53 protein-coding genes and 1 pseudogene (1 of these 54 running past the window's edge) are annotated in these 56,975 nt (G+C 58.5%); 25 read left to right on the top strand and 29 right to left on the bottom strand.

The features are described 5' to 3' along the window. Together AC1DHT_RS16155 and algW are read right to left on the bottom strand one after the other, a co-directional pair. Positions 1–1,041, bottom strand: the start of a protein-coding gene (locus AC1DHT_RS16155) for a TonB-dependent siderophore receptor (RefSeq protein ID WP_427546715.1). It extends 1,065 nt beyond the left edge of the window; 1,041 of the gene's 2,106 nt are visible here — the first part of the coding sequence; the start codon lies at positions 1,039–1,041; its stop codon lies beyond the left edge, outside the window. A gap of 144 nt (positions 1,042–1,185) precedes the next feature. Continuing rightward, positions 1,186–2,340, bottom strand: coding sequence for a Do family serine endopeptidase AlgW (gene algW / locus AC1DHT_RS16150; protein WP_427546712.1), 1,155 nt, complete (start codon positions 2,338–2,340; stop codon positions 1,186–1,188). Between the two features lie 102 nt (positions 2,341–2,442). Between algW and AC1DHT_RS16145 the strand changes: the two genes are divergently transcribed. The 3 genes from AC1DHT_RS16145 (at position 2,443) to cysN (ending at position 6,289) form a co-directional block, all read left to right on the top strand. Beyond that, the gene (locus tag AC1DHT_RS16145) at positions 2,443–3,201 is read left to right on the top strand and encodes a Nif3-like dinuclear metal center hexameric protein (protein WP_427546709.1); all 759 of its coding nucleotides are present in this window, start codon (positions 2,443–2,445) and stop codon (positions 3,199–3,201) included. A 262-nt stretch (positions 3,202–3,463) separates the two neighbouring features. Beyond that, positions 3,464–4,381 carry a sulfate adenylyltransferase subunit CysD gene (gene cysD / locus AC1DHT_RS16140; RefSeq protein WP_019691910.1) on the top strand — a complete coding sequence of 306 codons (918 nt, stop codon included), beginning with the start codon at positions 3,464–3,466 and terminating at the stop codon, positions 4,379–4,381. A gap of 9 nt (positions 4,382–4,390) precedes the next feature. Next, the gene (gene cysN, locus AC1DHT_RS16135) at positions 4,391–6,289 is read left to right on the top strand and encodes a sulfate adenylyltransferase subunit CysN (RefSeq protein ID WP_427530139.1); all 1,899 of its coding nucleotides are present in this window, start codon (positions 4,391–4,393) and stop codon (positions 6,287–6,289) included. 185 nt (positions 6,290–6,474) lie between these two features. Here cysN and AC1DHT_RS16130 read toward each other — a convergent pair whose 3' ends face one another. From AC1DHT_RS16130 to AC1DHT_RS16120, 3 genes are all read right to left on the bottom strand, one after another. Next, positions 6,475–7,380: an acyltransferase gene (locus tag AC1DHT_RS16130; RefSeq protein ID WP_427544343.1), complete on the bottom strand. Its 906-nt coding sequence runs from the start codon at positions 7,378–7,380 to the stop codon at positions 6,475–6,477. Beyond that, the gene (pta, locus tag AC1DHT_RS16125; RefSeq protein ID WP_216742425.1) at positions 7,381–9,480 is read right to left on the bottom strand and encodes a phosphate acetyltransferase; all 2,100 of its coding nucleotides are present in this window, start codon (positions 9,478–9,480) and stop codon (positions 7,381–7,383) included. A gap of 61 nt (positions 9,481–9,541) precedes the next feature. Then, the gene (locus AC1DHT_RS16120) at positions 9,542–9,880 is read right to left on the bottom strand and encodes a DUF3565 domain-containing protein (protein ID WP_427544340.1); all 339 of its coding nucleotides are present in this window, start codon (positions 9,878–9,880) and stop codon (positions 9,542–9,544) included. Here AC1DHT_RS16120 and AC1DHT_RS16115 point away from each other — a divergent pair. The 3 genes from AC1DHT_RS16115 (at position 9,849) to AC1DHT_RS16105 (ending at position 12,233) form a co-directional block, all read left to right on the top strand. Continuing rightward, positions 9,849–10,334, top strand: coding sequence for an FKBP-type peptidyl-prolyl cis-trans isomerase (locus AC1DHT_RS16115; RefSeq protein WP_427530146.1), 486 nt, complete (start codon positions 9,849–9,851; stop codon positions 10,332–10,334). The two genes, AC1DHT_RS16120 and AC1DHT_RS16115, sit on opposite strands and share 32 nt — an antisense overlap. Before the next feature lie 124 nt (positions 10,335–10,458). Then, positions 10,459–10,941, top strand: coding sequence for a glutathione peroxidase (locus AC1DHT_RS16110; protein WP_427544337.1), 483 nt, complete (start codon positions 10,459–10,461; stop codon positions 10,939–10,941). Positions 10,942–11,129: 188 nt separating this feature from the next. Next, positions 11,130–12,233, top strand: a complete 1,104-nt coding sequence (locus tag AC1DHT_RS16105; protein ID WP_427544334.1) for an NADH:flavin oxidoreductase — start codon at positions 11,130–11,132, stop codon at positions 12,231–12,233. Positions 12,234–12,341: 108 nt separating this feature from the next. Here the strand turns inward: AC1DHT_RS16105 and AC1DHT_RS16100 are convergent, their stop codons facing one another. Together AC1DHT_RS16100 and AC1DHT_RS16095 are read right to left on the bottom strand one after the other, a co-directional pair. Beyond that, positions 12,342–13,541, bottom strand: coding sequence for a glycosyltransferase family 4 protein (locus tag AC1DHT_RS16100; RefSeq protein ID WP_427544331.1), 1,200 nt, complete (start codon positions 13,539–13,541; stop codon positions 12,342–12,344). Positions 13,542–13,760: 219 nt separating this feature from the next. Further along, complete coding sequence (locus tag AC1DHT_RS16095) at positions 13,761–15,212, bottom strand: family 20 glycosylhydrolase (protein ID WP_427544328.1); 1,452 nt, start codon at positions 15,210–15,212, stop codon at positions 13,761–13,763. A gap of 286 nt (positions 15,213–15,498) precedes the next feature. Here AC1DHT_RS16095 and AC1DHT_RS16090 point away from each other — a divergent pair, with 286 nt between their 5' ends. Both AC1DHT_RS16090 and AC1DHT_RS16085 read left to right on the top strand, forming a co-directional pair. Further along, on the top strand, positions 15,499–16,149 hold the full coding sequence (locus tag AC1DHT_RS16090; RefSeq protein ID WP_427544325.1) for a hypothetical protein: 651 nt from the start codon (positions 15,499–15,501) through the stop codon (positions 16,147–16,149). A gap of 312 nt (positions 16,150–16,461) precedes the next feature. Further along, the gene (locus AC1DHT_RS16085) at positions 16,462–19,221 is read left to right on the top strand and encodes a hypothetical protein (RefSeq protein WP_477749835.1); all 2,760 of its coding nucleotides are present in this window, start codon (positions 16,462–16,464) and stop codon (positions 19,219–19,221) included. 113 nt (positions 19,222–19,334) lie between these two features. On the opposite strand, the gene cysZ is transcribed toward AC1DHT_RS16085, so the two are convergent. Continuing rightward, entirely contained in the window at positions 19,335–20,090 is a 756-nt protein-coding gene (gene cysZ / locus AC1DHT_RS16080) for a sulfate transporter CysZ (RefSeq protein WP_427544319.1), read from the bottom strand. Between the two features lie 315 nt (positions 20,091–20,405). Here cysZ and trxB point away from each other — a divergent pair, with 315 nt between their 5' ends. Continuing rightward, complete coding sequence (trxB, locus tag AC1DHT_RS16075; protein WP_427533738.1) at positions 20,406–21,368, top strand: thioredoxin-disulfide reductase; 963 nt, start codon at positions 20,406–20,408, stop codon at positions 21,366–21,368. Positions 21,369–21,552: 184 nt separating this feature from the next. Here the strand turns inward: trxB and AC1DHT_RS16070 are convergent, their stop codons facing one another. The 6 genes from AC1DHT_RS16070 to AC1DHT_RS16045 form a co-directional block, all read right to left on the bottom strand. Then, positions 21,553–21,891, bottom strand: a complete 339-nt coding sequence (locus AC1DHT_RS16070; RefSeq protein WP_145022187.1) for a HopJ type III effector protein — start codon at positions 21,889–21,891, stop codon at positions 21,553–21,555. Then, a complete protein-coding gene (locus tag AC1DHT_RS16065; RefSeq protein ID WP_145022190.1) occupies positions 21,884–22,180 on the bottom strand; it encodes a DUF1244 domain-containing protein in 297 nt (98 codons plus the stop codon). Before AC1DHT_RS16065 ends, AC1DHT_RS16070 begins: the two co-directional genes overlap by 8 nt. Before the next feature lie 94 nt (positions 22,181–22,274). Beyond that, the gene (folX, locus tag AC1DHT_RS16060; RefSeq protein ID WP_427533735.1) at positions 22,275–22,646 is read right to left on the bottom strand and encodes a dihydroneopterin triphosphate 2'-epimerase; all 372 of its coding nucleotides are present in this window, start codon (positions 22,644–22,646) and stop codon (positions 22,275–22,277) included. A gap of 2 nt (positions 22,647–22,648) precedes the next feature. Then, on the bottom strand, positions 22,649–23,209 hold the full coding sequence (gene folE, locus AC1DHT_RS16055) for a GTP cyclohydrolase I FolE (protein ID WP_427544316.1): 561 nt from the start codon (positions 23,207–23,209) through the stop codon (positions 22,649–22,651). A 22-nt stretch (positions 23,210–23,231) separates the two neighbouring features. Further along, positions 23,232–23,942 (bottom strand): dihydromonapterin reductase, encoded by a 711-nt coding sequence (gene folM / locus AC1DHT_RS16050; protein WP_427544313.1) that lies wholly within the window; start codon positions 23,940–23,942, stop codon positions 23,232–23,234. A gap of 127 nt (positions 23,943–24,069) precedes the next feature. Further along, positions 24,070–24,639, bottom strand: coding sequence for a putative antibiotic biosynthesis monooxygenase (locus tag AC1DHT_RS16045; RefSeq protein ID WP_427544310.1), 570 nt, complete (start codon positions 24,637–24,639; stop codon positions 24,070–24,072). Positions 24,640–24,847: 208 nt separating this feature from the next. On the opposite strand from AC1DHT_RS16045, the gene AC1DHT_RS16040 reads away from it, so the two are divergent. Next, entirely contained in the window at positions 24,848–25,807 is a 960-nt protein-coding gene (locus AC1DHT_RS16040; RefSeq protein WP_427544307.1) for a MerR family transcriptional regulator, read from the top strand. A gap of 3 nt (positions 25,808–25,810) precedes the next feature. Here the strand turns inward: AC1DHT_RS16040 and AC1DHT_RS16035 are convergent, their stop codons facing one another. After that, entirely contained in the window at positions 25,811–26,416 is a 606-nt protein-coding gene (locus tag AC1DHT_RS16035) for a hypothetical protein (RefSeq protein WP_427533728.1), read from the bottom strand. 72 nt (positions 26,417–26,488) lie between these two features. Then, entirely contained in the window at positions 26,489–26,944 is a 456-nt protein-coding gene (locus AC1DHT_RS16030; RefSeq protein ID WP_427544304.1) for a PAS domain-containing protein, read from the bottom strand. A 154-nt stretch (positions 26,945–27,098) separates the two neighbouring features. On the opposite strand from AC1DHT_RS16030, the gene AC1DHT_RS16025 reads away from it, so the two are divergent. After that, the gene (locus AC1DHT_RS16025) at positions 27,099–27,554 is read left to right on the top strand and encodes a flavodoxin (protein WP_427544302.1); all 456 of its coding nucleotides are present in this window, start codon (positions 27,099–27,101) and stop codon (positions 27,552–27,554) included. Here AC1DHT_RS16025 and AC1DHT_RS16020 read toward each other — a convergent pair. Continuing rightward, entirely contained in the window at positions 27,535–28,431 is an 897-nt protein-coding gene (locus tag AC1DHT_RS16020) for a LysR family transcriptional regulator (RefSeq protein WP_427544300.1), read from the bottom strand. The genes AC1DHT_RS16025 and AC1DHT_RS16020 overlap by 20 nt on opposite strands. A 96-nt stretch (positions 28,432–28,527) precedes the next feature. On the opposite strand from AC1DHT_RS16020, the gene AC1DHT_RS16015 reads away from it, so the two are divergent. The 8 genes from AC1DHT_RS16015 (at position 28,528) to AC1DHT_RS15980 (ending at position 37,622) form a co-directional block, all read left to right on the top strand. Beyond that, the gene (locus AC1DHT_RS16015) at positions 28,528–28,914 is read left to right on the top strand and encodes a CidA/LrgA family protein (RefSeq protein ID WP_427544297.1); all 387 of its coding nucleotides are present in this window, start codon (positions 28,528–28,530) and stop codon (positions 28,912–28,914) included. Further along, positions 28,904–29,590, top strand: a complete 687-nt coding sequence (locus AC1DHT_RS16010; RefSeq protein ID WP_427544294.1) for an LrgB family protein — start codon at positions 28,904–28,906, stop codon at positions 29,588–29,590. The genes AC1DHT_RS16015 and AC1DHT_RS16010 overlap by 11 nt, the downstream gene beginning before the upstream one ends. A 145-nt stretch (positions 29,591–29,735) precedes the next feature. Further along, the gene (locus AC1DHT_RS16005; RefSeq protein ID WP_477761398.1) at positions 29,736–30,518 is read left to right on the top strand and encodes a class II aldolase/adducin family protein; all 783 of its coding nucleotides are present in this window, start codon (positions 29,736–29,738) and stop codon (positions 30,516–30,518) included. Beyond that, positions 30,518–31,420, top strand: a complete 903-nt coding sequence (locus AC1DHT_RS16000; protein WP_427544288.1) for an alpha/beta fold hydrolase — start codon at positions 30,518–30,520, stop codon at positions 31,418–31,420. The genes AC1DHT_RS16005 and AC1DHT_RS16000 overlap by 1 nt, the downstream gene beginning before the upstream one ends. 199 nt (positions 31,421–31,619) lie before the next feature. Next, on the top strand, positions 31,620–32,195 hold the full coding sequence (locus tag AC1DHT_RS15995) for an RNA polymerase sigma factor (protein WP_427544285.1): 576 nt from the start codon (positions 31,620–31,622) through the stop codon (positions 32,193–32,195). Continuing rightward, on the top strand, positions 32,192–33,181 hold the full coding sequence (locus AC1DHT_RS15990) for a FecR family protein (RefSeq protein WP_427544282.1): 990 nt from the start codon (positions 32,192–32,194) through the stop codon (positions 33,179–33,181). Before AC1DHT_RS15995 ends, AC1DHT_RS15990 begins: the two co-directional genes overlap by 4 nt. A gap of 161 nt (positions 33,182–33,342) precedes the next feature. Next, positions 33,343–35,043: a bifunctional metallophosphatase/5'-nucleotidase gene (locus AC1DHT_RS15985; protein ID WP_427544279.1), complete on the top strand. Its 1,701-nt coding sequence runs from the start codon at positions 33,343–33,345 to the stop codon at positions 35,041–35,043. A 137-nt stretch (positions 35,044–35,180) separates the two neighbouring features. Next, complete coding sequence (locus AC1DHT_RS15980; protein WP_427544276.1) at positions 35,181–37,622, top strand: TonB-dependent siderophore receptor; 2,442 nt, start codon at positions 35,181–35,183, stop codon at positions 37,620–37,622. A gap of 74 nt (positions 37,623–37,696) precedes the next feature. Here AC1DHT_RS15980 and AC1DHT_RS15975 read toward each other — a convergent pair whose 3' ends face one another. Both AC1DHT_RS15975 and AC1DHT_RS15970 read right to left on the bottom strand, forming a co-directional pair. Further along, positions 37,697–38,191: a hypothetical protein gene (locus tag AC1DHT_RS15975; RefSeq protein WP_427544273.1), complete on the bottom strand. Its 495-nt coding sequence runs from the start codon at positions 38,189–38,191 to the stop codon at positions 37,697–37,699. A 132-nt stretch (positions 38,192–38,323) separates the two neighbouring features. Then, on the bottom strand, positions 38,324–39,199 hold the full coding sequence (locus tag AC1DHT_RS15970) for a helix-turn-helix domain-containing protein (RefSeq protein WP_427544270.1): 876 nt from the start codon (positions 39,197–39,199) through the stop codon (positions 38,324–38,326). A 139-nt stretch (positions 39,200–39,338) separates the two neighbouring features. On the opposite strand from AC1DHT_RS15970, the gene AC1DHT_RS15965 reads away from it, so the two are divergent. Next, complete coding sequence (locus AC1DHT_RS15965) at positions 39,339–40,241, top strand: DMT family transporter (RefSeq protein WP_123582662.1); 903 nt, start codon at positions 39,339–39,341, stop codon at positions 40,239–40,241. A 48-nt stretch (positions 40,242–40,289) separates the two neighbouring features. On the opposite strand, the gene AC1DHT_RS15960 is transcribed toward AC1DHT_RS15965, so the two are convergent. The 3 genes from AC1DHT_RS15960 to AC1DHT_RS15950 form a co-directional block, all read right to left on the bottom strand. After that, a complete protein-coding gene (locus AC1DHT_RS15960; RefSeq protein WP_427544267.1) occupies positions 40,290–40,799 on the bottom strand; it encodes a DUF2165 family protein in 510 nt (169 codons plus the stop codon). A gap of 234 nt (positions 40,800–41,033) precedes the next feature. Next, complete coding sequence (locus AC1DHT_RS15955; RefSeq protein ID WP_427533709.1) at positions 41,034–42,008, bottom strand: 2-hydroxyacid dehydrogenase; 975 nt, start codon at positions 42,006–42,008, stop codon at positions 41,034–41,036. Positions 42,009–42,259: 251 nt separating this feature from the next. Next, positions 42,260–43,228 carry a LysR family transcriptional regulator gene (locus tag AC1DHT_RS15950; protein ID WP_427544264.1) on the bottom strand — a complete coding sequence of 323 codons (969 nt, stop codon included), beginning with the start codon at positions 43,226–43,228 and terminating at the stop codon, positions 42,260–42,262. Between the two features lie 299 nt (positions 43,229–43,527). On the opposite strand from AC1DHT_RS15950, the gene AC1DHT_RS15945 reads away from it, so the two are divergent. The 4 genes from AC1DHT_RS15945 to AC1DHT_RS15930 all read left to right on the top strand — a co-directional run bounded on the left by AC1DHT_RS15945 (position 43,528) and on the right by AC1DHT_RS15930 (position 48,420). Next, positions 43,528–45,039 carry an efflux transporter outer membrane subunit gene (locus AC1DHT_RS15945; protein ID WP_427544261.1) on the top strand — a complete coding sequence of 504 codons (1,512 nt, stop codon included), beginning with the start codon at positions 43,528–43,530 and terminating at the stop codon, positions 45,037–45,039. Positions 45,040–45,169: 130 nt separating this feature from the next. Continuing rightward, on the top strand, positions 45,170–47,356 hold the full coding sequence (locus AC1DHT_RS15940) for an FUSC family protein (protein WP_427544258.1): 2,187 nt from the start codon (positions 45,170–45,172) through the stop codon (positions 47,354–47,356). Next, positions 47,346–47,546 (top strand): DUF1656 domain-containing protein, encoded by a 201-nt coding sequence (locus tag AC1DHT_RS15935; RefSeq protein ID WP_019691945.1) that lies wholly within the window; start codon positions 47,346–47,348, stop codon positions 47,544–47,546. Before AC1DHT_RS15940 ends, AC1DHT_RS15935 begins: the two co-directional genes overlap by 11 nt. A gap of 10 nt (positions 47,547–47,556) precedes the next feature. Continuing rightward, positions 47,557–48,420: an efflux RND transporter periplasmic adaptor subunit gene (locus tag AC1DHT_RS15930; protein ID WP_427544256.1), complete on the top strand. Its 864-nt coding sequence runs from the start codon at positions 47,557–47,559 to the stop codon at positions 48,418–48,420. Between the two features lie 281 nt (positions 48,421–48,701). Here AC1DHT_RS15930 and AC1DHT_RS15925 read toward each other — a convergent pair whose 3' ends face one another. The 5 genes from AC1DHT_RS15925 to AC1DHT_RS15905 form a co-directional block, all read right to left on the bottom strand. Beyond that, positions 48,702–49,067, bottom strand: a complete 366-nt coding sequence (locus AC1DHT_RS15925) for a DUF6124 family protein (protein WP_427544253.1) — start codon at positions 49,065–49,067, stop codon at positions 48,702–48,704. A 225-nt stretch (positions 49,068–49,292) separates the two neighbouring features. Next, positions 49,293–49,691, bottom strand: coding sequence for a DUF4440 domain-containing protein (locus AC1DHT_RS15920; protein WP_427544250.1), 399 nt, complete (start codon positions 49,689–49,691; stop codon positions 49,293–49,295). 196 nt (positions 49,692–49,887) lie between these two features. Continuing rightward, positions 49,888–51,159, bottom strand: coding sequence for a hypothetical protein (locus tag AC1DHT_RS15915; RefSeq protein ID WP_427544247.1), 1,272 nt, complete (start codon positions 51,157–51,159; stop codon positions 49,888–49,890). 250 nt (positions 51,160–51,409) lie between these two features. After that, positions 51,410–52,234 (bottom strand): SDR family oxidoreductase, encoded by an 825-nt coding sequence (locus tag AC1DHT_RS15910; protein ID WP_427544244.1) that lies wholly within the window; start codon positions 52,232–52,234, stop codon positions 51,410–51,412. Positions 52,235–52,273: 39 nt separating this feature from the next. After that, on the bottom strand, positions 52,274–52,738 hold the full coding sequence (locus tag AC1DHT_RS15905) for a multidrug transporter (RefSeq protein WP_427532065.1): 465 nt from the start codon (positions 52,736–52,738) through the stop codon (positions 52,274–52,276). 356 nt (positions 52,739–53,094) lie between these two features. Between AC1DHT_RS15905 and AC1DHT_RS15900 the strand changes: the two genes are divergently transcribed. After that, a complete protein-coding gene (locus tag AC1DHT_RS15900) occupies positions 53,095–53,835 on the top strand; it encodes a hypothetical protein (RefSeq protein WP_427544241.1) in 741 nt (246 codons plus the stop codon). A gap of 30 nt (positions 53,836–53,865) precedes the next feature. Here the strand turns inward: AC1DHT_RS15900 and AC1DHT_RS15895 are convergent. Both AC1DHT_RS15895 and AC1DHT_RS15890 read right to left on the bottom strand, forming a co-directional pair. Beyond that, positions 53,866–54,006, bottom strand: a pseudogene (locus AC1DHT_RS15895) (multidrug transporter); the annotation flags it as partial. Positions 54,007–54,172: 166 nt separating this feature from the next. After that, positions 54,173–56,791: an Ig-like domain-containing protein gene (locus AC1DHT_RS15890; RefSeq protein ID WP_442114828.1), complete on the bottom strand. Its 2,619-nt coding sequence runs from the start codon at positions 56,789–56,791 to the stop codon at positions 54,173–54,175. Positions 56,792–56,975 lie beyond the last annotated feature (184 nt).

The following is a 56,975-nucleotide window of genomic DNA, read 5'->3' as shown; positions in this document are numbered from 1 at the left end:
GTGCCAACGGTTGTCGCGCTCTCGGTAACGGCGGTTGACCGTGTGTTGATCGGCGTTCAACGGGCGGGCTTCCGAGGCAAAGCCCCAGAGTTTGCCTTCCTTGTAATGGCTGGCCAGGCGCAGTTTCCAGGCGTCGTTGAGGTGGTGTTCGAGGGTCGCCTGCAACAGATTGTTGTGGTTGTCGATGTTGCCGTCGTCAGGTTCACCGAGGAAGGTCGAGCGCGAGACACCGCTCCAGCTGTTGTTCGGCGCGACGATGCCACGGTCGAAGGTCGAACTGTGACGGACAATCTCGCTTTCCAGCAGCAGGCTGGTGTCCGGGTTGAGTTGCCAACTGAGCGACGGCGCAACGAACACCCGCTGGCTGTCGACGTGATCACGAAAGCTGTGGTTGTCTTCGACCGCCAGATTGACCCTCGACAACACATCTCCTTGCGGATCGAGCGGGGTGTTGACGTCCAGCGCGGTGCGGTAACGATCCCAACTGCCGGCGCTGGTCTGCAAGGTGCTGAAGGCTTCGGGCTGCGGTTTTTTGGTGACGATGTTCACCGTACCGCCAGGGTCGCCGCGCCCGTAAAGACTGGCGGCGGGGCCCTTGAGCACTTCGATGCGCTCGACGTTTGCGGCGTCCGGGGTGCTCGGGTAACCGCGGTTCGCGCTGAAGCCGTCCTTGTAGAACTCCGAGGTGGTGAAGCCACGCACGCTGTACTCATACAGTGTCAGGCCGCCGAAGTTGTTCTGTTTCGATACGCCACCGGCAAACTCCAGCGCGCGCTCGACATTGTGGCTGCCCAGGTCCTTGAGCACGCTGGCAGGAATCACGCTGATGGATTGCGGGATATCGCGGATTGCGCTGTCGGTTTTGGTCGCGCTGGACGATCGCGTGGCGCGATAGCCGTTCACCGGGCCGGTGGCGGACTCGTAATCGGAGGTGACGCTGATGGTGTCCAGTTCAAGCGGTTGTGGGTCTTCGGCGAACACCGGATCCCCCAGCAGACCCAGGGCCAGGCCTGCCAGAGGAGCAAATTTACGAGACGGCATGAGATCGTTCCAATAGCGATATTGAAACAATATAACATGCCTAATGAGAATGTATGCTTTTAGAGGCTTCGAGACGATTGGCGCTGTCGAAGGCCTCGAAAAGATCGTCCGAACGCGGCCCGAACCTTCGGCAGTTCCTACGAATTACTCTTCTTCTTTGACCGGGGCCGGTGGCGGACGCAGGCCGATTTCTGCGGTCAGCTTGAGTTCCTTGCCATTGCGTATGACCTGAACAGTCACTTTGTCGGTCGGTTTGATCCGCGCCACCTGGTTCATCGAACGGCGGCCATCGCCGGCCGGTTCGCCGTCAATGCTGAGGATCACATCGCCCAGTTGCAGGCCGGCTTTTTGTGCCGGGCCGTCGCGGAAAATCCCCGCAACCACAATCCCCGGACGCCCGGACAGACCGTACGATTCCGCCAGTTCCTGACTCAACGGCTGCACTTCAATCCCCAGCCAGCCGCGAATCACCTGGCCGTGTTCGATGATCGACTTCATCACTTCCATCGCCAGCTTGATCGGGATCGCGAAACCAATGCCTTGTGAGCCGCCGGACTTGGAGAAAATCGCGGTGTTGATCCCGGTAAGGTTGCCGTTGGCGTCTACCAGCGCACCGCCGGAGTTGCCCGGGTTGATCGCGGCGTCGGTCTGGATGAAGTCTTCGTAGTTGTTCAGGCCCAACTGATTGCGCCCAGTGGCGCTGATGATGCCCATGGTCACGGTCTGGCCGACACCAAACGGGTTGCCGATGGCCAGCGCGACATCGCCGACGCGGATGTTTTCCGAGCGGCCGACGGTGATCGACGGCAGGTTTTTCAAATCGATTTTCAGCACCGCGAGGTCGGTTTCCGGGTCGCTGCCGATCACGCGAGCCAGGGTTTCACGACCATCCTTGAGCGCGACAACGATCTGGTCGGCGCCGGTGGTCACGTGGTTGTTGGTCAGCAAATAACCTTCAGGGCTCATGATCACGCCGGAACCGAGGCTCGACTCCATGCGCTTCTGCTTGGGCGCGTTGTCGCCGAAGAAACGCCGGAATTGCGGGTCTTCAAACAACGGATGGCTGGTTTTGTTGACCACTTTGGTGGTGTAGAGGTTGACCACTGCCGGTGCGGCAATGACCACGGCATCGGCGTAAGACACCGGTCCCTGTTGGGTCTGAGTGGTTTGTGGGGCTTGTTGCAGGTTCACATCCAGGGTTGGCAGGCCGACCCATTGCGGGTAACGCTGGATGATCAACAACGCGATAAGCACGCCGGCCAGCAGCGGCCAGCCAAAAAAACGCAGACCCTTGAGCATTGAACAAATCCTGGGAGGTTACGAAGGACCATGGACGGCCCATAATGTCGCGCATTATACGAGGCCGCGCGCGCCTCTGAACGGGATATTTAGGAGTCTTTTATGGCCGTCGCCCTGAGCACCCTGGTAGAAGAAGCGGATCGTTACCTTGCCAGTTCGCGGATTGCCGATTATTGCCCCAATGGCCTGCAAGTCGAAGGTCGGCCGCAGGTCATGCGCATCGTCAGCGGCGTCACGGCCAGCCAGGCGTTGCTCGATGCCGCGGTCGACGCCAAGGCCGATCTGGTGCTGGTTCACCACGGCTACTTCTGGAAAGGTGAAAACCCCTGCATCACCGGTATGAAGCAGCGTAGGCTCAAAACCCTGCTCAAGCACGACATCAGCCTCCTGGCCTATCACTTGCCGCTGGATTTGCACCCGGAAGTGGGCAACAACGTGCAACTGGCTCGCCAACTGGACATCACCGTCGAAGGCCCGCTGGACCCGGAAAACCTCAAAGTGGTCGGGCTGGTCGGTTCGCTCGCCGAGCCGATGACCGCGCGCGACTTTGCCCGTCATGTGCAAGAGGTCATGGGGCGTGAGCCATTGTTGATCGAGGGCAGCAAAATGGTCCGGCGCGTCGGCTGGTGCACGGGCGGTGGCCAGGGCTATATCGATCAGGCGGTGCTGGCCGGTGTCGATCTGTACCTGAGTGGTGAAGCATCCGAACAAACCTTCCACAGCGCCCGGGAAAACGACATCAGCTTCATCGCCGCCGGCCATCACGCCACCGAACGCTTTGGCGTGCAGGCGCTGGGGGATTATCTGGCGCGACGGTTTGCCCTTGAACACATCTTCATCGATTGCCCGAATCCGATTTGAATCCCTGGAATCTGCGAACACTGGGGATCAAATGTGGGAAGAGCCGGGCGACGTTCGTCTGCTCGCGATAGCGGTGGGTCAGTCAACACCGCTTTCGCGAGCGGGCTCGCTCCCACAAGGGCCTGCGGCGCCCGAACAGGCAGGTATATTCATATGCTCTTTCGATCTAGTCGGCGTCCTGATTAGAAGAGGTCGCTGTGCTAGCATTCGCCGCTCGAACACGGCCCGCTGGCCGTTCATAAGAAAGCTTTCGTGAGTAGCCATGGTCGACAAACTGACGCATCTGAAACAGCTGGAGGCGGAAAGCATCCACATCATCCGCGAGGTGGCCGCCGAGTTCGACAACCCGGTGATGCTGTACTCCATCGGTAAAGACTCCGCCGTGATGCTGCATCTGGCACGCAAGGCGTTCTTCCCGGGCAAGCTGCCGTTTCCGGTGATGCACGTCGACACCCAATGGAAATTTCAGGAGATGTACAGCTTCCGCGACAAGATGGTCGCAGAGCTGGGCCTTGACCTGATCACCTACGTCAACCCGGAAGGCGTGGCTCAAGGGATCAACCCCTTCACCCACGGCAGTGCCAAGCACACCGACATCATGAAGACCGAAGGCCTGAAACAGGCTTTGGACAAGTACGGCTTCGACGCAGCCTTCGGTGGTGCGCGCCGCGATGAAGAGAAATCCCGCGCCAAGGAGCGCGTGTACTCGTTCCGCGACAGCAAGCACCGCTGGGATCCGAAAAACCAGCGCCCGGAGCTGTGGAACGTCTACAACGGCAAGGTCAACAAAGGCGAATCGATCCGCGTATTCCCGCTGTCGAACTGGACCGAGCTGGACATCTGGCAGTACATCTACCTCGAAGGCATCCCGATCGTCCCGCTGTACTTCGCCGCCGAGCGCGAGGTCATCGAGAAGAACGGCACGCTGATCATGATCGACGACGAGCGCATCCTCGAGCACCTGAGCGACGAAGACAAAGCCCGCATCGTCAAAAAGAAAGTGCGTTTCCGTACCCTTGGCTGCTACCCGTTGACGGGCGCGGTGGAGTCCGAGGCCGAAAGCCTCACGGACATCATTCAGGAAATGCTCCTGACGCGAACTTCCGAGCGCCAGGGCCGAGTCATCGATCACGATGGCGCCGGCTCGATGGAAGACAAAAAACGTCAAGGTTATTTCTAAGGGGCTGTCATGTCGCATCAATCTGATTTGATCAGCGAGGACATCCTCGCCTACCTGGGCCAGCACGAACGTAAAGAGCTGCTGCGCTTTCTGACGTGCGGTAACGTCGACGACGGCAAGAGCACCCTGATCGGGCGCCTGCTGCACGACTCCAAGATGATCTACGAGGATCATCTGGAAGCCATTACCCGCGACTCGAAAAAAGTCGGCACCACCGGTGACGATATCGACCTGGCGTTGCTGGTCGACGGCCTGCAGGCCGAGCGTGAACAAGGCATCACCATCGATGTCGCGTACCGCTATTTCTCCACCGCCAAGCGCAAATTCATCATTGCCGACACCCCTGGCCATGAGCAGTACACCCGCAACATGGCCACCGGTGCATCCACCTGTGACCTGGCGATCATCCTGGTCGACGCCCGTTACGGCGTGCAGACCCAGACCCGTCGCCACAGCTTCATTGCCTCGTTGCTGGGCATCAAGCACATCGTCGTTGCCATCAACAAGATGGACCTCAAGGACTTCGATCAGGGCGTGTTCGAATCGATCAAGGCCGATTACCTGAAGTTCGCTGAAGGCTTGAAAATGAAGCCTACCAGCATGCACTTCGTGCCGATGTCGGCACTGAAGGGCGACAACGTGGTGAACAAGTCCGAGCGCTCGCCGTGGTACACCGGCCAGTCGCTGATGGAGATACTTGAAACCGTGGAAGTCGCGGGCGACCGTAACTTCACCGATCTGCGTTTCCCGGTGCAATACGTCAACCGGCCGAACCTGAACTTCCGCGGTTTCGCCGGCACCCTGGCCAGCGGTATCGTCAAGAAGGGCGACGAAGTCGTGGTACTGCCGTCGGGCAAGAGCAGCCGCGTGAAATCCATCGTCACTTTCGAAGGTGAACTGGAACACGCAGGCCCGGGTCAGGCGGTGACGCTGACCATGGAAGACGAAATCGACATCTCCCGTGGCGACTTGCTGGTGCATGCCGACAACGTGCCACCGGTCACCGACAGCTTCGAAGCGATGCTGGTGTGGATGGCTGAAGAGCCGATGCTGCCGGGCAAGAAATACGACATCAAGCGCGCCACCAGTTACGTGCCGGGCTCGATCGCCAGCATCGTCAACAAGGTCGACGTGAACACTCTGGAAGAAGGCCCGGCCAGTGCCTTGCAGCTGAACGAGATCGGTAAGGTCAAGATCAGCCTCGACGCGCCGATTGCCCTCGACGGGTATGAAAGCAACCGCACCACCGGTTCGTTCATCATCATCGACCGCTTGACCAACGGCACCGTCGGCGCCGGCATGATCGTCGCCCAGCCTTTGGCGCATGGCAGCTCCACGCACCATGGAAAATTGGCCCATGTAGCCACCGAAGAGCGTGCCCAGCGCTTCGGCCAGCAACCGGCTACCGTGCTGTTCAGCGGCCTCTCGGGCGCGGGCAAAAGCACCCTGGCCTATGCGGTTGAACGCAAGCTGTTCGACATGGGCCGTGCAGTGTTTGTGCTCGATGGGCAGAACCTGCGTCACGACCTGAACAAAGGTCTGCCACAGGATCGCGCCGGGCGTACCGAGAACTGGCGTCGTGCGGCTCACGTCGCACGCCAGTTCAACGAAGCTGGTTTGCTGACCCTGGCGGCGTTTGTCGCACCGGACGCCGAAGGCCGTGCACAGGCCAAGGCGCTGATTGGCGATGACCGCTTGCTGACCGTTTACGTGCAGGCGTCGCCGATGGTCTGCGCCGCACGTGATCCGCAAGGTTTGTACGCTGCAGGTGGCGACAACATCCCGGGCGATTCCTTCCCGTACGACGTACCGCTGGACGCCGACCTTGTGGTCGACACCCAGTCGTTGTCGCTGGAAGAAAGCGTCAAGCAAGTGCTGGACCTGCTGCGTAAGCGCGGTGCGATCTAAGCGTTAGCTGCCAATAAAAAGCCCGCAGATGAGCAATCATCTGCGGGCTTTTTTGTGTCTGGTCGGGCCCCATCGCGAGCAGGCTCGCTCCCACATGGAGTTTCTATTGAATACAAATTTTGTGTTCACAACAAATTAACTGTGGGAGCGAGCCTGCTCGCGATAGGGCCGGTACAGACACCTGATTACTTCCCGGAATACTCGCGATGCATCTGCTCAAGCAGCGCATCCTTGTCATCCCACAACTGGTTGATCCAGCCCTGGAACTCCAGGCGGTACACGCCGTCCTGGTCGTAGTTCTTGCCGATGAACTGCGGCGGGATCTTCAGTTCCTGAAAGTGCACCACCACGTCTTTCACGTTGCCGCACAGCAGGTCCCAATAACCGGGGCGCCCAGCCGGGTAGTGAATGGTCACGTTGACGATGGCTTCCAGTTGCTCACCCATGGCATCCAGCACAAACGCAATACCGCCAGCCTTGGGCTTGAGCAGGTAGCGGAACGGTGATTGCTGCTGCGCGTGCTTGCCTTCGGTAAAGCGCGTGCCTTCGACGAAGTTGAAAATCCCCACCGGGTTATTGCGGAACTTGTCGCAGGTCTTGCGAGTGGTTTCCAGGTCTTTGCCTTTCTTCTCCGGGTGCTTTTCCAGATAGGCCTTGGAGTAACGCTTCATGAACGGGAAGCCCAGCGCCCACCAGGCCAGGCCGATCACCGGCACCCAGATCAATTCTTGCTTGAGGAAGAACTTCAGCGGGCGAATCCGACGGTTGAGCACGTACTGCAACACCATGATGTCGACCCAGCTCTGGTGATTGCTGGTGATCAGGTACGAGTGCTGGTAGTCCAGGCCTTCGAGCCCGCTGAGCGTCCAGTGCGTGTGCCCGAGCAAGTCCATCCAGGCCTTGTTGTTGCTGATCCAGGCTTCATGGATGTGGCTCATCAGCCAGTCGGTGAAGCGCTGTGCGGTCGGGAAGGGCAGCAGCAATTTGAAGATTGCCACGACAAACAGCGGTGTGCAGCAGACGATCGTGTTCAGCGCCAACAACAGCGAGGCGATAACGCCTCGCAAGGGTGCAGGTAGAGAATCCAGCATTTAAACATCCATAGGTCGGTTGGCGGCTTGAATCGCAGTCAGGGCAATGGTGTAGACGATGTCGTCGACCTGAGCGCCGCGCGGCAAATCATTTACCGGTTTGCGCAGGCCTTGCAGCATCGGTCCGAGGCTGACGCAGTCGGCGCTGCGTTGCACGGCTTTGTGAGTGGTGTTGCCGGTGTTCAGGTCGGGGAAAATGAACACGGTTGCCCGACCGGCTACCTGACTGTTCGGCGCCAGTTGCCGGGCCACGTCTTCGTTGGCCGCGGCGTCGTACTGCAACGGCCCGTCGATCAGCAGCGCGTTCTGTGCTTCGTGGGCGAGCAAGGTGGCCTCGCGGACTTTCTCGACTTCTTCGCCGCTGGCCGATTCGCCGCTGGAGTAGCTGAGCATCGCCACCCGTGGCGTGATCCCGAAGGCAGCGGCGGAGTCGGCGCTTTGCAGGGCGATCTCGGCCAATTCGCTGGCACTCGGGTGCGGGTTCATGATGCAGTCGCCGTAGACCAGCACTTCCTCCGGGAACAGCATGAAAAACACCGACGACACCAGTGTGCAGCCGGGTGCGGTCTTGATCAGTTGCAATGCCGGGCGAATGGTATTGGCGGTGGAGTGGATGACCCCGGACACCAGCCCGTCGACTTCATCCAGCGCGAGCATCATGGTGCCGATCACCACAGTGTCTTCCAGCTGTTGCTCGGCCATTGGCGCGTTGAGGCTTTTGGTCTTGCGCAGTGCGACCATCGGTTCGACATAACGCTGACGGATCAGGTCCGGGTCGAGAATCTCCAGGCCCTCAGGCAACTCGATGCCCTGGGCGCGCGCGACCGCTTGTACGTCTTCGGGTTTGGCCAGCAACACGCAGCGAGCAATGCCACGGGCCTGGCAGATCGCCGCCGCCTGTACCGTCAAAGGTTCGCTACCTTCGGGCAGGACGATACGTTTGTTGGCCGCCTGGGCGCGCTGGATCAGTTGATAACGGAACACTGCCGGCGACAGGCGCATTTCACGCGGCGTGCCGCAGCGCTGGTGCAGCCAGTTGGCGTCGAGGTGGCTGGCGACGAAATCGGTGATGATTTCCGCACGCTCGCGGTCGTCGATCGGGATTTCCTTGTTCAAACCGTTCAACTGGTTGGCGGTTTCGTAGGAGCCGGTGCTCACCGACAACACCGGCAGACCGGCCTGCAAGGCACCTCGGCAGAGGTCCATGATCCGTGGGTCGGGCAGGGTGCCGCTGGTCAGCAGCAGCCCGGCCAGCGGCACGCCGTTGATCGCGGCGAGGCTGACGGCGAGGATGATGTCGTCGCGATCGCCGGGGGTTACCACCAGCACGCCGGGCTTGAGCAGTTCGACCGTGTTGCGCATGGTGCGGGCGCAGATGATGATCTTGCTCATGCGCCGGGTTTCATAGTCGCCGGCGTTGAGCACCTGAGCGCCCATCAAGTCCGCGACGTCACGGGTGCGCGGGGCGTTCAGTTCCGGCTGGAACGGAATGCAGCCCAACAGCCGGAAGTCGCCGCTGCGCAGCAAGGGCGAGTGTTCCTTCAGGCGGGCGGCGAAAGCCTCCATGCTTTCATCGGTTTTGACCTTGTTGAGAATCACGCCGAGCACTTTCGGGTCCTTCGGACCGCCAAACAATTGCGCTTGCAACTCGACCCGGCCAGACAATTCGGTGAGCACTTCGTTTTCCGGTGCCGAAACCAGAATCACCTCGGCATCCAGGCTTTTCGCCAGGTGCAGGTTGACCCGCGCGGCGTAGCTGGCGCTGCGGGTCGGGACCATGCCTTCGACGACCAGCACGTCTTTGCCGATGGCGGCTTGCTGGTACAGGGTGATGATTTCTTCCAGCAGCTCATCCAGCTGACCGTCGCCGAGCATCCGCTCGACGTGAGCCAGGCCCAGCGGCTGCGGCGGCTTCAGGCCGTGGGTGCGGGCCACCAGTTCGGTGGAACGTTCAGGGCCGGTGTCGCCAGGGTGCGGCTGGGCAATCGGTTTGAAGAAGCCGACTTTCAGCCCGGCTCGCTCAAGGGTTCGCACCAGCCCGAGGCTGATAGAGGTCAGACCCACACCAAAATCGGTGGGCGCGATAAAAAAAGTTTGCATGCGGATTCTCTGGAGGTGCATGGCAAGGGTGAACGCCTATGACTGGCCTTCTACCTATATTTCAGACGTCAAGGTTATCGCTAACCGAGCCTTGAGCGCACCAACCGCAATCAAAGGGTTGGCCTATTTTTTCAATACGCTTGGCGGGGTCCAGAACCCAGGCTCGTGATTGCCAGGGTGGCTGGTGGCGCAGATGCTGGGTATGGCCGCAGGAAAGCTCGACAACCCAGTGGCCATCCTCGTCCTGATGGAAGCCTTCGATCGTCGACCCTGCCGAAGCGACCCGTCCGTCCGGGTTCTGTTCGCTTTCGGGCGTTTGCTTCGCTAAACTTGGTCTTTCTATATTCTTATGCAAAAGGTCTCGCCCCATGCTGATCGCCGCCAATAAGGCTGTCTCCATCGACTATACCCTGACCAACGACGCTGGTGAGGTCATCGACAGCTCTGCCGGCGGCGCACCGCTGGTTTACCTGCAAGGCGCAGGTAACATCATCCCGGGCCTGGAAAAAGCCCTGGAAGGTAAAGCAGTCGGTGACGAACTGAACGTCTCCGTTGAACCTGAAGATGCCTACGGCGAATACGCTGCCGAACTGGTCAGCACCCTGAGCCGCAGCATGTTCGAAGGCGTCGACGAACTGGAAGTGGGCATGCAGTTCCACGCTTCCGCGCCAGACGGCCAGATGCAAATCGTCACCATCCGTGATCTGGACGGCGACGACGTGACCGTTGACGGCAACCACCCGTTGGCCGGTCAGCGTTTGAACTTCCAGGTCAAGATCATCGACATCCGTGATGCCAGCCAGGAAGAAATCGCTCATGGTCACGTCCATGGCGAAGGTGGCCATCACCACTGATTTTCTGCGCTAAGCTTCGAGAACTGGAGAGGCGCCCGAGGGGCGCCTTTTTAGTCCGCGGCTGTCCTTGGCGACATCGCCAAGAGGCTGTTTCGAGAAGAACACGGGAAATTTGGAGTTCGTCATGAGTGCTTTTCACGACCTTACATTGAAGACTTTGGATGGCCAGGAGTTACCTCTGGCGCCCTTCAAAGGGCACGTCGTGCTGGTGGTCAACGTCGCCTCCAAGTGTGGTTTGACCCCACAGTACGCTGCTCTGGAAAACCTCTACCAGCAATACAAGGGCAAAGGTTTCAGTGTGCTGGGGTTGCCGTGCAATCAGTTTGCCGGGCAAGAGCCAGGCACTGAACGCGAGATAAAAGAGTTCTGCAGCCTCAACTACGGCGTGACCTTTCCGCTGTCCAGCAAGCTGGAAGTCAACGGTCACGACCGTCATCAACTGTACCGGTTGTTGGCAGGCGAGGGCGCAGAATTCCCGGGTGACATCACCTGGAACTTCGAAAAATTCCTTCTCGGCAAAGATGGTCGCGTGCTGGCGCGTTTTTCGCCACGTACTGCGCCGGATGATCCGACGATCGTTCAGGCGATCGAAAAAGCTCTGGTCTGAACCTGTCTCCCGTAGGAGCACGGCTTGCCGGCGATAGCGATCTCAAGAACGCCATCGCCGGCAAGCCGTGCTCCTACAGACCCCCCCCGTCTTTTGAACCTTAATCACTGCAATCAATAGTGCTATTCAGGGCTGCGCGCACTCCATATTATCGCCGTCATAAACCTCGCCTCTCCATGGAGTGCCGCATGCCTGTCAAAGCCTTGTTCAAACCGTTCAGCCTCGGTGCCCTGGAGCTGCCGACCCGTGTGGTCATGGCGCCGATGACCCGTTCGTTTTCCCCGGGGGGCGTGCCGAATTCGAAGGTCATCGAGTACTACCGCCGGCGCGCCGCTGCTGGGGTGGGCCTGATCATCACCGAGGGCACCACGGTTGGCCACAAGGCCTCCAACGGTTACCCGAATGTCCCGCACTTTTACGGCGAAGCGGCGTTGGCCGGCTGGAAAAAAGTCGTGGAGGCGGTGCACGCTGAAGGCGGAAAGATCGTTCCGCAGTTGTGGCACGTCGGCAACGTTCGGCGCATCGGCACCGAGCCGGACGCCAGCGTGCCGGGCTACGGGCCATCGGAAAAACTCAAGGACGGTCAGGTCGTGGTTCACGGCATGACCCAACAAGACATTCAGGATGTGATCGCGGCCTTCGCCCAGGCCGCCAAAGACGCGCAGAGCATTGGCATGGACGGCGTCGAGATTCACGGCGCCCACGGCTATCTGGTCGACCAGTTCTTCTGGGAAGGCAGCAACCAGCGCACCGACGAATACGGTGGCAGCCTGGCCAATCGTTCGCGCTTTGCCATTGAGCTGATCCAGGCCGTGCGTGCGGCGGTCGGTCCGGGCTACCCGATCATCTTCCGTTACTCGCAGTGGAAGCAGCAGGACTACACCGCGCGCCTGGTGCAAACCCCGGAGGCGTTGGGTGAATTTCTCCAGCCGTTGTCCGATGCCGGCGTGGATATCTTTCATTGCTCGACGCGGCGTTTCTGGGAGCCGGAGTTCGACGGCTCCGAGCTGAACCTGGCAGGCTGGACCCGCAAACTGACGGGCAAGCCGACCATCACCGTGGGCAGCGTGGGGCTGGACGGTGAGTTCCTGCAGTTCATGGTCAACACCGACAAAGTCGCGCAACCGGCCAGTCTGGAGAACCTGCTGGAGCGTTTGAACAACGAGGAGTTCGACCTGGTGGCCGTGGGGCGCGCCTTGCTGGTCGACCCGGACTGGGCGCAGAAAGTCCGCGAAGGTCGCGAGCAGGACATCCTGCCGTTCAGTCGTGAGGCGTTGATGACGCTGGTTTAAACGGCGCTCGGGCGGACGCCATCGCGAGCAGGCTAGCTCCCACAGGAGTATGTATTCCAATGTGGGAGCGAGCTTGCTCGCGATGGCTGACTCAATGCCACAGAGAAATCAGGGCAATATCGCAGCACTCACCGGCCCATGCTCTGCGACGCAAGCCCCGCGCAACTGTCCTTCAAATTGCTCGACGATTGCCCCCCAGCCTTGCCGACTGGCGTGCTGACGCGCGTTGAGTCGTATGCAGCGCAAGGTTTCTGCTTCTTCCAGCAACCAACGGGCGGCATCGCAAAACGCTTCTTCGTCCCCCGGCATCGCCAACACGCCGTTGTAACCATGACGAATGTGTTGAGCGGCGGCCGCTTGATCGTAGGCCACCACGCCCAATCCGGAGGCCAGGGCTTCCAGCACCACATTACCGAAGGTTTCGGTCAGGCTCGGAAACAGAAACAGATCCCCGGACGCGTAGTGACAAGCCAGGGCTTCTCCGCGCTGCGAGCCACAGAAAATCGCGTCGGGCAGTTCTTTTTCCAGCAGTGCACGCTGTGGGCCATCACCGATCACGATCAGCTTTATGCGTCGTTGTGGATAAGATGACTGCAAAGCCTGGTAGCAACGTTTGAGCAGACCGAGGTTTTTTTCCTGAGCGAGCCGGCCGACGTGAATCAGCGCGATGTCGTCGTTCTCCAGCCCCCAGCTTTCACGCAGCGAACCCAGGCGTTTGGCCGGGTGGAACAGTTGGCTGTCGACGCCACGGGACAGCAGCGCCAGGCGCTCGAACTGCCGACGTTCCAGCTCCATTCGCTGGCTGGTGCTGGGCACCAGGGTCAACTTGGTGCGGTTATGGAACCAGCGCAGGTAATGCGTCAATAACCGGGTCAACAGTCCCAAGCCGTACTGGCTGGAGTACTGCTGGAAGTTGGTGTGAAACCCGCTCACCACTGAAATACCCAGCCGCCGCGCTGCGCGCAAGGCCGACAACCCMAGCGGTCCTTCGGTGGCGATGTAGAGCACGTCCGGGCGATGACGCTGCCAGCGCCTGAGCAACTTGTGCATCGACGACTGGCCCCATTGCAGCCCCGGATAACCCGGCAGCGGCCAACCGCGGCAGAGCAGCAGTTCATCGTCGCTGAGGCGGGTTTGATCGCTGCCCTGGCGCGGTCGCACCAGTTCTACCAGGTGCCCGCGCGCGCGCAGACCCTCGCACAGGCGGCCAAGGGTATTGGCCACGCCGTTGATTTCCGGAGGGAAGGTTTCGGTGATCAGGGTGATATGCAGAGCTGTCGTCATGGCCTCAGTGTCGACTGAGGCCATGTCGCCATTGTGTCAGCGCGATGATGGATTTGTGACGATGAGCGCGTTCGGCTGCACCGAGTCTCTAGCTGGCCACCGAGGTATCAAGGGCGTGGTGGGGCATAGCGAACCGAACGGGCGATCAGTGACAGGGATTTATAGTCTGGAGCGGCATTCGGTGACCCCCATGCGCGCTGCCCCAGTGGCAACATCCACTCTTTCAGATGCGACCAGACCTTTTCAGGTGTCATGTACGCCGCTTCGTCGGCCCATACCTGTATGCCTCCCCCCCAGCACGGCGGGATGGGCTGGATCTATGACGGTATGCCCAGGCCCCGCATCGTCCATGAAAATGTTGGGGCGCCAGTGATCATAAATACCGTGGGGTGAGTGCAGGCGATCAAAAAGGTTGTCCCAGCCAGACTTAATGACGTTATAAAAGTCACCGTGGGCATTTAGCACGCTGTACCCTTCATCGATCAACGCTTGCACATTTTTCTCGTTGCGCGTGCTGCCCCAGATACTCCAGCACTTGATTACAACGTTTTTATCCACAGAAATCTTTTGATCTTTTTCAACGACTGCGTCGTTCCACATTCGCGCAACCTTGCCTTTTTGCTGCACAAGTCTCGCGACTTCGTTGACGAATTTCCTTACACCATCCCGTGAGTCTGCGTTGGACGGCCCGGAATTTTCCCGCGCGTACCGAGCCAGTTGTGGCGTGTTGCCCGGAGAGATCGGACTGAGGAAGTACTCATCGGCCTCCAAATTGAGACGTGTGCAATCCGGAAACATCTTGAGAAGATCGTTGATAAGCCCCATGACAAATTCGCGAGCGGCGGGGATGCTGAAATCGAGTGCTTTTGACACGACCGTGCCGCCTGAAAGCTGCAGCTGAAATTCCGGCTTATTTTGCAGAATCCACTGCATATGCCCAGGCCATTCGATCCCGGGGACGACCTCAATGTGAAGGGCCGCTGCTGTAACGAGGATTTTCTTGAGGTCCTCTGCACTCCAGGCATCGGGGCTGGCGGTGTCCGGGGCGGAAGGGAAGATGACCCGTACCCCCTCATTGTCGGTGAGGTGCAAATACAGGGTGTTGAGCTTGTTCCAGGCCATCTCATGCAGCAGGTCTATCATCCATTCAACGCTGTAATACTTGCGGCCCACATCGATCAGCACCGAGCGTTCGCCAAATTTAGGGGCATCGATTACAAACCCAGATTCAAGACTGGTCGAAACCTGTGCCGCTTTATGCAAGGTCGTCAGTGCCAGGGCCATGGCTTGCAGGGTTTTCGCGGTGACGTGGACGGTGCTGGTGATATCGATTCGGTAGGCCTCGGGTGCGCCTTTGACCGGAATTGGAACACCGGCGGTATCCGGGTCGGACAGTGTCAGCTTTACATCACCCGGCGCAGGGCTATTCCCTGACACAATGGCAGGCTGTTTTTCGAGCCCGGCGGCGAGGGCGAATCCGAATGCCAACCGTGTCGCCAAAGGACGCAGGCTCTCATCGTCGATGAGGATGCGCGTACTTGCGCTAAGGACGTAGACAAAACCGGCTGTAGGTTCAGCGTGCAGTGCGGCGGGACTCATGTCGAGCCAGGGAAAGCGCGGGTTTTGATATCCGTTAGCGGGATTGTTGGACGCCACTATGCTGGCGGCGATGGGGCTTTGGATGGACGTTGTCATTGAACCGGTTCTCCATAAATTGAGATCGTGACTCATCCCTGAATGCTTGAAGGTTCTTGACGTGGGTGAGCCCTCGCGACTCATTGGATACCTGATGCTTGAGGCTGGCTACTGTAAGAAATACTAGGTCGGGGTCAATATCGCCATGGGGGGTATCAGCGTTGCTTGTGCTGATAACCGTTCGTCTGGACTGTCAGTTTTTACAGGTAGCTTTACGCGTGTGTCGGAGATAGAAGTGCCCCAGAAGCCGCAGGCAATTGTGCCGGGTAACAGGAGTATCGAGATCATGACTGCCCGAGAAGAACCCACGTCCAACAAACCAGCAACCAGCCTATCTGACAGTGGAGAGGGAGAGGACACGGGAGCGGTCGCGCCAGCCCTCAAAATGCCGACGATTATTGCGCCTTTAAACGGACGCACATACATTGTCGGCCGTGTGTATCTTGAGGGGAAGTGTTCGGCGGGCGCCAGGGTTGAATTGTGGAGCCATGACAATAGCAAGTTGGCCGATGCCATTATCAACAGTGACGATATCACGCATTGGTACTATAGCCGCATTTGGGATGCAGGCGACAAGCATGTCAAGGTCGTGGAATTCGTGGGAGGGGTGCCTTCTGAGCCAACTTTACTGCGTCAGTTCCGAGTCACCGAGGCACGCTGTGCACCGGCGATTACCAGTCCGAGTGATCAACAGCGCTTGAAAGTAGGGCGGAATACGATCAAAGGAACCTGTTGGACGGAGGCGATATCGGTTCGAGTGCTGAATCATGACAATAGTGAATTGGGCACCGCCAAGATGACGCCAGGCAGTGGCACTTGGGAATTCGAATTTGACTTCGATTTCGGCACTGGCAGAAAGCACATTTTGGTGAGACAAGAGGTTGCGGGTGAATCGTCTGACATCAGCCGCATGTTTGAGTATTTCATGACGAAGTAGCACTGGTTCATTGCGTACAGCACGGCAGATTGATGGTCTGCCGTTACCCTTCGTCTGCATCATTGTGCAGTGGCGAAGCTGCATTTTAACGTGCTCGTTTACACAAAATCCGGAACACGCCTTTGCGTGCAATCACCCGGAGCTGCTTTCGCCTGCACGTTCATATCTGACTATCAAGCGCTCCTCACCGCTGGTCGGAAACTGCGGCCTACCTGTTATTTCTGACAGTGGCCAGCGCCTTGGAGCCAGGTGTTAGATGGCGTCAACGCTGCCGCTCACGTTGCGGCGACTCTTGCGAAATGGAGATTGCTCATGACCGCTAAAGTTAACGCACCCGAAACACACGCCCCTATCCCGGATCTCGACAGTTTTGACGTCTATCCGACGGTGGGTGACGATGATCTGGACTCATTCAGCACCATCGACGCGTTCGGAGTGCTGATACGTACGGATAAACTGGATCCCGATGACATGATCTATGTCGAAACGATTGGTGAGCCCGGCACCCCGGAAGGTGGAAAGTCCAAGAGCTGGCCGGTGCGTCTAGGGTCGTCAAACCCCAGGCGTGTGAATTTGGGGAATGATGCCGTTGCGTTTCTTCTGGGCAAAAAAATGTGGATGACCTACACCATCCTGCGTAAAGACGAGATCGAAAAAACCTCTGATCCGCGGATTCTCAACGTGCTCCCCCTGCCCCGAGAAGAGTTGAAAGCCGCCCGGATCCCCCAGGCTCAGGACAACGGTCATGGCCCAGAACTGGACCTGACCAGTAACACTGCCGAGTGCACGGTATATCTTGGAGGCTGGCCGCTGTGGGCCAAAAATCAACGGTGCTGGGTTGACCTGGAGGGCAAGAACGCCGGTGGTGGAGATCACCCGTACTCCGTGATGGAATCGGAGCCGGTGGATGACGACTGGCTCGATCAAGGTTATCGCGAGGTGAAGGTGCCTTACGACTACTTCAAGGCGTTACTCAATGGCTCGCTGTTGAAGGTCTTCGTCGAGGTCGCACTGAATAAGGAAGACGACAGGACTCAGGCGTTCCCTTTCGAGGAGCGAATTTATACTGTTAAAAATGTCGAGGTAGCAAAGCCTGAGATCACCACGGTGATCGATCTCAAGGGTGTCGAGATATCCAACCCCGGTACGACCAAGTACACCACGGTCAAACTCAAAGGCCGCGCCGAGCCCAATCAGCTTCTCGAGATTTTTGATGGAGAATCGATTGTGGGCAACCCCACGGCCAATGAACAGGGCGATTGGGAGCACAGGCTCGAACGCTTAAGCGAGTCAGACCACAAGATTTTCGTCGAGGGGCCCAAGGGGCTGACGTCTGATGTCTGGAAATTCCGGGTGGAAGAGTTGCAGGCACCCACCATCGATACAGTGAAAGACAGCAAGGGCGAGCCTGTGGGCGAGGGCGAAACAACGCTGGATGGCGACCTGAAGCTGGAAGGCAAGGCAGAGGATGGTTACGAAGTCGAGATCTTTGATCGCAAGACTTCAGTGGCTTTGCTCAGGGTTTACGATGGTATCTGGGAGCTGAGGAAGACGTTCAGCAATAGAGAACATGTTTTGAAAGCCGTGGGGCGCTATGGCGATGATCGGCCGGCAGAGTCCGCACCGCGGAGTTTTACGGTGGCGGTGCAGGCCAGCAAACCCACGATCGAGAAGGTGACAGACTCCAACGGCAAGCCTGTCCCCCATGGCAGCAAGACCAGGGATACCAGGGTAAAACTTGAAGGCACAGCGTTGCCTTACCAGGAATTGAAAGTTTTTGATGGCGAGCAGCACATCGACAGCGTCACGACTGGAAAGGACGGTGTCTGGCTGTGCGAGCTGATCGACTTGAGTCAATCAGAGCATCCGATCAGGGTCGAGGTGAGGCCGGGGGTGGATTCGGGTGTCTGGATTTTTACCGTAGTCGAGTTGGTGCAACCGACGATTAACGAAGTGAAGGACGTCGCAGGCACGACGATTGGCGATACCGTCACGACCAACAAAACACCGTTGACGCTGACAGGCACGGTAGATGACGGTCAAAAAGTCGACATTTTCGACGGCGCCAGCAAGCTGGGGCAAGCCACGATAACGGAGCCTGGCAATTGGGAGTTCAAGACGTCGGTGCTGTCTTCTCTAAGAGAATATAGGTTCAAAGCCGTAGAGCAAGGTGTCGGCGGGACGGARTCAGCGACCCGGACCGTTACCGTGACGGCGGCGGTGAAWCCGRCGATTAACGAAGTGARGGACGTCGCAGGCACGACGATTGGCGATACCGTCACGACCAACAAAACACCGTTGAAGCTGACAGGCACGGTAGCTGACGATCAAAAAGTCGACATTTTCGACGGCGCCAGCAAGCTGGGGCAAGCCACGATAACGGAGCCTGGCAAGTGGGAGTTCGAGACGTCGGTACTGTCTTCTCTAAGAGAATATAGGTTCAAAGCCGTAGAGCAAGGTGTCGGCGGGACGGARTCAGCGACCCGGACCGTTACCGTGACGGCGGCGGTGAATCCGGCGATTAACGAAGTGTGGGACAACAAAGGCTTTCTGCTTGGCGATACCGGCACGACCAGCGAAACACCGTTGATGCTCAAAGGCACGGTAGCTACCGGTAAGAACGTCGACATTTACTATGGCGCCATCAAGCAGAAGGCAGCCACGATAACGGCGCCTGGCAAGTGGGAGTTCAAGACGACGGTGCTGTCTCGAGAAACGTATGAGCTCATAGCCGTAGAGCAAGGTGTCGGCGGGACGCGATCAGCGACCTACACCATTACTGTGAGAAGCGGTGAGAATCCGAAAATCACCAAGATGACCTACACCAATGGAGGACGTCCTATCTTCGATGGCGACATCATCACGGATGGCCGTGTGGAAGTGACCGTGAAGATTACACCTGGAAAACAGGGCAAGATTGTTAGCGCTATGGTCTCGGACGGCCCCTTTTCTGTGAATGGAGTGGGTGAGGAAACCAGGTCCATAACCCTTGGCAAGGGAACCCATTACATCCGTGTTCTAGAAATCCCTGCTGGGCTAGATTCCCCAGTGGTTACTCTTACGGTGACATAGAGGGCGGTCGTTCAAACAAAAGCCCACGCAGGATCCTTGCGTGGGCTTCTTTTTAAGTGCTGCGTCGCCCGTTATGCAACCGTCCGCGGCTCGGCCGCGACAGCGGTTCTTGCTCAGACGGAGCTTTTCTTCAGTGCATGGTCGCCACGCTCACGCACCCAAAACAACGTCGCGCCAGCCACGGCCGCCGGCATCATCAGGACGTTGACCAGCGGAATCAGCAGCACCAGATAAACGATGCCGCCAAAACTCATGCTCTGCCAGCGTTTTTGGCGCAGCCAGGCGAGCATCTCGTTCCAGCCCAGTTTGTGGTTATCCGCCGGGTAATCGATGTACTGGATCGCCATCATCCATACGCCGAACAGCAGCCACAGCGGTGCAGCGACCAGGTTGACCACCGGGATGAATGACAGGATCAGCAACGCGAGGGCCCTGGGCAGGAAGTAGCCGAGTTTGCGCATTTCCCGGGCGAACGTGCGCGGGATCATCGCGATCAGTTCGCTCCAACTGAAGGTCGGGAAGTCGTCAGTGCCACGCACCACCACTTCAACTTTCTCCGCGAGAAAACCGTTGAAGGGCGCGGCGATCACGTTGGCGATCATGGTGAAGGTGAAAAACACCATCAGCGCCACCAGAACGACGAACAACGGCCAAAGTACATAGCTGAGAAAACTCAGCCAGCTCGGCAGTGAAGGCATCAGGGAGTCGACCCACAGGCTGAACTGATGGCCGGCGAAGTAAATCAATCCGACGAACAGCACCAGGTTGATGACCAGCGGCAACAACACGAACAAACGCAGGCCGGGACTCAAGACCAGCTTCAGGCCTTCGCGCAGGTATTGCGGGCCGGACAGAACGGGGGCGGGCATAGCGTGCTCCGAACAATGAGAAAACGCGCCGACCTTACCGGCTTTGCCACACAGGCGAAAGTGCGGTAACGACATCGACATTAACTGTAACAAAGGCGCCTTTAAATCAGCCTCCAGGGGATAGAGACCGCCTATGAGCTGGATTGTTAATCCGTATTTCCTTAATCTTCGCCTCCTCGATACGCTGCACCCATTATTTTTCAGGGCTGTCCAACTACGGCGCTTCCCCAAGTGCCTGCACAGTCCTTTTTTTATTCCAGCCGGTCATCCGGCGTTCCGCGCCAGGTAATACCGGCCGGTCGATAGGAGTGAGTCATGTCTGATGTACGTCATTCGCGAGTGATTATTCTCGGTTCCGGCCCTGCCGGTTACAGCGCTGCGGTCTATGCTGCCCGCGCCAACCTCAAGCCGTTGCTGATCACGGGCATGCAGGCTGGCGGTCAATTGACCACCACCACCGAAGTCGACAACTGGCCGGGCGACGTGCACGGCCTGACTGGCCCGGCACTGATGGAGCGGATGAAAGAACACGCCGAGCGCTTCGAGACCGAAATCGTTTTCGACCACATCAACGCCGTCGATTTCGCCTCCAAGCCGTACACCCTGACGGGCGACAGCGCCACTTACACCTGCGACGCACTGATCATCGCGACCGGTGCCAGCGCTCGTTACCTGGGCCTGCCGTCGGAAGAGACCTTCATGGGCAAAGGCGTGTCGGCCTGCGCAACCTGCGATGGTTTCTTCTACCGCAACCGTGAAGTGGCCGTGGTCGGTGGCGGCAACACCGCTGTCGAAGAGGCGCTGTACCTGGCCAACATCGCCAGCAAAGTGACCCTGATTCACCGTCGCGAGACCTTCCGCGCCGAGAAAATCCTGATCGACAAGCTGCACGCACGGGTTGCCGAAGGCAAGATCGTCCTGAAGCTGAACTCGACGCTGGACGAAGTGCTGGGCGACAACATGGGCGTGACCGGCGCTCGTTTGAAGAACAACGACGGCAGCTTCGACGAGCTGAAAGTCGACGGCGTGTTCATCGCCATCGGCCACACCCCGAACACGTCGCTGTTCGAAGGCCAGCTGACCTTGAAAGACGGTTATCTGGTGGTGCAGGGCGGTCGTGAAGGCAATGCAACGGCGACCAGCCTTGAAGGCATCTTTGCTGCTGGCGACGTGGCTGACCACGTTTACCGTCAGGCGATCACCTCGGCCGGCGCTGGTTGCATGGCGGCCCTGGACGCAGAGCGTTACCTGGATGACCTGCAGAACGCCAAGTTCTGAAATCGTTGAAATGAAAAAACCGGCCTCGGCCGGTTTTTTTGCACCCGCGATTTAACAGGCAATACTGTTCATTGTGGGAGCGAGCCTGCTCGCGATGGCGGCTTTACATTCAGCACTTGTGTTGGCTGACAAACCGCTATCGCGAGCAGGCTTGCTCCCACCGGGATTGCATTTCAGGCAGGAATTAGCGGCGGGTCAGTGGTTGTTGCGAGAACTTAACGCCGGCCAAACCCTGCGCAATCAATGCGCGGATGTTGCCATGGTCACTGCCATCCGGCGTAGCAACCACAGAGCGGTAATGCTCACCAAACGCCAGCAGCGCTTCTTCGTCACTCAAGCCTTCCAGCAGCGCCAGGCCGAGGGTCTTGCACGAGCCTTCGTTCTGTCCGGCGGCGTTTTCCACGCCACCGTTGTTGAAGGCTTGTGGCTGGTAATCATAGCCAGCAGCGATGAACGCCAGGGTATCGGCGAAGGCATGTTCGCCGCTCTTGAGGCTGGCGCGCAGGGTGTTCAGGTCAGTCATGGGTTTTTCCTTTGGCGAACGCCGCTTGCTGGTCGGCGCTGGCTTCTTGCTGGTATTGGGCTTTCCACTCGGCGTACGGCATGCCGTAAACCACTTCGCGGGCGTCATCGAGGCTGACCTCGATCTGGCGTTCGTCGGCGGCGGCCTTGTACCACTTGGACAGGCAGTTGCGGCAGAAACCCGCGAGGTTCATCAGGTCGATGTTCTGTACATCCTTGCGACTGTCCAGGTGCGCGACCAGTCGGCGGAACGCAGCAGCTTCAAGTTCCAGGCGTTGTTGTTCGGTCATAGGTCTCTCTGAGACAGCTTCAAGCGGCAAGCTTCAAGCTGCAAGCGGGATTGCGGTGGCTGGAAGTTTACAGCTTGAAGCTTGCCGCTTGTAGCTAGCGGCTCGCTGCAAGCGTTATCGATACCGACTCGGCGAAACGCAGGGCGTGGGGTTTGTCGACTTCGACTTCGGCGTAAAGCACGCTTTGGTTGGCCATGACCAGATCGAGTATCTCCTGGGTCAGGCGTTCGAGCAGGGCGAACCGGTTGCCTTCCACATGGGCGATGATCGCCTTGGTAATGGTGCGGTAATTGAGCGCATGATCGATATCGTTGTCGCGCACGGCGTCTTGGGCTGCATAGAGGATGGTCAGGTTGATCAGCACATCCTGCTTGTTGAGGATTTCGTCCTCGTTGATTCCGATGAAGGTCCGCAGACACAGGTCCTTGACCCGAATGCGGGCCATTCCTGGTTGAAGTTGTGGCATTGCTACTTGCTCCGTCCAATCAATTGCAGGAACTCCTGGCGGGTGTTGCTCGACTCGCGAAAGGCGCCGAGCATCACCGAGGTGTTCATGGTCGAATTCTGTTTCTCGACGCCGCGCATCATCATGCACATGTGCTGGGCCTCGATCACTACCGCAACACCGGCGGCCTGGGTGACGCGCTGCACCGCCTCGGCGATTTCCCGGGTGAGGTTTTCCTGGATCTGCAAACGCCGGGCGAACATGTCGACGATTCGCGCGATCTTCGACAGGCCCAACACCTTGCCGGTGGGAATATAAGCCACATGGGCCTTGCCGATGAAGGGCAGCAGGTGATGTTCGCAGAGCGAGTAGAGCTCGATGTCGTCGACGATCACCATTTCATCGTTGTCAGAGGCGAACAGCGCGCCATTGACGATCTCGTCGACGCTCTGTTCGTAACCATGACACAGGTACTGCATGGCCTTGGCCGCACGCATCGGGGTGTCTTGCAAACCCTCGCGGTCGGGGTCTTCGCCCAGGCCGATCAGGATTTCACGGTAGCTCTGGGACAGGGATAACGTCATGGAACATCCTCGCGGGGGCGGCCTACTTGAGGTGCCGTCCGCCGTTGACGGTCAGGGTCGTGCCGGTGACATAAGGGTTGTCCAGCAAGTAGCGCAAGCTCTGGTAGACAACCTCGCTGCCGGGTTCGATACCCAGCGCGGACTTGGCCAGGGCTTTGGCGCGGTACGCCGCGTTGTCGTCGGGATTAAACAGTAGCAGGGCCGGCGCGATACCGTTGACCTTGATTTTCGGGGCGTATTTCGCGGCGAAGGAAAGGGTCAGGCTGTCGAGCCCGGCTTTAGTGGCGCAATAAGCGATGTGCTTGCTGCTGCCCCTGCGCGTGACATCGTCGCTGATATGCACGATGTCGGCGGGGCTGGAGTGCTGCAGCAAGTCGGCACAATGCAGGTTGATCAAGTAGGGCGCAAGCATGTGCACGCTGAACATCTGGGTGAATGCGGCCACTTCGGTGTCAGGGGTTTCGGCCAGCCAGGCGGAAGCGTTATGCACAATTGCCCGCAAGCTCCGGGTATGGGCTTTCAATTGCGTGATGAACGCCAGGATCCCGGCTTCGCTGGAGAAGTCGGCAAACAGTGCAATCGCGCCAAGGTCGCGCAGTGTTTGCACGCCCGGGCGTTCGCTGCGGTAGCTGATGATCACGCGGTGACCTTCTTCCAGCAGCCGCTGCGCGCAGTGCAGGCCGACACGTTGGCTGGCGCCGGTAATGAGGATCGGAGCTGAGGAAGAGGTCATGGATGGCTCGCATCGCGGGTATGGCAAAACTATACCAGCGACAGCTTGCGCAATGCCTTGAAAAGATCGCAGGTTCCGGCTGCTCCCACAGCCGCACGACCCAATCTCACAGCGAGCCTGCGATCTTTCAGCGATTCTGGGTGGACGGTGCCGCGGGCAATGACCGCCCTGCTGTGTTGTTCAACCAGCCGGTCAGCAGGTGGGTCGACAGCGGAATAAAGACGTAGACCATCAACGGCGTCAAGGCCAGGGTGCTGACGAATACACGAGTCAGCAGGCTCATGTCGCTCAGCAGTGGGCCGAGTACAAAGTTGAACAGTAGCGAGACCGGAAAAAATGCCAGCCAGATCGCCACGGCCTGTTTCCAGCGAGGTGGACGTTGCCCGACCGCACCGAACCAACCGTCGATGCCGCTGACCCGATACTCGGAAGGGTGGGCAAACAACTCGCTGCCGCGTGCCAGCCACGCCGTGCGCGAGGCGGAATGCTCCCAGGCATGCAGAGTCTGCCCATCGGCGAAGCGGAAGATAATCTGGAATTCGTCATCTCCGACCGGCGGGGCGAGCACGCCAGAGCCGAGATAGCCGGGAAAATCGGTGGCCAGTTGTTCGCCTTCGCGCAGCCAGGCGATCAGGTCCTGATAACGCCCGTTGGCAACGCGACGCGCAACCATCAGGGTGACGGGTGAGGTAGACATTGTGTATCTCCGTAGGACAAGCACGCGGTTCCGGGTAGGAGGCGTACAAAACGCAGCACCGGGATAAAGGGCTGCGTTTAAAAACAAGCAAGGATTATTCCTGGTTTTTCAAATGCACTCGACAGATTGTCGGATGTATAGCTCTTGCAATGTAGGAATATGATGAGAGATAAATGGGATCCAATCTGACACGGACGTCCAAGAACTTATGATTACGACGACTGATCCTCCCCAGACCGTGCAATTTTCTCGTCTGGAGAAGCAAGAGCAACTGTTCCCGATCCGTGAAGTGGCGCGCCTGACGGGCGTCAATCCGGTGACCTTGCGCGCCTGGGAGCGGCGCTATGGATTGATCCAGCCAACACGCACCGAAAGTGGGCATCGGCTGTATTCCATGACCGATATTGAACGGGTTCAGAGCATTCTTGGCTGGATCGGACGTGGCGTGGCAGTCAGCAAGGTGGGCAGGATTCTGGCGAAGACCAGCGAGGTCCCGGCGTTGTCGAGCGTCATCCCGGATGAACTGGTTCAGGCCGACTATGCCCAGTGGCAAGCGCAGATCAGCGCGGCAATCTGCAATTTTGACGATGCGGAGTTGGGGCGGATTTACGGTCAGGTATTTTCCACTTATTCATTGACGGTGACGTTCCAGGACATTTTCATGCCGCTGTGGACGCAATTGCTTCAGCATCATGAATTGTTTGGACAAACCAGTGAGTGGGCGATGCTGGATATGTTTCTTCGTGCCAGAGTTCTCCAGCGACTGGCATTGTTACGAGGTGGGCAGCCGTTGCAGGTGATCGTTTCTGCCATTGATTCGCACTGCCATAAGCTTGAGTTGCTATTGACGGCTTTGTATATGGGCAGTACGCAGGTAGGTATCAGGACACTGGCACTGGGGCAACCATTTGATGAGCTGACCCTGGTCTGTGACAGGATCAAACCGCACGCGCTGGTATTGTTTTCCAATCAAGCGCCTGCACCTGACTTCACTCGCCGTCTGAATCGGCTGGCTATGGGCCTGGATTGTCGCCTGATACTGGCTGGAGATTCGGCGGATCTGGCGCAAGAGAGCCTGAGCGGATCGTCGATTGGCTGTATTGGAAGTGAAGGGGGGGTGATGCAGCAGCGTTTGCAGCAGTTTCTCGCGGGAACGCTCGATACCTGAGGCTCAGATGTGCAGCGCGGGATGTGTCAGGCGATGCTGCTGAAGAATGAACTGACGCAGGCGTTCGGTTTCATCCTTGTCGCTTTGGTTGAGCCGATAGGCGTAATAGCCCTGTTCGGTTTCTCGTTCGAAGGTCCCGCGCAATGCAATGCGTTCGTAGCCTGAAGGGCTGAACCACAGCGCGAAACTTTTCGGCGGCTTGGTGCGGTTGCGTACTTCCAGCAAAACGCCTTTGAACGACACTTCGTGGACCCAGAACGTGCCGGGTTGGCCTTTGGCGTTCTCCAGGGCTACGGGCTCTTCAAGCGCCAGACGCCAGGGGCGAACCATCGGCCCGTCCTCGTAGATGCTGGGTACGCCCAGGCGCAAATGCAGTGCATGAAACTCATCTTCCACCAAATGTAGCGGAAAGGTCATTTGCTGATTTTCGAAATGTGCCTGAATGGTGACCTGCTCATTGGCCGCCAGACGTGTCAATAAATCACGGATTTGCGAGCCCCCATTAACCAGCAGGCTCGACGTCGCATCGCGAACGTTAAGCTGCGGGTTGTGCTGCATGGTCTGGATGAAATCCAGTTCATCCTGAGTCAGAAGGGCATCGCGGTGCATGGTTAGCTCGAAAGAAATAATTACAAAGTTATTGGTGATTGTAGTTAATGACCATTAATTCGACAGCTTGTTTTAACCGTTTGTCGCTTTGAGTGCCTGAAGCTCTGCCTGGACTTCAGCCAGCTGGGCTTCCAGTTGTTCAACCCGCTGTTGCGCCTTGACCTGAGCAGTGACGTCTTTCTGCACGCCGATGAAATAAGTCTGCTTGTCGTGTTTGTTGTACACCATTGAAAGCGACAGCTCATTCCAGAAGTGTGTGCCGTCCTTGCGGTAGTTGCGCAGAATTTCCCGGCAGGACTTCCCATCACGCAGTGTTTCGCGGATCAGCTCCAGTGCGGCCTGATCGCGATCCCCAGACTGAAGAAAGCGACAGTCCTGATACAGGATTTCTTCAGCACTGTAGCCGGTCAGTTTTTCGAAGGCGGGGTTAACGTAAATCAGGATGTTATCTTCGCCTTCCCTTTCCGCGATGACAATTCCATCATTTGAAGCGTTGATTACTAATTGCATCAGCTGGGCATTGATCATCAGAGAGTCCTTTCTGCATCGAATGATGATGCTGCATTCTATGACATGGTTGCGGACTGTCCACTGGCCACCAGACCTATTTGCAAGGCATTCGCAGCTTTTTTGCCTCAGCTGTTAATATCCGGGCCTTTTACTCTGCATCAGGATCAGATTGATGAAAGTCGCCATTCTTTCCGGCTCGGTGTACGGCACGGCTGAAGAAGTCGCCCGGCATGCGGCCAAACTTCTCAAGGCTGCAGGTTTTGACGCCTGGCACAACCCGCGTGCAACCCTGGCCGATGTCCAGGCGTTCGCTCCCGAAGCCTTTCTGGCCGTCACCTCGACCACGGGCATGGGCGAGTTGCCGGACAACCTGCAACCGCTGTATTCGATGATTCGCGATCAACTGCCCGCTGCCTGGCGCGGTTTACCGGGAGCGGTGATTGGCCTGGGGGATGCCAGCTACGGCGATACCTTCTGTGGTGGCGGCGAACAAATACGTGAGCTGTTCGCTGAGGTGGGCGTGCGCGAAGTGCTGCCCATGCTGCGCCTGGACGCCAGCGAAAGCGTGACCCCGGAAACTGACGCCGAACCCTGGTTGGCAGAATTGATCAGCGCGCTGCGCGGCTGACCGGGCGCTCGCGCAGTAACGCGAGCCAGGCCTGGGCGGCTTTTGAAAGGTAGGCGCCCTGACGCCAGATAAACGCGATGTCCCAGCGCAGGTAACTCGGCGCTTGCAAGGTCAGGCGCACCACCCCGGGCCTGACCAGCCCGCGTGCCACCACGCTGGGCAGCAACACCACGCCTTGCCCAGCGGCCACCAGCGCCGCAAGAAAGTCCGCCTGGCCGCTGCGCCCACCTTCCTTTGGCGTGAAACCCAGTTGCTGGCACGCCTGGAGCAAACGGTCGTTGAGCACGAAGCTGCGCTGATAAAGCAGAAACGGTGTGTCCGCCAGCTCTTCCAATCGAATGTGACTATTCATGGCCAGTGGATGATCGGCGGGTAATAACGCATCCAGAGGCTCGTCACAGAACGGCTGAAAGGCGAACTGCGGGTCTTTCGGTAGAAGGCTGCCGCCCAGTTCCAGTTCGCCGCTCAACACGGCTTGCTCGATATTCAGGCTTCCGCCTTCAAGTAGCTGCACGTTGATGTTCGGATAACGGCGTCGGTACTCGGCGAACAACCCGGCAAATAGAGCATCACTGCCCAGCAGTGGTAATCCCAGACGCAGTTCTCCCCGCGCCAGTTGACTCAGGTCATCCAGTTCGCTGAGCAGTTCGTTGCGCAGCCGCAGCATGCCTTCGGCGCGCTGCAAGACCACGCCACCGGCGGCCGTCAGACGAATCTGCGAACCGAGGCGCTCCAGCAGAGGCGTGCCCAGGCTGTGTTCGAGTTGAGCGACCTGTTTGCTCACTGCCGATTGGCTGATGTGCAAGGTCTTGGCTGCTTGGGTAAAGCCGCCCTGGTGGATGACTTCGACGAAGCTGCGCAGCTGTTTGAATTCCATATGTGTAATTCCAGTCTGGAATAGTTATGAGTCTAACAATTCGCTTCGGGGATGACAGCCGGCTCCTTAAAATGAGCGCCTGTAAGGAGCGAAAAAATGAACACATCAATGCTGAAACACCTGGGTCGCCTGGTCGCTGAGCTGACGGTACTGCTGGTCATCTACCTGCTTGGTTGTCAGTTGGCCGTCTGGTTTGCCTGGCCGATTCCGGGTGGGGTGATCGGCCTGGCGCTGTTGCTGCTGGCGTTTGCTCTGGGCTGGGTCAAACCGGCGACCTTGCAAATGGGCGCCGGCTTGCTGATGGCCGAGATGCTGCTGTTCTTTATTCCGGCACTGATGAGCCTGCTCGACTATGGCGGCCTGCTGCGTGAAGAGGGCTGGCGAATCCTGGTGGTCATTGGTGTCAGCACGCTGATGGTGATGGTCGTGACCGCGTTTACGGTAGAGCTGGTTTGCCGCTGGAGGATGCGTCATGAAGCTTGAGTGGATGCCAGTGTTCTGGCTGGTCTTTACCCTGGCGGCCTACCTGTTCAGTCGCTGGATTTATCGGCGCAGCGGGCGTTACCTGTTGTCACCGCTGATTCTGGTACCCGCCATGTTGCTGGCGATCGCCGTGCCGCTGCATACCGCATACGCCGAGTATTCGAGCAACACTCATTGGTTGATGCTGGTACTGGGGCCGGTCACCGTGGCGTTCGCGGTACCGATCTGGCTGCAGCGGCAATTGTTGATACGCCATTGGTCGGCGTTGTTGCTGGGGATGTTGGCGGGCAGTGCGGTATCGATCGGCAGCTCGTTCGGTCTGGCCAAGGCCCTGGCGCTGGACAGTTCGGTGACGATGTCACTGGTGCCTCGCTCGATTACCACGCCATTCGCCATGCCGTTGGCCCATGACCTTGGCGGAGTGCCGGACTTGACGGCGGTATTCGTGATGTTCACCGGCGTCTTTGGCGCCGCGCTGGGCGGCATTTTGCTCAAGTGGCTACCCTTGCGCAGCGCCTTGGCACGCGGCGCCTTGTTTGGCGTCGGCGCGCACGGTGCAGGCGTCAGCCGTGCCCGTGAAGTGGGCGGCGAAGAGGGCTCGGTGGCGGGCTTGGTGATGGTGCTGACCGGGTTGTTGAACCTGTTTGCAGCGCCGCTGCTGACATGGGTGTTGTGACGGCGTTCACCTCATTTAGCGGCCGCAGGCTTGCTGACTCGTTGGGTCAGTAAGCTGGCTGCGAATGCAACTACACGAACCCCGACAGCTGACTAGACTGCGTTTACCCCTACGAAATAAATAATAAGAACCAGAGGTCCTCGCCGTGAGCGTAACCCCCGTTCAATCGACATCCGATGTAAAAGACCAAGTTAGCGCCGCCGAGTGGCAAACCCGTGTCGATCTGGCGGCCTGCTATCGGCTGGTGGCGTTGCAGGGGTGGGACGATCTGATCTTCACCCACATTTCCGCCAAGGTGCCGGGGACTGAAGATTTTTTGATTAATCCGTTCGGAATGATGTTTCACGAAATTACCGCATCGAGCCTGGTCAAAGTCGATCAGGCCGGCAACAAGCTGATGCACAGCCCCTACGAGATCAATCCCGCCGGATACACCATCCACAGCGCCGTGCATGAAGTGCGTCACGACGTGGTGTGCGTGCTGCATACCCACACGGCGGCCGGTGTGGCGGTTTCCGCGCAGAAGCAGGGCGTATTGCCCATCAGCCAGCAATCACTGTTTGTGCTGTCCAGCCTGGCGTATCACGCCTATGAAGGTGTCGCGCTCAACCACGAGGAAAAGGCGCGCCTGCAAGCCGACCTCGGTGAAAACAATTTTCTGATGTTGCACAACCAAGGGCTACTGACCTGTGGCAGCAGCATTGCCGACACCTTTTTGATGATGTTCACCTTCCAGCGTGCCTGCGAGATCCAGGTGCTGGCGCAGAACGGCGGGGCTGAACTGATTGCCATCGAACCGCAGATTCTCGCGGGTGCCAAGGCGATGATTGCCGGCGTGACCAAAAGTGCTCAAGGGATGGGTGGCGCGCTGGCCTGGCCGGCGTTGCTGCGCAAACTCGATCAACAAGCCCCGGGTTACAGACTCTGATGGCGCTCGCCGAGATCCCTCTGTGCGTCTGGCGCAAACGCGGTCAGAGCTTTGTGTTCCGTGGTCAGACCATTCGCTATTGGGTGGCCGGGCAGGGTGAGCCCTTGTTGCTGATTCACGGATTCCCCACTGCCAGTTGGGACTGGCATTACCTGTGGCAACCCTTGACCCAGCGGTATCGAGTGATCGCCTGCGACATGCTGGGTTTTGGCGACTCGGCCAAGCCGCTGGACCATGAGTATTGCCTGTTGGAGCAGGCCGACTTGCAGCAGGCGCTACTGGAATATCTGGGTGTCCGGCAGCCTGTGCACCTGCTGGCACATGATTACGGTGACAGCGTGGCCCAGGAGTTGTTGGCCCGACATACTGAGGCGCGTGTCGAGATTGGCAGTTGTGTGTTCCTCAACGGTGGCCTGTTTCCCGAAACCCATCGGCCGGTGCTGATGCAAAAGCTGTTGCTCAGTCCGTTGGGCTGGATGATCGGACGGGCGTTCAGTCGGGATGGGCTGGTCAAGAGTTTCCGACAGGTCTTTGGCCCCCGGACCCGTCCGAGTGAAAGTGAACTGGACGATTTCTGGAGCCTGATCGACAACAACCGCGGCACGCGGATCATGCACAAACTGATCAACTACATCCCGCAACGCCGCATGCAGCGGGACAGGTGGGTCAAGGCCATGCAAGCGGGCACCGTTGCGATGCGGGTGATCGATGGCGAAGTCGACCCGGTGTCGGGTGCCCATATGGTCGAACGCTACCGCCAGTTGATCCCCAATCCGGACACGGTATTGCTACGCGGAATTGGTCATTACCCGCAAATCGAGGCGCCGATCCAGGTGCTCAAGCACTACCTGGCGTTTCGTGACCAGCTGGATCCCCCCGCGTTGAAAACCGCCTGTTCCTGACTCCGCGTATTGACCCTTGTTGTCACCCATCACACGGGAGCAGCTTGGCTCGCGCGTTGCAAATCACTGCATCCGGCAATCAGCGCAGACCGAATGAGTAACGGGCTCTCGTCAGAGTCTTTTGCGCATGAGAATATTTATCATTAATATTGGCGCACCGTTGACCCTGCGTAGGGCATGGACCACGTTGAGTCGACCTTTGATGATCAATACCCCACCCGAATCCCAGAACATCGACGGCTCCGACAGCCCGGACAGTCGCGCGTATTTTCTGCAGGTATTCCTGTCGCAGCGACCGCAAATGGAAGCGTTGGTCAGTCGGCGCGTGGGCTGTCGGGCGACTGCCGCAGACCTGGTGCAGGACCTGTTTTTACGTTTCTGGCGCCGACCATTGGTGCACGTCGAAGAGCTCAGCACTTACTTGCTGCGCTGCGCCGGCAATATTGCTATCGATCATCTGCGTAGCGAAGGTGCGCGAGTCAGGCTCAACGAAGGCTGGTTGCCAGAGCAACAGCACAATCTCAGCGTCGAGCCACAAGCAGCGCTGGAAGCCGGCAATGACCTGCGCCATGTCGAGGCGGCATTACGCGGTTTGCCCGAACGTACCCGGCAGATTTTTTTGCTCAACCGCATTCACGGGCGCACGTATGCCGAAATCGCCAAGGCCATGGGGCTTTCCCAAAGCGCCGTGGAAAAACATATGATGCGCGCCCTCGAAGCCTGCAAGGCCAGTCTGCGAGAACCTGAATCACGCACGCCAGGGACAGCCCCGTGAATCACACCGCCAACGTCACTCCGACGCCGGCTCAGGAGCAGGCCGCGCTGGCCTGGCTGAGCCTGTTGCACGACCAACCGAGCAGCGGCGATCGCGCCACGTTCAGCCGTTGGTTGCAGGCCGATCCGGCGCATGCCGAAGCCTACGCCCAAGTTCAAGTGGTCTGGGAAATGAGCGGAGTACCGGCTCGCACCCTGGCCGAGGAAGAGGCCTTTGCCTTGCAGGGTTACCTCAATGCGATGAATCGCTCCAGGCATTCCGGTGTGTGGCGCTGGTCTGGCGGTTTGGCCATGGCCGCCTGCTTGCTGCTGATGGTTTCGATCGGTGCCGGCTGGCAGCCGTCGCGTTGGTTCGATGATTTAGCGGCGGACTATGTCTCGGCGCCGGGTGAAGTGCGCAACGTGACCCTGGCCGACCAATCCCGGGTCACCCTCGATGCCGACAGTGCCATTGCCATGGATTTCAGCCGCGGTGAACGGCATGTTCGGCTGCGTCGTGGTGCGGCCTTTTTCAACGTGAGCCATACCGGCGAGCCCTTTGTGGTCGACGCAGAACAGGGCGAGGCGCGGGTGCTCGGGACGCAGTTCGAAGTGCGATTGCAACCGGCAGGCGCGCAGGTGACGGTGCTCTCGGGACGCGTCGCAGTCACGCCGGTCAAGGGCGCCGGGCAGCAGGTGCTGACGGCCGGCCAGCAAGTGGCCTATGGCGCTGGCAGCGCGGCAAAACTCCACGCCGTCGACAGTGAAGCGCAACTGGCGTGGCGTCAGGGTTGGCTCAATTACTACAAGTCACCCTTGGCCGATGTGGTGAAAGACCTCGGCCGCTATTACCCGGGAAGGATCGTGGTGCTCAACGACGAGCTGGCCGCACGACGGATCAGCGGCAGCTTTGCGAGCAAAGATCCGCAAGCAGTGCTCGATTCCCTGCAAGGGGTGTTGGGGTTCGAGCAGCACAATCTGTTGGGGCGGATGATCATTTTGCGCTGAGGGGCGAGCGCATTACCGATCACTTGAAAATCCTCCTGCTGCGTGCAGGGATGGGGACTACGCTCAAAGTGGTTGGGGTACTGCAAGCGATACACGGCCAACTGCAATTGGCCTGATCGCCACACTTCTACAGATTTCGACTAGCGAACAAGGATGAACTCATGTCACGTCTTTCCCTGCCAAGGCTGCTCAGTGCAGTCGCCCTGGCTGTCGCCGTGCTGGGCGGTTGCGCCCATGTTCAGCCGCCAGCCCAACCGGTTGCCGTGAACATCGTGGCAATCAACGACCTGCACGGTTACTTGCAGGCCAACCCGTATTCGGTTCGCGACAACACCGCCGCTGACGGTGTGCGCATGCTCAAGGCCGGGGGCATTGCGACCCTCGGCGGGATGCTGACGCAACTGCGCAAGGACGATCCGCAGCTGTTGTTCATCGGTGCCGGTGACCTGGTGGGTGGAAGTCCGCCACTGTCGGCGATGTGGGCCGACGAACCGACGCTCGAAGCGCTGCGGTACATGGACATGAAACTCAGCGCCATCGGCAATCATGAGCTGGACAACGGCAAGGCGGAGTTCCTGCGCCAGCTCAATGGCGGCTGCGAATCAACTCGTCCGACCAAGGCCTGCCAGTTTCGCGCCCGCTATCCCGGCAGCGGTTTCCCCTATCTGGCGGCGAACCTGATCGACACCGATACCGGCAAAACCCTGTTGCCGCCGTACCGTATCGAGGAGGTCAAAGGCCAGAAGATCGCCTTTGTCGGCGCGGTACTGCGCGATGTTGCCTCCGTGGTCAGCGCCAAGGGCCTGCAGGGTTTGCGTACCGAGGATGAGGCCGAGTCGATCAATCGGCTGATCCCCGAACTCAACCGCCAGGGCGTCAACGCGATTGTCGCGGTGGTGCACCAGGGCGGCTCAACCCCCGAACCCTACGACAAACAGGACTGCAGCCAGCTGAGAGGCGATATCGTTGATGTGGCCAAGCGACTCGATCCAGCGGTCGATGTGTTGATCTCCGGGCATTCCCATCAAGGCTATCTGTGCAAGGTCGGTCCTCTGCTGGTGACTCAGGGCAGTTCGTACGGGCATCTGATGACCCGCCTGACGCTCGACGTGACTCCCGGTCAACATCGGGTCACGGGCATTCACGCGACTAACCTGTTGGCCGATCCGGCGCATTATCCAGCCGATCCTCAGATGCTCGCCTTGCAGCGGGAAGTTGAAGCACGCAGCAATAACGTGCTGCTCAAACCTGTCGGTGCCATCGCGGCTTCACCGATCACTCGACGTGCCAATGCGGCGGGGGAGGCGCCTTTGGGTGACTTGATCGCCGATGCTCAACTGGCGGCTGGCGCGGCGCATGGCGCACAGATCGCCTTTATGAACAGGGGGGGCATTCGTGGCGACCTGGCCCTGGAGCCAGGTCTCAAACGCCTGAATTATGGGCAGGTGGCGACGGTGCAGCCGTTTAACAACACCCTGGTCGCCTTCGACCTGAACGGTCGGCAACTCGAACAATTGCTCAATCAGCAATGGAAGGCCGGAGGCAATTTTGATGCGCTGCAGGTTTCCAGGGGCTTCAGTTATCGCTGGGATTCCACGCGCCCGCTGGACAGTCGGGTGATTCCCGGCAGTGTTCGTCTTAACGGTAAGCCGGTGCAGCCCGAGCGCAATTATCGCGTGGTGCTGAACAGCTTCCTGGCCGACGGTGGCGATCGTTTCAGTCTTTTCAAGCAGGGAATCAACCGTAGAGATTTGGAAGTAACGGACCTGGATAGCCTGATCGATTACCTGCACCGCATGGATCAACAAGGCAAACCCGTTGGTTCTACGAAGAGTGCAGGGCGCATCGTGAAGGTGAAATAGCGCGGCATGCCTGGTTGCGTAAGGGGCTTTGAAACTATTTTCATTTTTCATGTGAGGTAAACCCGAGTGACATCCGTGTAGTGGTGAAAGTGCGATTCATTCGCATCCGCAGCATTTCTACACACAGGTCACGAGCAATGAAGTCCAGGGCAAAATCGGCGGCAGGCGGTTCGGTTAAACAGTGGTTTGGCGCTTCTGCGCTGGCCGTTTCGGTGTTGGCCTTATTGCCGTTGAGCGTGGCGTGCGCCGCGCAGGCCAGCGAGCAACACCGCGCGCTGTTCAGCTTCAGCATCGCCGCCAAACCCTTGCCCCAGGCCTTGAGCGACTTCAGCCGCGTCACCGGCATCAGCGTGGTTTATACCGATGAAGCGCCCTACGGTCTCAGCGCACCGGCCATCAACGGCGAGATGAGTGCCGAGCAAGCCATGCAGCGCTTGTTGAGCAAATCCGGTTTCACCTTCCGCCAGACCGACGCCCACACGCTGGCCCTTGAACCACAACCCACCGAAGGCGCGCTGAATCTCGGTGCAACCACCATCACCTCGGCGGTCGAGCAACCGATGAGCTATCAGCCGCCGTCCACCACCTCAGTGGCACGTTCCTCGGCCTCGCTCCAGGAAATCCCCCAGACCATCAACGTGATCCCGGCCCAGGTGCTGCGTGACCAGGTGCCGCGCAACCTGGACGATGCGCTGGCCAATGTCAGCGGCATCACTCAGGGCAATACCTTGGGCAGCACCCAGGATTCGGTGATGACTCGCGGTTTCGGTGACAACCGCAACGGCTCGATCATGCGTGACGGCATGCCGATCGTGCAGGGCCGTGGCTTGAACGCCTCGGTGGATCGGGTTGAAGTCCTGAAGGGGCCCGCCTCGTTGCTCTATGGCATTCAGGACCCGGGCGGCGTGGTGAACACGGTCAGCAAAAAGCCCGAACTGACGCAATACAACGCCTTGACCGTACGTGGCTCGAGCTATGGCAACGGCAAGAACGGCAGCGGTGGCAGCCTCGACAGCACCGGGCCACTGGGCGACTCCGGACTGGCCTACCGAATGGTGCTGGACCACGAAGATGAAGACTACTGGCGCAATTTCGGCACCCATCGCGAGACGTTGATCGCGCCGTCCCTGGCCTGGTTCGGCGAAAGCACCAAGTTGTTGTTCGCCTACGAGCACCGCGAGTTCCTCGCTCCGTTCGACCGTGGCACGGCCATTGACCCGCGTACCAATCATCCATTGGACATCCCGCGTGGCCGTCGCCTCGACGAACCGTTCAACAACATGGAAGGCCGTTCGGACCTGTACCATTTCGAAGCCGACCACGAGCTCAACGACAACTGGAAAGCCCACTTCGGTTACAGCTGGAACCGCGAAACCTACGACGCCAGCCAGGTTCGCATCACCGCCATCGACCCGAAAAAAGGCACGTTGACCCGCAGCATGGACGGCACCCAGGGCGCCCTGACCACCGACCGTTTCACCACCGCCAGCCTCGAAGGCAAGGTCGATGTGGCTGGCATGCAACACGATCTGGTGTTCGGTGTGGATGACGAATACCGCAAGATCTACCGCGCCGACCTGATCCGCCAGAAGAGCCTGTTCCCGTCCTTCAGCTATCTGGACCCGGTCTACGGTCGTGAAGTGGCTGGCACCACGGTCAGCGCTGCAGACAGCAATCAGACCGATCTGCTGCGCAGCGATTCGGTCTTTCTACAGGACTCGATCCACCTGAACGACCAGTGGATTCTGGTGGCCGGTGGGCGCTTCCAGGAGTACGACCAGTACGCCGGCAAGGGCCGTCCGTTCAAGGCCAACACCGACAGCAACGGCCAGAAGTGGGTGCCGCGCGCCGGCCTGGTGTATCGCTACACCGATGAGCTGTCGTTCTACGGCAGTTACACCGAATCCTTCAAACCGAATTCGACCATTGCGCCATTGAGCGGCAGCTCGGTCGTGCTCGATGGCAGCATTGCACCGGAAGAAGCCAAGTCCTGGGAACTGGGGGCCAAGCTCGACATGCCGGGCCGCGTGACCGGCAACATTGCACTGTTCGACATCAAGAAACGCAACGTGCTGGTGTCCAACTCCGAGAATCCGCTGGTCACCACTTACAGTGCGGCCGGCGAAGTGCGTTCCCGAGGCCTGGAAGTGGACCTGACCGGTCAGTTGAGCGAGCGCTGGAGCATGATCGGCAGCTACGCCTACACCGACGCCGAGGTCGCCGAAGACCCGACCTACAAAGGCAAACGACTGCAAAACGTGGCGAAAAACACCGGCTCGCTGTCGGCGGTCTATGACTTCGGCACTATCGTCGGTGGCGACCAGTTGCGGGTCGGCGCAGGCGCCCGGTATGTCGGCGAACGGGCCGGTAACGCGGTGAACGACTTCGACCTGCCGAGCTACACCGTGGCCGATGCCTTCGCCACCTACGACACCAAGCTCGACGGGCAGAAGGTCAAGTTCCAGCTCAACGTGAAAAACCTCTTCGACCGCACCTACTACACCTCGGCCGTCAACCGGTTCTTTGTGTCGATGGGCGATTCGCGCCAGGTGTCGTTGTCGAGCACCCTGGAGTTCTGATGAAAGCTAGCCGACCGCTCACTACGGTTTGGCAGCGAAAACTCTTGTCGCGTTGGCGACAAGAGTATTGAGTGTCAGCGAGAGGTGGGCACAGGTCTATCCATGTCCCACACATTGATTGTTCCGGTTGCTTTGGCAATTGTGCTTTGACCTTCTGATTCACGCCATATGGAAAAATCAAAAACAGCTTCGAATATCCCTTCCGTGGAATCGAATTTCTTTATATCTATTGTTCCAGTGATATGGGGATGGAGCGTAAAAACATAGCTTGCGCCACTGGGGTCGTTTGGGATTCGTCGGGTGTACCGGATCCTGTTAATCGCCTTGTCGTTAATAAGATATTTTTGGGGCTTGATATTTTCATCGAAATTGAAAACCCAGTGCCTGTCATCGTCTACGGCTGAAATTTCAATGTGGGGACTGATAGGTAATGTAGATCGAAAAAAAACGCGGCTACTGTTAAATGCGGGTTGCTGTTCAATCGTCGCGATCAAGGAGCCCGATGCAAAATGATCCGGGGGCGGAAATAACAGATTTTGTTGGGGCGTCGTAGATTTTGGACATGTCATGAAACTCCTGAGGTTGAGTCCGAAGTCTCCGATTTATTTATCAATTCTGCTACTGTCAGAATTAACAGGTATTCAATTGTTTTTATGTTTTTCGAAATTAAAGAAATTTAATATAAACGAATGCAATAGTGCCTAACGCAAAAACGCCTGGCGATACTCGCCGGGCGTGCCCTGCATGGCCTGACGAAAGCGATTGGTGAAATGACTGGCGCTGGCAAAGCCGCAGGCCAGCGCAATCTCACCGAGCGGCTGTGAGGTGTTGCGCAGCAGATGCCGGGCGTGAGCCAGGCGGCGGGCCAACAGGTATTGATGCGGTGGCAGGCCGAAGCTTTCGCGAAACATCCGTGCGAAGTGGTACTCCGACAAGGCGCACAAGCCGGCCAACTGGCCGAGGCTGATCGGTTCGGCCAATTGCTGGTCGATGTACTCGATCAGCTGTCGACGCTGATGTGCCGCCAGCCCACCCTTGAGGCGCAAACCCTGGCGCAGGCCGACCTGGCTGAGCAGTGTGTGGCTGAGCATTTCATGCGCGAGGCTACTGGTCAGCAGGCGTTCGCCGGGTTCGTCCCAGTTCAATTCAATCAACTGACGGAAACGCAGGGCCTGCACCGGGTCTTCGAGAAAGGTGCTTTCCTGCAATTGCAGCTCACGCGGTTCACGGTCGAGCAGGGTGACGCAGCCGAGGGCAAATTGCTCGGGGCTGAAGTACAGGTGAGCCAGGCGGATTCCACCGTTGATCACCCAGGCCGACTGATGCTCGGCGGGCAGGATGCAGAGTTTGTCCGGGCCGCCCTTGGTGCCGGGCTGTTCGCGGCGAAAGGTCCCGGTGCCACCGGCGATGTAGCAGGAGAGGGTGTGATGACCGGGCGCTTCATAGTCCTGGGCGTCGTGATGGTTGCTCCACAGGGCTGCAGCCATGCCGTCACCGAGCTCGGCGCTGTGCTCAAGGCGAGCATTCGGCGAGCGGTTGAGGGCTTGAAAGACTTGCAGGGTTTCCAGTGCGGGCATGATCGGCTCTCTCCAACGCCTTGCATCCTACTCCGTCGCCTCGAGGCTGCCAGCCCGTCGCCTGACAAAAGCGCAAGTTTATGCAAGCGCACGGCCTGCCTCGAGAACAGACTGAAGACCATCTTCAGGAGTTGCCGACATGAACCTCTCGCTATACCTGCTAACGGTGCTGATCTGGGGCACCACCTGGATCGCCTTGAAATTGCAACTGGGGGTGGTGGCGATTCCGGTGTCGATCGTTTATCGCTTTGGCCTGGCATCGCTGGTGCTGTTCGTGATGTTACTGCTCAGCCGACGCCTGCAAGTGATGAACCGGCGTGGGCACTTGATCTGCCTGGCCCAGGGGTTGTGCCTGTTCTGCATCAATTTCATGTGCTTCCTCACCGCCAGCCAGTGGATTCCCAGCGGTCTGGTCGCCGTGGTGTTCTCCACCGCCACGCTGTGGAATGCGCTGAATGCGCGGGTGTTCTTCGGTCAGAAAGTGGCCCGCAATGTGCTGATGGGCGGTGCGCTGGGGTTGATCGGGCTGGGCTTGTTGTTCTGGCCGGAACTGGTCGGCCATACCGCCAGCCCGCAAACCTTGCTTGGCCTGGGTCTGGCGTTGCTGGGCACACTGTGTTTCTCGGCTGGCAACATGCTCTCGAGCCTGCAACAGAAAGCCGGTCTCAAGCCGCTGACCACCAATGCCTGGGGTATGGCCTATGGCGCTGCGATGCTGTCGATGTACTGCCTGGTCAAAGGTATTCCTTTCGACATCGAATGGAACACGCGATACATCGGCTCGTTGTTGTACCTGGTGATTCCGGGCTCGGTGATTGGCTTCACCGCGTACCTGACCCTGGTTGGGCGCATGGGCCCTGAACGTGCGGCGTATTGCACGGTGCTGTTCCCGGTGGTGGCATTGAACGTGTCGGCCTTTGCCGAAGGCTATCAATGGACTACACCGGCTTTGGCCGGGTTGGTGCTGGTCATGTTGGGGAACGTGTTGGTGTTTCGCAAACCCAAGGCACGGGTGGCGGTGGGAAGTGGCAAGTTGGCGTGATCGATAAAGTTGCACTTTGCCCGATCAGGTTCATGCCGACGGCGGTTGTTAATGATCGGTCTTCAGTGACAGATAAATAAGCGCCGTCATCATGTAACCGATAATGCTTCGGGTCCAGGCCATGGCATTCCACTCTGCGGAAGAGTCCATGTCAAACCATTCATTGGCGATCACTTGTATGCAGAAGTAATACACGAAAATACCGATCATCAAACCGACAATTCCGTATTTCTTTGCCTCGTGGAATTCCTTGCGCGGCGCATTGAGTTTTGTGTAAAGCTGATAGGCCCCCAATAAACAACAGGCGGTGTAGGTTGTCTCCAGGGTGATGATCATCCAGTAGATCCTATGGTGCAGCATGGGGGAGGTGATGGCGCGATAGCGTAGGGCGTCGTTGGGTCGGGTCGTGTCCATGCTGAGAATATGGCCAACAAATTCGTAGTTGGAGGCGTAGTCAGTCACATTGCTGAATACAACCAGCAGGCCAAATCCTCCCGCCATTAAAACCAGGGCCAACTTACTGCGCCTGATCAGGCAGGCCGTCGTGAAATTTATCATGGTGCGTACTCTCCATATCCGGGTCCTGCACTGTGCAGGCAATTGGGGCAGGAGTTTATAACGCGGAAAAAATGGCGGGCAGAGGACTGAATTGCAAGTTGTGTCGCAAGGTAAGTTGTACTGCCTAATCGCAAGCAGAGTATCAGGCTTGACTGTTTTTTATTAATTGTGTTGTCGCTGTGCACTGGACGTTTAAACAACCGGCACGCCTTGATAGGCGTGCCTGTCCGTTGATCAACCCTTCCACACCTGCGGATTCACCAGATCCCGCGGCCGTTCGCCCAACAAGGCGCTGCGCAAGTTGGCCAAGGCACGGTGGGCCATGGCTTCGCGGGTTTCATGGGTGGCCGAGCCGATGTGTGGCAAGGTCACGGCGTTCTTCAGCTGGAACAGCGGCGACTCGGCCAGGGGCTCCTTCTCGTAGACATCCAGCCCCGCCCCGCGAATCCGGTTGTTCTGCAAGGCCTCGATCAGCGCCGGTTCATCGACCACCGGGCCACGGGAAATATTCACCAGAATCGCGCTGGGCTTCATCAGCGCCAGTTCGCGGTGGCTGATCAGGTGCCGGGTCTTGTCGCTGAGTGGCACCACCAGGCAAACGAAATCGGCTTCGGCCAGCAATTGATCAAGGCTGCGAAATTGCGCGCCGAGTTCTTGTTCAAGCTGGGGCTTGCGACTGTTGCCGCTGTACAGAATCGGCATGTTGAAGCCCAGGCGACCGCGTCGGGCGATGGCCGCGCCGATGTTGCCCATGCCGACGATGCCCAGGGTCTTGCCATGCACATCGCAACCAAACAGCGGCGCCCCGACCGTGGCCTGCCATTGCCCGGCCTTGGTCCAGGCGTCCAGCTCGGCGACACGTCGGGCGCTGCTCATCAGCAAGGCGAAGGCCAGGTCGGCGGTGCTTTCGGTCAGCACGTCCGGGGTGTTGGTGAGCATGATCCCGCGTTCGTTGAAGTAGGCCAGGTCGTAGTTGTCGTAGCCGACCGAGACGCTGGATACCACTTCGAGTTTGCTGGCGTTCTCCAATTGGGCCCGACCAAGCTTGCGACCGACGCCGATCAAGCCGTGTGCGTGGGGCAGGGCTTCGTTGAACTGGGCATTGATGTCACCCAGCTTGGGGTTGGGCACGATCACCTCGAAGTCGTGTCGCAAGGACTCGACCATTTCGGGCGAGACACGGCTGAAGGCAAGTACGGTCTTTTTCATCGCAGGAAGGCTCGTCAGGCGGAGGAGAATGCCAAGCACGCTAACATTCTCTGACGGGTTTTTGCGAGAGCCACAGGCTGTGGGCGAACACAACCCTGTGGCGAGGGAGCTTGCTCCCGCTCGGCTGCGCAGCAGTCGTCAGCCTTCCAATCTCGATTTGCCTGAGTTAGCTCATTGACATGATTGCGAGCGCTGCGCACTCGAGCGGGAGCAAGCTCCCTCGCCACACTGGAGCGCGTCAATCCTTAGAGTCAATTGGCCACCCGTGCCCCGCCCAGACTCCCACTCAACTCATACGCCGCCAATTCAGCCTGATGCGCCGCGAGAATCTCCGGCAGCGAGCCGCGCAGGTACTCGACCCAGGTCTTGATCTTCGCATCCAGGTACTGGCGCGACGGGTAGATGGCGTACAGGTTCAGCTCTTGCGAGCGGTAGTTGGGCATGACCCGCACCAGACTGCCGTTGCGCAGACTTTCGATGGCGGCGTAGACCGGTAGCACACCAATGCCCATGCCGCTGATGATCGCGGTTTTCATGGCGTCGGCGGAGTTCACCAGAAACGGTGAGCTGTTGATGGTGACCATTTCCTGGCCTTCCGGGCCGTCGAACAGCCACTTTTCCAGCGGAATCACCGGGCTGACCAGGCGCAGGCAGGCGTGATTCAGCAGGTCGCTGGGCTTCTGCGCGCAGCCGTTGGCTTTTACATAAGCAGGTGACGCACAAACGATGCTGTAGGTGATGCCCAGCCGTTGCGAGACGAAACCCGAGTCCGGCAGTTCGCTGGCCAGCACGATCGATACGTCGTAGCCCTCGTCCAGCAAGTCCGGTACGCGGTTGGCCATGGTCAGGTCGAAAGTCACGTCCGGGTGGGACTTGCGATAGCGGGCGATGGCATCGATCACGAAGTGCTGACCGATCCCGGTCATGGTGTGCACCTTGAGTTGCCCGGCCGGGCGCGCATGGGCGTCGCTGGCCTCGGCTTCGGCTTCTTCGACATAGGTGAGGATCTGCTCGCAGCGCAGTAAATAACGTTTACCGGCCTCGGTCAGGGCGATGCGGCGGGTAGTGCGGTTGAGCAAACGGGTTTGCAGGTGGGCTTCCAGGTTGGAGACCGCGCGCGAGACGTTGGCTGTCGTGGTATCGAGCTGCACGGCAGCGGCGGTGAAGCTGCCGGCTTCGGCGACACAGCTGAAGGCGCGCATGTTTTGCAAAGTGTCCATGGGGTGCTCTCGGGTGCGATGACAAATTGTGACACGAAGTTACGGAATGCTGTGACCCCGACCAAGGGATTATCTCGTTAACGGTAACAAAGATTCACAGGAATCCCGGCTTATCGCCGCACAGGCCCACCCCTAAAATTGCGCCGTTACTGGTGTGTGGGAGCGAGCCCGCTCGCGATGGCATCGGTGTGGTGTACCTGATGCACCAAGGTGTTTGCATCGCGAGCAGGCTCGCTCCCACAAATAAGTCAGTGTCTACAAGACCTCGTACCTCCCCCTACTTCCAGGAATTTTCAGCAGTGCCGCGTCGCATCAGCAGAGAGTTGAAGACTCTCAGTGTTTGGGCTTTATCGTTAGCAATCAGCGGCTGCGTCGGAACCGGAGGTATTGCCCCACAGGGCAAGGCATTCGATGCCAATACATTGGCCACCGACGAGGCCATCCAGAGCGCCGCCAAGGATGCTCACTGGCCCACCGCGCAATGGTGGCAGGCCTATGGCGACCCGCAACTCAATCACTGGATCGACCTCGCCGTGCAAGGCAGCCCGAGCATGGCCATGGCCGCCGCCCGTGTGCGTCAGGCCAAATCCATGGCCGGTGTTGCCGAGTCGGCCGAGGCATTGCAGGTCAATGGTCAATCCACGCTCAAACGTCATAACTGGCCGACCGATCAGTTCTACGGTCCGGGTGAGCTGGCCAATACCACCACCTGGGACAACAACGCCGCCCTCGGCTTCAGCTACGCCCTCGACCTTTGGGGCCGCGAAAGCAATGCCACCGAACGCGCCGTCGACATGGCCCACATGAGCGCAGCCGAAGCGCGCATGGCTCAGCTCGAATTGCAGAACAACGTGGTCCGCGCCTACATCCAGCTGTCGCTGCATTACGCGCAGCGGGACATCGTGGCCGCGACGCTCAAGCAGCAACAGCAGATTCTCGACCTCGCGCAAAAGCGTCTGGACGGCGGCATCGGCACCCATTTCGAAGTCAGCCAGGCCCAAACCCCGTTGCCGGAAACCCATCGGCAACTGGACGCGCTGGATGAAGAAATCGCCCTGAGCCGCAATCAACTCGCCGCACTGGCGGGCAAAGGTCCAGGGGAGGGCGCACAGTTGCAGCGCCCGACGCTGTCCCTTGGCACCGCCCTGAAACTGCCCTCGGCATTGCCCGCGCAGTTGCTTGGCCAACGCCCGGACGTGGTCGCCAGTCGCTGGCAAGTCGCGGCTCAGGCGCGCGGGATCGACGTGGCGCACGCCGGCTTCTACCCCAACGTCGATCTGGTCGGCAGCCTTGGTTACATGGCCACCGGCGGAGGGGCGCTGGAGTTCCTGACCGGCAAAAAGCTCAACTACAACGTCGGGCCGGCGATCTCCTTGCCGATCTTCGACGGTGGGCGTTTGCGCTCGGAACTGGGCGAAGCCTCGGCCGGCTATGACATCGCCGTGGCCAAGTACAACCAGACCCTGGTCGATGCGCTCAAAAGCATCTCCGATCAGTTGATCCGCCGCGAGTCCATGGACAAGCAGCAAGCCTTCGCTGCCGAATCGGTGGCCACTGCACAGAAAACCTACGACATCGCGATGATCGCCTACCAGCGCGGGCTCACCGATTACCTGAATGTGCTGAATGCCCAGAGCCTGTTGTTCAAGCAGCAGCAAGTGCAACAACAGGTTCAGGCTGCGCGTTTGAGTGCCCATGCTGAACTGGTCACTGCCCTTGGTGGCGGGCTCGACGCCGGTAACGACGTGCCGCCAGACAGTAAAGTCCAGGCGCCGAAAACCCCGGCTCTTCTCAAGAGCATCGTGAATTGAACACAAACCCTGTGGGAGCGGGCTTGCTCGCGAAAGCAGTGTGTCAGGCGACAAAAATGCTGACTGACACTCCCTCATCGCGAGCAGGCTCGCTCCCACAGGTCCCGCATCGACCAATGAGCAGGACTTCATGACTCCCTTGCCTGCACCTTTGCGCTGGCTGTATTCCCTTGAGTGGCGCCGGGGTTTTTTCGACTGGGCACGCAGTGATGGCGTGACCTGGGTCTACATCTTCAAGGTGCTGATCGCCGCGTTCCTGACCCTCTGGCTGGCCATGCGCCTGGAATTGCCGCAACCGCGCACGGCGATGATCACCGTGTTCATCGTCATGCAGCCGCAGAGCGGTCAGGTGTTCGCCAAGAGCTTCTATCGCTTCCTCGGTACGCTGGCTGGCTCGGCGGTGATGGTCGCGCTGATTGCCTTGTTCGCCCAGAACACCGAACTGTTTCTCGGCTCGCTGGCGATCTGGGTCGGCATCTGCACGGCCGGTGCCGCGCGTTATCGCAACTTCCGCGCTTATGGTTTTGTGCTCGCCGGTTACACCGCAGCGATGGTCGGCTTGCCGGCGCTGGCGCACCCGGATGGCGCGTTCATGGCGGCGGTCTGGCGGGTGCTGGAAATCTCGCTGGGGATTCTCTGCTCGACCCTGGTCAGCGCCGCGATTCTCCCGCAAACCGCCAGCGCCGCGATGCGCAATGCCTTGTATCAGCGCTTCGGGGTGTTCGCACTGTTTGTCACCGATGGCTTGCGCGGGCGCAGCCAACGCGAGGCATTCGAAGCCGGCAACGTGCGCTTTATCGCCGAAGCCGTGGGCCTGGAAGGCTTGCGCAGTGTCACCGTGTTCGAAGACCCGCACATGCGTCGGCGCAATGGTCGGCTCAGTCGGCTGAACAGCGAGTTCATGGGCATCACCACTCGGTTTAACGCCTTGCACCAATTGCTCGAACGCTTGCGCAGCAGCGGCACCGAACAGGTGGTGGCGGCGATCAAACCGGGGTTGCAGGACCTCGCCGAAGTGCTCGATGGCTTCTCGGGGCGCGCGTTGACGCATGCCGATGCAGCGCGTCTGGCGGCGCAATTGGCCGCCTATAAAGAAGGGCTGCCGGCGCGGGTGCGCAGCTTGCGGGCGAGCTTTCAGCAGAGCGAACCGAGCGACGCCGAGCTACTGGATTTCCACACCGCGTACGAACTGCTCTACCGCTTCGTCGACGAAGTGCACAGTTATGCACAGACCCACGCCTCGCTGGCCGAACACCGCCACGAACGCGAGCAATGGGATGAGCCCTACACCCCGAAAACCAACTGGCTGGCCTCGGCTGCGGCGGGCATACGGGCGTCGTTCATTCTGATTGTGCTGGGCAGTTACTGGGTCGCCACCGCGTGGCCGAGCGGAGCGACCATGACCTTGATCGCTGCTGCCACGGTCGGTCTCTCGGCGGCCACGCCAAACCCCAAGCGCATGGCGTTCCAGATGGCCTGCGGGACATTGCTTGGGGCGCTGATCGGCTTCGTCGAGATGTTTTTCATCTTCCCGTGGATCGACGGTTTCCCCCTGTTGTGCGTGATGCTGGCGCCGGTGATCGTGCTCGGTTCGTTTCTCACCTCACGGCCGCAGTACGCCGGTGTCGGCCTGGGTTTGCTGATCTTTTTCAGCACCGGTTCAGTACCGGACAACCTGACGGTCTACAACCCTTACACCTTCATCAACGACTACATCGCCATGGTCATGGGCATGCTGGTGTGCGCGGCGGCGGGGGCGATCATCCTGCCGCCCAACAGTCGCTGGTTGTGGCGGCGTCTGGAGCAGGACTTGCGCGGGCAAGTGGTGTTCGCCATCAGCGGCAAGCTCAAGGGGCTGGCGTCGGGTTTTGAAAGCAGCACCCGCGATCTGGTGCACCAGGCTTATGGCCTGGCCACCGGACAGCCTAAGGTGCAACGCGATCTGCTGCGCTGGATGTTCGTGGTGCTGGAAGTCGGCCACGCGATCATCGAGTTGCGCAAGGAACAGGCGATCCTCCCGGTGCACCCGGCGTATGCCGAAACCCAACCGTGGCGCCAGGCGATCCGGGTCATGGGCCGCTCGCTGGTGCGGCTGTTTCTGCAACCGAACCAGAGCAATCTGGAGCGCAGCCTGGTTGCGGTCGACCACGCCATCAGCCGCGTCCAGGCCACCGACGAACCGTTCGCCCCGCACTTCGACACCTCGGCCCTGCGCCGGGTGAAGAGCTACCTGCATTTCATCCGCACTTCGTTGCTCGATCCGCAATCGCCGCTGGCAGCGCTCGCGGCCGCTAAAGGACCTGACCATGCCTCGTGAAATCGCCTTCCACGGCGTGTACATGCCGACCATGACCCTGATGTTTTTCATCGCTGCGGCAGTGGCCTGGGCGCTCGACCGGTTTTTGTCCGGGTTTGATCTGTACCGCTTCTTCTGGCACCCGGCGCTGCTGCGCCTGAGCCTCTTCACCTGTTTGTTCGGCGCCCTTGCGCTGACTGTTTATCCTTGAGACCGATTCGATGAAAAAGCTCTTCAGTCTGCTCGCGACCTTGTTGGTACTGGCCCTCGCGCTGTGGATCGGCCGGACTCTTTGGGTGCATTACATGGACACCCCGTGGACCCGCGATGGCCGGGTCCGCGCCGACATCATCAACGTTGCCGCCGACGTCACCGGCGAAGTGGTCGACGTACCGGTGCGTGACAACCAGTTGGTAAAAAAGGGCGACCTGCTGATGCAGATCGACCCCGAGCACTACCAGATCGCGGTGAAACAGGCGCAGTCGCTGGTGGCTTCGCGCAAAGCCACCTGGGAGATGCGCAAGGTCAATGCACATCGCCGCGCCGACCTCGACAACCTGGTGATCTCCAAGGAAAACCGCGACGACGCCAGCAACATCGCCGACTCGGCGCTGGCCGATTACCAACAGGCCCAGGCTCAGCTGGAAGCGGCAGAGTTGAACCTCAAACGCACCAAAGTGCTGGCGGCAGTGGACGGTTATGTCACCAACCTCAACGTCCATCGCGGCGACTATGCGCGCATCGGCGAAGCGAAAATGGCCGTGGTCGACATGAACTCGTTCTGGGTCTACGGCTTCTTCGAAGAAACCAAGYTGCCGCATGTGAAGGTCGGCGATAAGGCCGACATGCAATTGATGAGCGGCGAAGTACTCAAGGGCCATGTCGAAAGCATTTCGCGCGGCATCTACGACCGCGACAACCCGGAAAGCCGCGAGCTGATCGCCGACGTGAACCCGACCTTTAACTGGGTGCGTTTGGCACAACGGGTGCCGGTGCGGATTCACATCGATGAGGTGCCGGACGGGGTGCTGTTGGCGGCGGGGATTACTTGTACGGTTGTGGTCAATCAGACTATTCAGCAATAGCGCCTGAGCTGAAACGACAAAACCCGCCAGCCTTGTGAAAAGGCGGCGGGTTTTGTTCGGGTAGGCACCTACACAATGAACGATAACGCTGTCTACCTGACGAGCCCCAAGCTCGTAGCAGCTGTCGAGCCTGCGAGGCTGCGTTCGAGGACGTAGTCCTCGCAAATCCTGCATACGCGGTTTACCTGAAAGAACGCGTTGCTTGATTTCACGACCGCTTCGCGGCCGAACGCAGCCTCGCAGGCTCGGCAGCTGCTACGCGGGGGCCGCGTTCTTATCCGTTACTCCGGTGGATCAAGGTGATCCAGCGCGCGATTCACCGCCAACTCGGCCAGTGAAATCATCTGCTGAATCGCCAGTGCGGTATTGCGCTTGGGACCTTCAAGCTCAAACGCCAGATCGCTGGCCATGACATTCACCGAGGCGAGGGTCTCGCAGGCGTGGGCCAGCAGGGTTTCACTGTCGATGTCGGGGGCTATGACAAAAATGCAGCCGGGACGTCGATCGGCCAACAACTGCTTGGTCTCGGGCAGCACCAGGTAATGATCGAGCGCACGGTGCGCGGCGGCATGGAGTTCTTTTGAATCGAGGGAGGCGTAGGGGGAGGTGCTGTCGGTTTCAGTGGGATTGGGGGTAGCTTTAGACATGGTGATGCTCCAATAGGTTAAGTTACTCCTATGAGATATCCGGGCTACCACACCCGATCGCTGAATGGGCAGCGACCCGAAAAGGTTATCCGTCCCCCATCACCCAACGCAACCGTCAAAACGTGTCGGAACCGTCCTCAGACGCGCGGGCCATTGTCCTTCAAAAACCTACGCGAGATAAACGTCCTTTTGATCGCTCCCACTCTTCAGTGGGAGCGATCTCATTCAGCCCTGACAATACGTCTCATGCAAATGCCGCCACAGCAACGCACCTGACGGCAGCTTTTCAATCACCGCCGTCGCCCGCCGATCGTTCAGCACGCCGCTCGCATCGGACTGCACTTCTCGGTAGCTGACGGTGGCGCCGCCGGCGTGTTGGTCAATCCCGCGCCATTCGCTCAGGCCGATTTTCAAGCCCGGGCGGGCGCCGCCGAGTTTATCGAACAGCTCGCTCAAACCCGGATAATCCAGCGCATTGCCGCCGGGCACGATCATTGAAAACTGCGGCGAGAAACGCGCCAGCAACTGCGTCAGTAGGCCTTTGTCGGCGGTGCCGGAAAACCATTGCTCGATGTCGACGAGGGTCTGGGTCACTTCGTTGAAGTATTCGCTGTAGTCCGTCATGCGGTGTTCTCCTTGGGTGAGTGAGGGCTAATGTGCGTCAGTAATTTCGCGGTGTCGAGGCGCAGAACGGCTGATAGGGGGAATAGCGCGAAAGCCGCTGAAGGTGCAGGCGTTTTATTGAGTTCATGAAGGATGAAGGCTGACCACACACCTCTAGCGAGGAGTGTGGTCAGGTACCTTGGCAGGGCAGGGGCAATCAGCCCTGATAGCCGTAAACGTGACCGAGTGCGCCACCTATACCCAGGGTGTTGCACGCCAGCAGAATGCGACCGTTTGCCTGTGTTTGCAGAAGCGCCGGCGTGGCCATCAGTTGAGTGTCTTCCTGGATGCAACCGTTTTGACCGAAGCTTCGGTCAATAGAGCCGTTGGCCAGATAGCGCGCGATGTACAGTCGACGGGTGCCGCCAGCGGTGACGATGCTGCCGTCCGCCTGCCGGTGCGCGCATACCCACTCGTTCCCGTGGTCGGCATTGAACGAGGTCAATACCGGGCGACCACCGTTGAACTCGGGGTAGGGGTTGCCGGTCGTGTCGAAGCCCACGAGCAGGCCCCAGTTTCGTTGACCGGAACTGGCCTGGCCAATACCCACGACGTTGCCGGCACCGGTGTCGATAAGTTCGTGAAAAATAACCGTGCCATTCGAGATTCTCAGGGTGGAGAAACCGGGCGTCTCAGAATCGCCGAAGTCAGTATCAAGTGTGCCCGTGTGAGAGTAACGAGCGACAAAGCCTTGAGTGTCGGACGTTGAATGTCGAGCACTGCCCGCGACCAGGATGTTGTTATTGGCTTGCACCAACAGCGCCTGTACTGAGGTGTCGGTGAAGGCGTGATGTTTGATTTCAAGTTGCCCGGTTTGATTAAAACTCTTATCCAGATTGCCGTGAGTGTCGATTCGCAACACGACACCGGTAGAGACTTCCTCTTTCAGATAGGTGGCGCTGACGAGGACTTTTCCGTCCGCCAGCAATTGCAGGGTGCTGGAGTCGTCAACCAACTCCCCGAGGGCACTGTTTGCAATGACCACACAGCCCTGTTTACCAAAGCTGTGGTCAACCCGACCATGTGTATCGAAGCGAGCAATCACCAGGCGTTTCGGGCTGTAAACGTTCACTTCTCGGGACCAGCCCAGCATGATGATATGGCCGTCTTCCTGAATGGCGAGCTTGCCACCTGTCGAGTCGTAGCCATCGGCGAAATTGCCTTGCGCCAGGCCCATGTCGGCGAAAGTGGTGTCTACGCTGCCATCAGGATTGAAGCGTGCCAGACCATAGATCCCTTTCAGGTCACGGGCCAGCCATGCGCTCACCAGAACTTTGTCGTTTGCCAGCACGCTGCAGCCTTTCACATGCCGATCGGTATCAAGTTCGTGCGTGAGTTCAAATAGATTGATAACGCCCTCGTGACCGAAGTCCGGGTCACGGTCGCCAGTGACAAAAAAAGTAATCTGGTTGTGGGTCATAATGTCCATATTATTTGCCTTGTATGAGTTTGAGTGTTCGACATGAATGTCGAAGTTGTTTTTTTAGATGATGTTTTTCATGAGCCTGGTAGACAGGCTTCACGAGTGAGCAAGTTATAGATCGATGGGCGGTATTACTATATTTGGTTGATGATTTAATGTGTTTGTTTATGTCGGTAGTTTGATTTGTTAGTTTGATTTGTTAGTTGGGTTTGTAGCGGTTGGCTGCGGAGCGATGTCCGCAGCGCGAGGGAGGATGTTAGAGCGTGTTATTGAGCGCGAACTTCTTTTTCAGAATGACATCGAGCAGACTTCTGGGCAGCAACGCGGCCATTAATGGCAACGCCCGACTGCCATTGCCCAAACGCAGCAAGCGCGGTGGTTTGGGTTGTTGCACGGCCTTGAGCAGATCGCTGGCAAACGTGCTCGCCGGGGTCGGGTTGTTCTGAGAGGCCTTGGCCCGGGCACGAATGCCCTCGCGCAGCGGCCACCAGGGTGATTGTTCGCTGATCAACAGCTCGGCTTCAACGCCTGCGTTTTTGGCAAAACTGGAGGCAATGGCACCGGGCTGGACTTCCATCACCCGGATGCCGAACGGCGCCAGTTCCATGCGCAGCGCATCGCTCAAGGCATGCACGGCGGCTTTCGAGGCGCAATAGGCGCCGGCGAACGGCGTGACCAAAACGCCGGAGACGCTGCCGATATTAATCACTAATCCCTTGGCGCGACGCAGTACGGGAAACAGCGCACGGGTGACACCGACCACGGCGAACACGTTGGTTTCGAATTGACGTTGCATGGCTGCGACACCGCCGTCGAGCAGTGGCCCCATGGCACCGTAACCGGCGTTGTTGATCAGGATGTCGAGGCCGCCGTATTGCTGGTTGATCCGCTCACTCAATTGTTCGAGCGCCGGTTCATCGTTGACGTCCAGTTGCACCGCAGTGAACCCGGCTGCGGCGAGTATCGCCACATCCTCAGCCTTGCGCGCGGTGGCCAGGACCTCGAACCCGGCTTTTTTGAAGGCGTCAGCCAGGGCGCGGCCAATGCCGCTGGAACAACCGGTGATTAACGCGACGGGCATGGCGCGGTCCTTGTGCAAGTAGAAGGGGGGAGGGAAGGATCAGTCAGAGAAACTACCTTGCAAATGCTCGGCGCGAAACTCCAGGGTTTGCGGGCGATAGCCAGGACGCAGCGGCGGCATCGGCAAGCAGTCTTCCCAATTGGCGCCGGCCTGCAATTCGCCGGGGCCACGGTAGCGTGGCGCGGTGTATTGATTGTCCGCCAGATTGACCGTATCGCCCGGTGCATAGGCGGCGATCCGCCAGCGCAATTCGGTCAGTGGTACGTCGTTGCCGTTGTTCAGCTTCAGTTCCAGCGGGCGATCCGCCGGGCAGTGTTCCGGTGCGTAGGTGATGCGCAACTCCAGACGCGCCAGTTGCTTGACTTCGCGGTTGTCCAGCCACACCACCCAGGTGGCCACCAACGCCAACCCGATGGCCGCCGCCAGAGAGACCGGCAAGGCCTTGGCCGGGTAGCGCAGCAACAGGATCAGCCAGGTAATGACGAGCAGGACGCCAATGAACATGAAGCGAAACCTCGGGAAGGGAGAGAGCCATCCTACCTAAGCGTAGATGTGAATGACCATGGCCGGTTTATTGAACCCTTCAAATGCTCGTGCGAGGGAGGGTGTTCACACTCGTCGACGAAACCGTCGAGCACCCGAAGTAAGGATTGAATGTCGGTTTTGGGAGGACGTTAGTGGGTGTATTAGTTGTGGGTTTTGTTGTAAGTGGATGTGAGTTATTAGGCGGTTTTAAATTATTTATATTTGGGGTGTGTTAGGTTTTTTTTAGGAGTTCAATGCGCTGTTGAATGGTAAGGGCTCCGTAATGTGATGTTAATTAAAAATAGTGTTTTATTTTCTAAAAGGATTTAGAAGTAATGAGTTATGTGGATATACGAATTGAACAGTTTCCGGTGTGCGTCAAGAAAGACGTGCCGGTCACAATAAACTATAGCCTTGTCTCGAACGGCACCCCGCCGCCGGTAGGCGCAAGGATTGTATTTGGCTTTTATGGTAATGCGACCTTCCTGCATGCGTCTACTCCCCCAAGCGGGGCAACGCTTACAGTATCAAGTAATGCGGGGTATACCTATGCGGTAATTACTATTGTTGCCCCGCAGAGTGTGGGTTGGAATACCCAACGAACCTTGACGGTTTTACCCACTGTCACGTTGGACTCTTCAAGGCTTTCTCAATTGTGTTCGATCGAAAGCTTTCAGCCTCATTCAGGCTATTGTTCCGTCTTTGCAAAGGGCGATACGACAGCTGAAGCCATTGACGCCGGTTTTGAGTTCAAGACGAAATGGCTCGATATTGAAAGCCAATGCTGGGTTTACAGTTACGGCATTGTGCTGAAAGCAGCCCGTCATGCCATTTCAAATTGGAAACTGTCGTTTGCCGATTTGCCACTGGGCACGAAAATTCACAGTGAACTTTGGGCTGAGGTGACGCACGACGGTAGCGAAGGCGTCGTCGAACTGGTCACTCCCGGTGATGACAAGTACGTATTGGAGCCGGGAAAAGACTTGCCAATCTCCATCCAGCTACGCTATCCCGCCGCTGTGGGCCAGAAACCTGAATTAGAGGAATTGCGCTATCTGGTTGCTTATTCGCGATAAGCCCAGCGCACAGGCGGCGACCCGTCAGCACAATTCGGTCAGCGGTACGTCGTTGCCGTTGTTCAGCTTCAGTTCCAGTGGCCGATCCGCCGGGCAGTGTTCCGGTGCGTTGGTGATGCGCAACTGCAGCCGCGCCAGTTGCTTGACTTCGCGGTTGTCCAGCCACACCACCGTGGCCATCGGGTTGGCGGAGAGGGTCATGCTACCCAAGCGTAGATGGGAAAACCATGCTGTTTGGAAAAACAGCATGGTTTTTTGAAGACACCATCGCGCATGTACCTTTTCTCAGCTCATCTATACATGCTGTCTGTCAACTTCAGTGTCGGGCAAGGATAATTTATCCATACGGTTTAACAAGGCAATAGATAATTACTGGGGCTATGTTGAACGGAAAAATAATATGCACTTCATAGTTTCCACCGTAATTCCCAGGGTCTGCCCACATATCGAAATGCATCTCGCTGCTGGAAGGATCAACCTTTAATTCTGTACCGGACTTGGGGGCTAGTAGTACATTGTGACCTGCGAACATCGAAGGTATCCATACTTTCGGCTTAATGAAACCACTGACGATTAGATCCGCTAGAGGTGACGCGCTCAGCGTCACACGAAGCGTCCTCTTTATACCGTCTCGATCGTACGTTATATACTTAAATTGTGAGAACGGCTTAGGGTAGTATATGTTATTGAAGTGTGCCCCAAGCACGGCATATGAACTATTCTCTTCGACCACAACACCTGGTATTACGGCCTCACACCCTTCGTATTGAAACGCCAGCTTGAACCGGCCTTCTTTCGTGTCCCGGAAATTTTTCCAGCTAAAAGTAATATTATTATCCTCTCCTATGACTTTCTCAAGATCAAGAGAGGGTATGGATTGTTTGGGAGGGACTCCTAAATCGCCCTCCAGCCAAACCAGTTTATATTTCAAGCCTGTCAGGAGACTGTCTGGTTTTAAAAATAGAGTTATTGAGAACTGTAGGTCGTTCCATCCTTTGCGTAACAGGATACCCATGCCATCAAGACTCATTGGGTAAGGAATTGCATCGCGGCCGCCGACCTCAATTGCTGCAATCTCTTTGGCAAACTCACTCTGCAACAATCGGCATGGAATCTCCAAAGGATTAGCTGTGTCCGGGCAGACGACTTGAAGTGAGAAACGACCGGTGCCAATGCTACTTGTGACATCCCAGTTTAATATCAGGTTGTCCGGTACTGTACGGGGCTGCTTGAGATCGGGGAAATAAGTCAGCCCAAGGTCGGGCGATCCCACTTCATCCAGCCACACGGTTAATCCTTCCATCCAGGGTTCAAAGGTCAACTTGAGCGGGGCGGGTTCTTCACTGAAAAACACTGCGCCAACGTCCGAGATGGGGCGTTCACGAACTTCAATTTTTATCACCTCATCTGCCAGGCTTTCCGAAATCACCCGCCCCGGCAACTGCCAGTCCGGCAGTGCAGGGTTGGTCAGTTTCAATCCGAAGAAACCGCCTTCTCCCCCATCGGCAGAAACAGACCAACGCACCGGTTTCCCTTCCGCTATTGGCTGCGGAGCTCCCAGATCCGGGACAAACTTCAGGCCACGTTCCGCCGCGCCCCACAGGTCTTGCAACGTGACGCTGGAACCAATCAACACACTGTCACTGTTGACGTTGAGTTCCAGTTCATAGGGTTTGCCCCTTAACAGCACGAGATCGCCGTTGGCCAGATCAACCCGTGTACCGTTCAGATAAAGCTCAGCCTCTTGTGCCCAGTCATCGTGCGACAAGGCGGTCACCTCGAAGAGTTCTGTCATGACGACACCCTGGTTATCGCGTGTGATATCCGCCAGAATCTTGTGTTTTCCGACAGAACCAGGCGTATAGCGATACTGGGTCCAGCCGTTCGGGCCGGTCACGGTCGTCGCGATGACATCCTGCTCACCTTGAATGCGCCACTCTAGGGTCACTCCCTCAACCGCCTCCCTGGTATCACCGAGCACCACCTGAACCCGCAACAGTACACTCTGCCCTGTGCTTTCCACCGGCTGGCCGAGCACTGGGCCGGCGTCGCCGATCCCGTATAGGGAGTCGACCACTTCAAACGTGTGTGGCTCTGTCCATGGGGAGCTGTCACCGTCGTCTTCATGCTGTGCCAAAATGGTGTAATTGCCGATGGGCCATAGCTCCTGCGCATCCCAGCGCCAGCTTTTCACGCCACTGGTCTCGGCGAACGGCTTATCCTCAGCGTCCCCGTCATGGCGCAGCAGTATCTGCCCCCGAGTTTCTTTACCTTCGCCTTTGATCCTGAGCTTGCGAGAGGTGGAACCGCCATTGGTTGGCCCAGTAATGACGGGTGTTTTCGGAAGCTCTTTTACTGTGAACTGACGGGGCCCACTCCATTCGGACCATGGCCCGCCCACTTTCTGTTTCGCCTCCAGATCATTACGGCCAGGCACCAAGGGGGGGTTGACCTTGAACTCCAATTCGCCGTTGGCATCGGCAATTTCCGAGCACAACTCCTCTGCGTCTTTGAGACGCACAGTGATCAGCGCATGGGGCAGGCCGTTGATCCTGATGGTTGGACGCGTTGGGGTTTGGGAGCCAACATACGGCAGCTCGAACTTTGGCACATCAGGCTTTTCTCCTGACTCCACGGTGAACGTGCATTCATCACTAGGATTGGACGCCACATCATTAAAGAACTGCACGACCTTGACCGTGTTGCTGCCCGGCGTCCAGTCCGCGTCCGGCGTGAAGGTGCGGGTCGTTCCAGTGTCGCTGAAGGTGCCGGGTACCTCGACGTTTGTTTCAGTAAACATCTCCAGGGTGACGGAATCGGAATAAACGCCGGTAATGGTCAGTATTTGATCCGGTTCGGCCGGGTTGGGTGGCGGCTCGATCGCCGGCTTCGGTGGTTTCACTGCAAACGTGCGTGGTTCGCTTGCGTTGGACTCTACGTTGTTAAAGGTCTGCACGGCTGTGATCGTTCTACTCCCCACCGCCCAGGACGGGTCAGGGGCGAATGTCCAGCTTTTCCCGTTCTGCGTGAACTTCCCGGGCACCGGTTGATTGGCTGAGTCCAGCATTTTCAGCGTGGCGCCTGGATAACCCTCGGTGCCACTAATGACGTGGTTCTGGTCTACCGGCGAGGTCGGCTGG

This window comes from Pseudomonas sp. 05N432 (assembly GCF_056396945.1).
This window is presented reverse-complemented; position numbering and strand designations above follow the sequence as displayed.

Bases quoted from the DNA above. Each gene is read 5' to 3' on its own strand.
- algW (WP_427546712.1), bottom strand. From the start codon at position 2,340: ATGCTCAAGGGTCTGCGTTTTTTTGGCTGGCCGCTGCTGGCCGGCGTG.
- AC1DHT_RS16145 (WP_427546709.1), top strand. From the start codon at position 2,443: ATGGCCGTCGCCCTGAGCACCCTGGTAGAAGAAGCGGATCGTTACCTT.
- cysD (WP_019691910.1), top strand. From the start codon at position 3,464: ATGGTCGACAAACTGACGCATCTGAAACAGCTGGAGGCGGAAAGCATC.
- cysN (WP_427530139.1), top strand. From the start codon at position 4,391: ATGTCGCATCAATCTGATTTGATCAGCGAGGACATCCTCGCCTACCTG.
- AC1DHT_RS16130 (WP_427544343.1), bottom strand. From the start codon at position 7,380: ATGCTGGATTCTCTACCTGCACCCTTGCGAGGCGTTATCGCCTCGCTG.
- pta (WP_216742425.1), bottom strand. From the start codon at position 9,480: ATGCAAACTTTTTTTATCGCGCCCACCGATTTTGGTGTGGGTCTGACC.
- AC1DHT_RS16115 (WP_427530146.1), top strand. From the start codon at position 9,849: ATGCTGATCGCCGCCAATAAGGCTGTCTCCATCGACTATACCCTGACC.
- AC1DHT_RS16120 (WP_427544340.1), bottom strand. From the start codon at position 9,880: ATGGAGACAGCCTTATTGGCGGCGATCAGCATGGGGCGAGACCTTTTG.
- AC1DHT_RS16110 (WP_427544337.1), top strand. From the start codon at position 10,459: ATGAGTGCTTTTCACGACCTTACATTGAAGACTTTGGATGGCCAGGAG.
- AC1DHT_RS16105 (WP_427544334.1), top strand. From the start codon at position 11,130: ATGCCTGTCAAAGCCTTGTTCAAACCGTTCAGCCTCGGTGCCCTGGAG.
- AC1DHT_RS16095 (WP_427544328.1), bottom strand. From the start codon at position 15,212: ATGACAACGTCCATCCAAAGCCCCATCGCCGCCAGCATAGTGGCGTCC.
- AC1DHT_RS16090 (WP_427544325.1), top strand. From the start codon at position 15,499: ATGACTGCCCGAGAAGAACCCACGTCCAACAAACCAGCAACCAGCCTA.
- cysZ (WP_427544319.1), bottom strand. From the start codon at position 20,090: ATGCCCGCCCCCGTTCTGTCCGGCCCGCAATACCTGCGCGAAGGCCTG.
- trxB (WP_427533738.1), top strand. From the start codon at position 20,406: ATGTCTGATGTACGTCATTCGCGAGTGATTATTCTCGGTTCCGGCCCT.
- AC1DHT_RS16070 (WP_145022187.1), bottom strand. From the start codon at position 21,891: ATGACTGACCTGAACACCCTGCGCGCCAGCCTCAAGAGCGGCGAACAT.
- AC1DHT_RS16065 (WP_145022190.1), bottom strand. From the start codon at position 22,180: ATGACCGAACAACAACGCCTGGAACTTGAAGCTGCTGCGTTCCGCCGA.
- folX (WP_427533735.1), bottom strand. From the start codon at position 22,646: ATGCCACAACTTCAACCAGGAATGGCCCGCATTCGGGTCAAGGACCTG.
- folE (WP_427544316.1), bottom strand. From the start codon at position 23,209: ATGACGTTATCCCTGTCCCAGAGCTACCGTGAAATCCTGATCGGCCTG.
- folM (WP_427544313.1), bottom strand. From the start codon at position 23,942: ATGACCTCTTCCTCAGCTCCGATCCTCATTACCGGCGCCAGCCAACGT.
- AC1DHT_RS16045 (WP_427544310.1), bottom strand. From the start codon at position 24,639: ATGTCTACCTCACCCGTCACCCTGATGGTTGCGCGTCGCGTTGCCAAC.
- AC1DHT_RS16040 (WP_427544307.1), top strand. From the start codon at position 24,848: ATGATTACGACGACTGATCCTCCCCAGACCGTGCAATTTTCTCGTCTG.
- AC1DHT_RS16035 (WP_427533728.1), bottom strand. From the start codon at position 26,416: ATGCACCGCGATGCCCTTCTGACTCAGGATGAACTGGATTTCATCCAG.
- AC1DHT_RS16030 (WP_427544304.1), bottom strand. From the start codon at position 26,944: ATGATCAATGCCCAGCTGATGCAATTAGTAATCAACGCTTCAAATGAT.
- AC1DHT_RS16025 (WP_427544302.1), top strand. From the start codon at position 27,099: ATGAAAGTCGCCATTCTTTCCGGCTCGGTGTACGGCACGGCTGAAGAA.
- AC1DHT_RS16020 (WP_427544300.1), bottom strand. From the start codon at position 28,431: ATGGAATTCAAACAGCTGCGCAGCTTCGTCGAAGTCATCCACCAGGGC.
- AC1DHT_RS16015 (WP_427544297.1), top strand. From the start codon at position 28,528: ATGAACACATCAATGCTGAAACACCTGGGTCGCCTGGTCGCTGAGCTG.
- AC1DHT_RS16010 (WP_427544294.1), top strand. From the start codon at position 28,904: ATGAAGCTTGAGTGGATGCCAGTGTTCTGGCTGGTCTTTACCCTGGCG.
- AC1DHT_RS16000 (WP_427544288.1), top strand. From the start codon at position 30,518: ATGGCGCTCGCCGAGATCCCTCTGTGCGTCTGGCGCAAACGCGGTCAG.
- AC1DHT_RS15985 (WP_427544279.1), top strand. From the start codon at position 33,343: ATGTCACGTCTTTCCCTGCCAAGGCTGCTCAGTGCAGTCGCCCTGGCT.
- AC1DHT_RS15980 (WP_427544276.1), top strand. From the start codon at position 35,181: ATGAAGTCCAGGGCAAAATCGGCGGCAGGCGGTTCGGTTAAACAGTGG.
- AC1DHT_RS15975 (WP_427544273.1), bottom strand. From the start codon at position 38,191: ATGACATGTCCAAAATCTACGACGCCCCAACAAAATCTGTTATTTCCG.
- AC1DHT_RS15970 (WP_427544270.1), bottom strand. From the start codon at position 39,199: ATGCCCGCACTGGAAACCCTGCAAGTCTTTCAAGCCCTCAACCGCTCG.
- AC1DHT_RS15965 (WP_123582662.1), top strand. From the start codon at position 39,339: ATGAACCTCTCGCTATACCTGCTAACGGTGCTGATCTGGGGCACCACC.
- AC1DHT_RS15960 (WP_427544267.1), bottom strand. From the start codon at position 40,799: ATGATAAATTTCACGACGGCCTGCCTGATCAGGCGCAGTAAGTTGGCC.
- AC1DHT_RS15955 (WP_427533709.1), bottom strand. From the start codon at position 42,008: ATGAAAAAGACCGTACTTGCCTTCAGCCGTGTCTCGCCCGAAATGGTC.
- AC1DHT_RS15950 (WP_427544264.1), bottom strand. From the start codon at position 43,228: ATGGACACTTTGCAAAACATGCGCGCCTTCAGCTGTGTCGCCGAAGCC.
- AC1DHT_RS15940 (WP_427544258.1), top strand. From the start codon at position 45,170: ATGACTCCCTTGCCTGCACCTTTGCGCTGGCTGTATTCCCTTGAGTGG.
- AC1DHT_RS15935 (WP_019691945.1), top strand. From the start codon at position 47,346: ATGCCTCGTGAAATCGCCTTCCACGGCGTGTACATGCCGACCATGACC.
- AC1DHT_RS15925 (WP_427544253.1), bottom strand. From the start codon at position 49,067: ATGTCTAAAGCTACCCCCAATCCCACTGAAACCGACAGCACCTCCCCC.
- AC1DHT_RS15920 (WP_427544250.1), bottom strand. From the start codon at position 49,691: ATGACGGACTACAGCGAATACTTCAACGAAGTGACCCAGACCCTCGTC.
- AC1DHT_RS15915 (WP_427544247.1), bottom strand. From the start codon at position 51,159: ATGGACATTATGACCCACAACCAGATTACTTTTTTTGTCACTGGCGAC.
- AC1DHT_RS15910 (WP_427544244.1), bottom strand. From the start codon at position 52,234: ATGCCCGTCGCGTTAATCACCGGTTGTTCCAGCGGCATTGGCCGCGCC.
- AC1DHT_RS15905 (WP_427532065.1), bottom strand. From the start codon at position 52,738: ATGTTCATTGGCGTCCTGCTCGTCATTACCTGGCTGATCCTGTTGCTG.
- AC1DHT_RS15900 (WP_427544241.1), top strand. From the start codon at position 53,095: ATGAGTTATGTGGATATACGAATTGAACAGTTTCCGGTGTGCGTCAAG.